This is a genomic window from Streptomyces sp. NPDC020192, assembly GCF_044388685.1.
Classification (GTDB): Bacteria; Actinomycetota; Actinomycetes; order Streptomycetales; family Streptomycetaceae; genus Streptomyces.
The window spans coordinates 1-56,406 of sequence record NZ_JBIRXG010000023.1 but is presented as its reverse complement, the minus strand read 5'-3'; the positions used below and the strand labels follow the sequence as shown (position 1 = coordinate 56,406).

At 71.4% G+C, this 56,406-nt stretch carries 49 protein-coding genes, 1 pseudogene and 1 riboswitch (1 of these 51 only partly in view); of the genes and pseudogenes, 36 read left to right on the top strand and 14 right to left on the bottom strand.

The features are described from left to right. The 5 genes from ACH47Z_RS34845 to ACH47Z_RS34825 all read left to right on the top strand — a co-directional run. On the top strand, positions 1 to 267 hold the 3' end of the coding sequence (locus ACH47Z_RS34845) for an NUDIX domain-containing protein (protein ID WP_399080987.1). Its footprint begins 492 nt before the window's first position; only the last 267 of its 759 coding nucleotides appear in the window; the start codon falls outside the window, past its left edge; the stop codon is at positions 265 to 267. Positions 268 to 400: 133 nt separating this feature from the next. Then, positions 401 to 2,959, top strand: a complete 2,559-nt coding sequence (locus ACH47Z_RS34840) for an ATP-binding cassette domain-containing protein (RefSeq protein WP_399080986.1) — start codon at positions 401 to 403, stop codon at positions 2,957 to 2,959. 162 nt (positions 2,960 to 3,121) lie between these two features. Then, on the top strand, positions 3,122 to 4,009 hold the full coding sequence (locus ACH47Z_RS34835; RefSeq protein WP_399080984.1) for a FadR/GntR family transcriptional regulator: 888 nt from the start codon (positions 3,122 to 3,124) through the stop codon (positions 4,007 to 4,009). A gap of 500 nt (positions 4,010 to 4,509) precedes the next feature. After that, entirely contained in the window at positions 4,510 to 5,994 is a 1,485-nt protein-coding gene (locus ACH47Z_RS34830) for an RNA polymerase sigma factor (protein WP_399080982.1), read from the top strand. Positions 5,995 to 6,116: 122 nt separating this feature from the next. Then, positions 6,117 to 6,977 carry a serine protease gene (locus ACH47Z_RS34825; RefSeq protein WP_399080980.1) on the top strand — a complete coding sequence of 287 codons (861 nt, stop codon included), beginning with the start codon at positions 6,117 to 6,119 and terminating at the stop codon, positions 6,975 to 6,977. Positions 6,978 to 7,084: 107 nt separating this feature from the next. On the opposite strand, the gene ACH47Z_RS34820 is transcribed toward ACH47Z_RS34825, so the two are convergent. Next, a complete protein-coding gene (locus ACH47Z_RS34820; RefSeq protein ID WP_399080979.1) occupies positions 7,085 to 7,315 on the bottom strand; it encodes a hypothetical protein in 231 nt (76 codons plus the stop codon). Positions 7,316 to 7,753: 438 nt separating this feature from the next. Here ACH47Z_RS34820 and ACH47Z_RS34815 point away from each other — a divergent pair, with 438 nt between their 5' ends. From ACH47Z_RS34815 to ACH47Z_RS34790, 6 genes are all read left to right on the top strand, one after another. Further along, entirely contained in the window at positions 7,754 to 9,877 is a 2,124-nt protein-coding gene (locus ACH47Z_RS34815; protein ID WP_399080977.1) for a type IIA DNA topoisomerase subunit B, read from the top strand. A 1,231-nt stretch (positions 9,878 to 11,108) separates the two neighbouring features. Next, on the top strand, positions 11,109 to 11,630 hold the full coding sequence (locus ACH47Z_RS34810; protein ID WP_399081116.1) for a DUF1453 domain-containing protein: 522 nt from the start codon (positions 11,109 to 11,111) through the stop codon (positions 11,628 to 11,630). Beyond that, a complete protein-coding gene (locus ACH47Z_RS34805) occupies positions 11,627 to 12,778 on the top strand; it encodes a sensor histidine kinase (protein ID WP_399080975.1) in 1,152 nt (383 codons plus the stop codon). Before ACH47Z_RS34810 ends, ACH47Z_RS34805 begins: the two co-directional genes overlap by 4 nt. Continuing rightward, positions 12,775 to 13,464: a response regulator gene (locus ACH47Z_RS34800; protein ID WP_399080973.1), complete on the top strand. Its 690-nt coding sequence runs from the start codon at positions 12,775 to 12,777 to the stop codon at positions 13,462 to 13,464. The genes ACH47Z_RS34805 and ACH47Z_RS34800 overlap by 4 nt, the downstream gene beginning before the upstream one ends. Positions 13,465 to 13,533: 69 nt before the next feature. Next, positions 13,534 to 14,082, top strand: a complete 549-nt coding sequence (locus tag ACH47Z_RS34795) for a DUF485 domain-containing protein (RefSeq protein ID WP_399080971.1) — start codon at positions 13,534 to 13,536, stop codon at positions 14,080 to 14,082. After that, positions 14,079 to 15,671, top strand: coding sequence for a cation acetate symporter (locus ACH47Z_RS34790; protein ID WP_399080969.1), 1,593 nt, complete (start codon positions 14,079 to 14,081; stop codon positions 15,669 to 15,671). The genes ACH47Z_RS34795 and ACH47Z_RS34790 overlap by 4 nt, the downstream gene beginning before the upstream one ends. 14 nt (positions 15,672 to 15,685) lie before the next feature. On the opposite strand, the gene ACH47Z_RS34785 is transcribed toward ACH47Z_RS34790, so the two are convergent. Further along, positions 15,686 to 16,378: a response regulator gene (locus tag ACH47Z_RS34785; RefSeq protein WP_399080967.1), complete on the bottom strand. Its 693-nt coding sequence runs from the start codon at positions 16,376 to 16,378 to the stop codon at positions 15,686 to 15,688. Positions 16,379 to 16,536: 158 nt separating this feature from the next. Between ACH47Z_RS34785 and ACH47Z_RS34780 the strand changes: the two genes are divergently transcribed. From ACH47Z_RS34780 to ACH47Z_RS34770, 3 genes are all read left to right on the top strand, one after another. Then, on the top strand, positions 16,537 to 17,352 hold the full coding sequence (locus ACH47Z_RS34780) for an ABC transporter ATP-binding protein (RefSeq protein ID WP_399080965.1): 816 nt from the start codon (positions 16,537 to 16,539) through the stop codon (positions 17,350 to 17,352). After that, entirely contained in the window at positions 17,342 to 18,220 is an 879-nt protein-coding gene (locus ACH47Z_RS34775) for an ABC transporter permease (RefSeq protein ID WP_399080963.1), read from the top strand. Before ACH47Z_RS34780 ends, ACH47Z_RS34775 begins: the two co-directional genes overlap by 11 nt. A 69-nt stretch (positions 18,221 to 18,289) precedes the next feature. Next, complete coding sequence (locus ACH47Z_RS34770) at positions 18,290 to 19,348, top strand: ABC transporter substrate-binding protein (RefSeq protein ID WP_399080961.1); 1,059 nt, start codon at positions 18,290 to 18,292, stop codon at positions 19,346 to 19,348. An 18-nt stretch (positions 19,349 to 19,366) separates the two neighbouring features. On the opposite strand, the gene ACH47Z_RS34765 is transcribed toward ACH47Z_RS34770, so the two are convergent. From ACH47Z_RS34765 to ACH47Z_RS34750, 4 genes are all read right to left on the bottom strand, one after another. Next, entirely contained in the window at positions 19,367 to 20,047 is a 681-nt protein-coding gene (locus ACH47Z_RS34765; protein ID WP_399080959.1) for a response regulator, read from the bottom strand. Next, positions 20,044 to 21,747 (bottom strand): ATP-binding protein, encoded by a 1,704-nt coding sequence (locus ACH47Z_RS34760; protein WP_399080958.1) that lies wholly within the window; start codon positions 21,745 to 21,747, stop codon positions 20,044 to 20,046. The genes ACH47Z_RS34765 and ACH47Z_RS34760 overlap by 4 nt, the downstream gene beginning before the upstream one ends. Positions 21,748 to 21,832: 85 nt before the next feature. Continuing rightward, positions 21,833 to 22,774 (bottom strand): sucrase ferredoxin, encoded by a 942-nt coding sequence (locus ACH47Z_RS34755; protein WP_399080956.1) that lies wholly within the window; start codon positions 22,772 to 22,774, stop codon positions 21,833 to 21,835. Positions 22,775 to 22,827: 53 nt separating this feature from the next. After that, positions 22,828 to 24,084: a citrate/2-methylcitrate synthase gene (locus ACH47Z_RS34750; protein WP_399080954.1), complete on the bottom strand. Its 1,257-nt coding sequence runs from the start codon at positions 24,082 to 24,084 to the stop codon at positions 22,828 to 22,830. Between the two features lie 113 nt (positions 24,085 to 24,197). On the opposite strand from ACH47Z_RS34750, the gene ACH47Z_RS34745 reads away from it, so the two are divergent. Together ACH47Z_RS34745 and ACH47Z_RS34740 are read left to right on the top strand one after the other, a co-directional pair. Continuing rightward, entirely contained in the window at positions 24,198 to 25,361 is a 1,164-nt protein-coding gene (locus ACH47Z_RS34745; RefSeq protein ID WP_399080952.1) for a citrate synthase/methylcitrate synthase, read from the top strand. Between the two features lie 76 nt (positions 25,362 to 25,437). After that, on the top strand, positions 25,438 to 26,505 hold the full coding sequence (locus ACH47Z_RS34740) for a CobW family GTP-binding protein (protein WP_399080950.1): 1,068 nt from the start codon (positions 25,438 to 25,440) through the stop codon (positions 26,503 to 26,505). 5 nt (positions 26,506 to 26,510) lie between these two features. On the opposite strand, the gene ACH47Z_RS34735 is transcribed toward ACH47Z_RS34740, so the two are convergent. Next, positions 26,511 to 28,970, bottom strand: a complete 2,460-nt coding sequence (locus ACH47Z_RS34735) for a DNA topoisomerase (ATP-hydrolyzing) subunit A (protein ID WP_399080948.1) — start codon at positions 28,968 to 28,970, stop codon at positions 26,511 to 26,513. A gap of 259 nt (positions 28,971 to 29,229) precedes the next feature. Here ACH47Z_RS34735 and ACH47Z_RS34730 point away from each other — a divergent pair, with 259 nt between their 5' ends. From ACH47Z_RS34730 to ACH47Z_RS34715, 4 genes are all read left to right on the top strand, one after another. Then, positions 29,230 to 30,633, top strand: coding sequence for a M16 family metallopeptidase (locus tag ACH47Z_RS34730; protein ID WP_399080947.1), 1,404 nt, complete (start codon positions 29,230 to 29,232; stop codon positions 30,631 to 30,633). After that, positions 30,630 to 32,018: a M16 family metallopeptidase gene (locus ACH47Z_RS34725; protein ID WP_399080945.1), complete on the top strand. Its 1,389-nt coding sequence runs from the start codon at positions 30,630 to 30,632 to the stop codon at positions 32,016 to 32,018. Before ACH47Z_RS34730 ends, ACH47Z_RS34725 begins: the two co-directional genes overlap by 4 nt. Before the next feature lie 220 nt (positions 32,019 to 32,238). Beyond that, a riboswitch (cyclic di-AMP (ydaO/yuaA leader) is annotated at positions 32,239 to 32,396 on the top strand. A gap of 12 nt (positions 32,397 to 32,408) precedes the next feature. Then, positions 32,409 to 33,152 (top strand): M23 family metallopeptidase, encoded by a 744-nt coding sequence (locus tag ACH47Z_RS34720; RefSeq protein ID WP_399080943.1) that lies wholly within the window; start codon positions 32,409 to 32,411, stop codon positions 33,150 to 33,152. Positions 33,153 to 33,349: 197 nt separating this feature from the next. After that, positions 33,350 to 34,036, top strand: a complete 687-nt coding sequence (locus tag ACH47Z_RS34715) for a GntR family transcriptional regulator (RefSeq protein WP_399080941.1) — start codon at positions 33,350 to 33,352, stop codon at positions 34,034 to 34,036. Between the two features lie 169 nt (positions 34,037 to 34,205). Here the strand turns inward: ACH47Z_RS34715 and ACH47Z_RS34710 are convergent, their stop codons facing one another. Beyond that, positions 34,206 to 34,487, bottom strand: coding sequence for an HPr family phosphocarrier protein (locus ACH47Z_RS34710; RefSeq protein WP_399080939.1), 282 nt, complete (start codon positions 34,485 to 34,487; stop codon positions 34,206 to 34,208). 176 nt (positions 34,488 to 34,663) lie between these two features. On the opposite strand from ACH47Z_RS34710, the gene ACH47Z_RS34705 reads away from it, so the two are divergent. The 4 genes from ACH47Z_RS34705 (at position 34,664) to ACH47Z_RS34690 (ending at position 40,296) form a co-directional block, all read left to right on the top strand. After that, the gene (locus ACH47Z_RS34705; protein WP_399080937.1) at positions 34,664 to 37,579 is read left to right on the top strand and encodes a GNAT family N-acetyltransferase; all 2,916 of its coding nucleotides are present in this window, start codon (positions 34,664 to 34,666) and stop codon (positions 37,577 to 37,579) included. 232 nt (positions 37,580 to 37,811) lie between these two features. Then, positions 37,812 to 38,399 carry a DUF5998 family protein gene (locus ACH47Z_RS34700; RefSeq protein WP_399080935.1) on the top strand — a complete coding sequence of 196 codons (588 nt, stop codon included), beginning with the start codon at positions 37,812 to 37,814 and terminating at the stop codon, positions 38,397 to 38,399. After that, positions 38,399 to 39,589 (top strand): alkaline phosphatase family protein, encoded by a 1,191-nt coding sequence (locus ACH47Z_RS34695; RefSeq protein ID WP_399080933.1) that lies wholly within the window; start codon positions 38,399 to 38,401, stop codon positions 39,587 to 39,589. Before ACH47Z_RS34700 ends, ACH47Z_RS34695 begins: the two co-directional genes overlap by 1 nt. Positions 39,590 to 39,645: 56 nt before the next feature. After that, positions 39,646 to 40,296, top strand: a complete 651-nt coding sequence (locus tag ACH47Z_RS34690) for a thymidine kinase (RefSeq protein WP_399080931.1) — start codon at positions 39,646 to 39,648, stop codon at positions 40,294 to 40,296. A 22-nt stretch (positions 40,297 to 40,318) separates the two neighbouring features. On the opposite strand, the gene ACH47Z_RS34685 is transcribed toward ACH47Z_RS34690, so the two are convergent. After that, entirely contained in the window at positions 40,319 to 41,110 is a 792-nt protein-coding gene (locus tag ACH47Z_RS34685; RefSeq protein WP_399080930.1) for a VOC family protein, read from the bottom strand. A 321-nt stretch (positions 41,111 to 41,431) separates the two neighbouring features. On the opposite strand from ACH47Z_RS34685, the gene ACH47Z_RS34680 reads away from it, so the two are divergent. Then, positions 41,432 to 42,283 (top strand): sulfurtransferase, encoded by an 852-nt coding sequence (locus ACH47Z_RS34680; protein WP_399080928.1) that lies wholly within the window; start codon positions 41,432 to 41,434, stop codon positions 42,281 to 42,283. Between the two features lie 59 nt (positions 42,284 to 42,342). On the opposite strand, the gene sepH is transcribed toward ACH47Z_RS34680, so the two are convergent. After that, on the bottom strand, positions 42,343 to 43,383 hold the full coding sequence (gene sepH / locus ACH47Z_RS34675; protein WP_399080926.1) for a septation protein SepH: 1,041 nt from the start codon (positions 43,381 to 43,383) through the stop codon (positions 42,343 to 42,345). A 478-nt stretch (positions 43,384 to 43,861) separates the two neighbouring features. Here sepH and ACH47Z_RS34670 point away from each other — a divergent pair, with 478 nt between their 5' ends. After that, positions 43,862 to 44,575 (top strand): hypothetical protein, encoded by a 714-nt coding sequence (locus ACH47Z_RS34670; protein WP_399080924.1) that lies wholly within the window; start codon positions 43,862 to 43,864, stop codon positions 44,573 to 44,575. On the opposite strand, the gene ACH47Z_RS34665 is transcribed toward ACH47Z_RS34670, so the two are convergent. Both ACH47Z_RS34665 and ACH47Z_RS34660 read right to left on the bottom strand, forming a co-directional pair. Continuing rightward, entirely contained in the window at positions 44,499 to 45,818 is a 1,320-nt protein-coding gene (locus ACH47Z_RS34665; protein WP_399080922.1) for a D-arabinono-1,4-lactone oxidase, read from the bottom strand. The two genes, ACH47Z_RS34670 and ACH47Z_RS34665, sit on opposite strands and share 77 nt — an antisense overlap. Further along, positions 45,778 to 47,016, bottom strand: coding sequence for an MFS transporter (locus ACH47Z_RS34660; protein WP_399080920.1), 1,239 nt, complete (start codon positions 47,014 to 47,016; stop codon positions 45,778 to 45,780). Before ACH47Z_RS34660 ends, ACH47Z_RS34665 begins: the two co-directional genes overlap by 41 nt. Before the next feature lie 172 nt (positions 47,017 to 47,188). Here ACH47Z_RS34660 and ACH47Z_RS34655 point away from each other — a divergent pair, with 172 nt between their 5' ends. Together ACH47Z_RS34655 and ACH47Z_RS34650 are read left to right on the top strand one after the other, a co-directional pair. Then, positions 47,189 to 48,316 (top strand): ferrochelatase, encoded by a 1,128-nt coding sequence (locus ACH47Z_RS34655; RefSeq protein ID WP_399080918.1) that lies wholly within the window; start codon positions 47,189 to 47,191, stop codon positions 48,314 to 48,316. An 8-nt stretch (positions 48,317 to 48,324) separates the two neighbouring features. Then, a complete protein-coding gene (locus tag ACH47Z_RS34650) occupies positions 48,325 to 49,140 on the top strand; it encodes an inositol monophosphatase family protein (protein WP_399080916.1) in 816 nt (271 codons plus the stop codon). 86 nt (positions 49,141 to 49,226) lie between these two features. On the opposite strand, the gene ACH47Z_RS34645 is transcribed toward ACH47Z_RS34650, so the two are convergent. Next, complete coding sequence (locus tag ACH47Z_RS34645) at positions 49,227 to 49,400, bottom strand: hypothetical protein (protein WP_167357479.1); 174 nt, start codon at positions 49,398 to 49,400, stop codon at positions 49,227 to 49,229. A gap of 419 nt (positions 49,401 to 49,819) precedes the next feature. Between ACH47Z_RS34645 and ACH47Z_RS34640 the strand changes: the two genes are divergently transcribed. The 4 genes from ACH47Z_RS34640 (at position 49,820) to ACH47Z_RS34625 (ending at position 53,359) form a co-directional block, all read left to right on the top strand. Continuing rightward, the gene (locus tag ACH47Z_RS34640) at positions 49,820 to 50,473 is read left to right on the top strand and encodes a response regulator transcription factor (RefSeq protein WP_003993508.1); all 654 of its coding nucleotides are present in this window, start codon (positions 49,820 to 49,822) and stop codon (positions 50,471 to 50,473) included. 6 nt (positions 50,474 to 50,479) lie between these two features. Further along, positions 50,480 to 51,727, top strand: a complete 1,248-nt coding sequence (locus ACH47Z_RS34635; RefSeq protein WP_399080914.1) for a sensor histidine kinase — start codon at positions 50,480 to 50,482, stop codon at positions 51,725 to 51,727. A 392-nt stretch (positions 51,728 to 52,119) separates the two neighbouring features. Continuing rightward, on the top strand, positions 52,120 to 52,416 hold the full coding sequence (locus tag ACH47Z_RS34630; RefSeq protein WP_003997302.1) for a DUF4193 domain-containing protein: 297 nt from the start codon (positions 52,120 to 52,122) through the stop codon (positions 52,414 to 52,416). 13 nt (positions 52,417 to 52,429) lie between these two features. Then, a complete protein-coding gene (locus ACH47Z_RS34625; RefSeq protein WP_399080912.1) occupies positions 52,430 to 53,359 on the top strand; it encodes a hypothetical protein in 930 nt (309 codons plus the stop codon). On the opposite strand, the gene ACH47Z_RS34620 is transcribed toward ACH47Z_RS34625, so the two are convergent. Further along, on the bottom strand, positions 53,356 to 53,820 hold the full coding sequence (locus ACH47Z_RS34620) for a DUF3093 domain-containing protein (protein WP_399080910.1): 465 nt from the start codon (positions 53,818 to 53,820) through the stop codon (positions 53,356 to 53,358). The genes ACH47Z_RS34625 and ACH47Z_RS34620 overlap by 4 nt on opposite strands. Positions 53,821 to 53,933: 113 nt before the next feature. On the opposite strand from ACH47Z_RS34620, the gene ACH47Z_RS34615 reads away from it, so the two are divergent. The 4 genes and pseudogenes from ACH47Z_RS34615 to ACH47Z_RS34600 all read left to right on the top strand — a co-directional run. Then, the gene (locus tag ACH47Z_RS34615; RefSeq protein ID WP_399080908.1) at positions 53,934 to 54,518 is read left to right on the top strand and encodes a PaaI family thioesterase; all 585 of its coding nucleotides are present in this window, start codon (positions 53,934 to 53,936) and stop codon (positions 54,516 to 54,518) included. Then, positions 54,515 to 55,066: a dUTP diphosphatase gene (gene dut / locus ACH47Z_RS34610; RefSeq protein WP_399080906.1), complete on the top strand. Its 552-nt coding sequence runs from the start codon at positions 54,515 to 54,517 to the stop codon at positions 55,064 to 55,066. Before ACH47Z_RS34615 ends, dut begins: the two co-directional genes overlap by 4 nt. A 1-nt stretch (position 55,067) precedes the next feature. After that, entirely contained in the window at positions 55,068 to 55,832 is a 765-nt protein-coding gene (locus ACH47Z_RS34605) for a DUF3710 domain-containing protein (protein WP_399080904.1), read from the top strand. A 194-nt stretch (positions 55,833 to 56,026) separates the two neighbouring features. After that, positions 56,027 to 56,406 (top strand): annotated as a pseudogene (locus ACH47Z_RS34600) (histidine kinase); the annotation flags it as partial.

Below are 56,406 nucleotides of genomic sequence, written 5' to 3'. Positions count from 1 at the left end.
CGGGCCCGGTCCAAGATCGAGTACTCGTCGCTGGCCACCGCGTTCTGCCCGGCCGAGTTCACCGTCGGCGAGCTGCGCCGGGTGTACGAGGCGGTGTGGGCAGTGGCCCTCGATCCCCGCAACTTCCACCGCAAGGTCACCGGAACGCCCGGATTCCTCGTCCCCACGGGAGGTACGACGACGCGCCAGGGCGGCCGGCCTGCGCAGCTCTTCCGGGCAGGCGGAGCCACCCTGCTCAATCCTCCGATGCTGCGCCCGGAGGTCTGAGGGGTACGGGGTCCGTCTGCGCGGGTGCTGGCTCCGTCGAACGGCGGACGTGAACCGGTCTGGACCGCAGCACACCCGGCGCTAAATGGGGTGATACCCGGAAAACCAGACATGGCGCGCTATCTTGCTGCAGGTGATCCAGGCCTTCGGACTGACCAGCAATTCCCGCAAGGCGCACCCGCCGGCCGTCGACGACGTCTCCTTCGAAGCGCGTGCCGGACAGGTCACCGCGCTCCTCGGAAGCGCCGGCGCGGGCAAGACGACTGCGCTCAGGCTGATGCTCGAACTTCAAGAGGGGCGCGGCATCACCCACTTCAGAGGGCGGCCCCTGCACAGCATCGCCCATCCGTCGCGGGAGGTCGGCGTGCTCCTCGGCGACGTACCAGGGCACCCGGCGCGTTCCGTCCGCGGCCATCTGCGCATGCTGTGTGCGGCCTCGGGCGTCCCCGCGCGACGCGCCGACGAGGTCCTCGAGGTCGTCGGCCTGGTCAGTCTCCGAGAGGAACGCCTCGGCACGCTCTCATGCGGCATGGACCGCCGGCTCGGCCTGGCCTGCGCTCTGCTGCCTGACCCGCACACGCTCGTCCTGGACGAACCCGCCGACGGCCTCTCCACCCGCGAGGCACAGTGGCTGCACGGCATGCTGCGTGCCCACGCCCAGCAGGGCGGCACTGTCGTCTTCACCACGGCCGATCCCAAGGAGGCCGCGCGTGCGGCCGATCACGTCATCACCCTCGACGGTGGCCGGCTCAAGGCCGATCAGGACGCCAGGGAGTTCGCCCGCACCCGGCTGCGCCCGCGCGTCGCCGTCCGCAGCCCCCATGCGGCCCGCCTCGCGGCCCTGCTCACCAAGGAGGCCCGTACCGCCCGCCGCTCCGTCGAGGTCGTGCGGGAGGGCGGCAACCGCCTGTCGGTGTACGGCTCGACGACCGCCGACGTCGGCGACACGGCCTTCCGTCACGGCATCCTCGTCCACCAACTCGCCGACGAGGTAGGCGACATGGGGTCGGCGGCCGGTGCCGAGCTCGGCGTCTCGTCGGCGGAGGCGGGCGAAGTCGTGGCGAAGGAGCCACAGGGGCGGGACGAACACAGCCCGTCCGGTTCGCCGGCGGCGGAGCCGGAGACCGTGGCACCCGGCCCGCCCGCAGCGGAATCCGCTTTGGAATTCGGCTCCGGTGCCGCGCCGTCGGATCCGGGTTCCTCCGTACCCGACTCGCCCGCGCCGGAGAGGGCTACCGTGGCGTTCGGCTTCACGCCCGCAGAGCCGAACCGCGCGGCGTCCGACGTCAGGGCAGGAGAACCGGGCGCCGTGCCGGCAGGCTTCTCGGCAGAGAGGCGGGAGTGCGCGGACGCGGGCGTGCCGGCGCCGGAGCCGACGGTGTCGGCTTCCTCCTCTGACGAGAATGCGCGCGGAGCATCCACGCACGCGTCGGCGGAGCGGGCTCAGTCTGCCGACGGCGAGCGGCCATTGCTCGGGGAAGCGCCCGCTTACCGGGCGGGGGCGGAGCACGCGGAGACAACCTGCGACGCCCGGGCCGAGAGCGGGTCACCAGGTGCGCTCCCGGAGGCCGGCGGCACGTTGTACGGGGGCGCAGCTCTCGGCGGTGAGGACGGGGCCGGTGGGGGTGAAGGAATGGTCCCTGCCGAGGTGCTCGCGGGTGCCGACGGCAATGGGGCTGTCGACGTGAGTGCCGGCGCCGCGCCTGGCGTGGTCGCGGTGGTTCAGGAAGCGCAAGACAGCAGTACGAGCATTCCGGCAGGGGGCGTCTCCGCAGCGAGCATCTCCGCGCTCCGCGCCCGCCTCCCCGGCGCCAGGAATCCGGGCACCCGGCAGACCCGGACCGTCCGGGCCACCCGCTCCGATGCCGCCCCGGCCCTCGATGCACTCTCCTCCCTCCCACCCCCCATCTCCGTCCGTTCCGCCCCCAGCCCCCTTCGCCCCCTGCGCTACGAGATCCGGCGCGCCACCGGAATCGGCGTCGGCTTCCTCACCTGCGGTGTCTCGCTGGCGGTGTCCGCGATCATCGCCGTACTGCTCGCACGGCTCGGGCACACCCCGCAGGCGCTGCTGTTCGCCGCCTGGCCGCGGGAGCTGCCGCTGCCGCCCGCGGCGCTGGCGGCGGGGCTGCTCGGTGCGCTGGCCTTCGGGGACGAGTTCCGCCACCCCGCCCTCGCGGCGGACCGCGGCACCGTGCCCCGCCGGCTGGGGCTGCTGACCGCGAAACTCCTCGTCTCCGGAGCCACCGCGGTGCTGCTCGCCTTCCTCACCGTGGGCTGCGACGCCGAAGTGCTCTACATCGTCTACGGACGGGAGCTGGCCCAAGTTCCCGCGGACTGGCTTTCGCTGGGCGCGAGTTGGTTCGGTCTCGTCGTCGGCTGCGCCTGGGCCGGTGTACTGGCGGCCGGTGTCTTCCGGTCCACGGCGGGGGGACTGGCCGCCGTACTCGCCGTACCCGTTCTCGTCGTCCCTGTCGTGCACAAGGTGGTGCGGGACCCCGCTCTTCGCATGGCGGCCGGATTCCCGGAGCGGATGCGGGAGGTGTTCCTGCTGCAGTGGCCCTTCGGAGGGGAGCGGTACCTGCTCGGGCTGGTGCGGGTGCTCGCCCAACCCGTAGGCAGCGCAATGGCGTTGTCGCTGGTGGCACTCCTGTGTGCGTATCTGGTCACGATGCTGCGTACCAGGTTCCGGTGAGGAGTGTGTGTCCACTTCTGATATCACTGTGTGCGCAACTCCCCGCGGAAAGCCCATTTCTTTCCGATAAGGCGTCAATTGCGACGGGGTGAGCGATCACCCTTTCGTGTGCTTTTCACCAAAGACCTCAAGGGAGTTGGAGACGGCGCCGACAAAGGATCCGTGAGTACCCTTGCGCACACCATGATGACCGCCGCCCGCTCCACCGACTCCGGTCTGGCCGGCCCGGGCGAACTCGACCGCTACCCCTACGCCGAGGCCCCGGTGGCCGATCGCGTCGGAACGCCCTCCTGGGAGAGCGCGGACCCCGAGCTGGGCCGCGTCGGCAGGCGTGCCGCGGGCAGCCGCGGACGCGGACTGCACGGCCAACTCGTCCAGCAGCTGGGGCAGATGATCGTCTCGGGCGACCTGGGGGCGGACCGCCCGCTGGTGCCCGAGGAGATCGGCCAGCGCTTCGAGGTCTCCCGCACCGTCGTCCGTGAGTCCCTCCGTGTCCTCGAGGCCAAGGGCCTGGTCAGCGCCCGCCCGAACGTCGGCACGCGCGTGCGTCCCGTCAGCGACTGGAACCTGCTCGACCCGGACATCATCGAGTGGCGGGCCTTCGGGCCGCAGCGCGACGACCAGCGCCGCGAGCTGAGCGAACTGCGGTGGACGATCGAGCCGCTCGCGGCCCGCCTCGCCGCCGGGCATGGGCGCGAGGAGGTGCAGCAGCGCCTCTGTGACATGGTCGAGATCATGAGTCACGCCATGGCACAGGGTGACGCGCTGACCTATTCGCGCGCCGACAACGAGTTCCATGGGCTCCTCATCCAGATCGCCGGCAACCGCATGCTGGAGCACCTCTCCGGGATCGTCTCGGCCGCCCTCCAGGTGTCGGGCGGCCCGGTCACGGGCTGCGACCGGCCGAACGAGACGTCCCTCGCGCAACACGCGCGGATCGTCGACGCCCTCGGTACCGGCGACGGCGCGGCGGCGGAGGCGGCCATGCGCCAACTGCTCACGGTTCACCCCGAGGTCGAGCGCGTGGTCCCCGCCCCGCGCGAGCACTGACTTCGCGGCGAGGCGGTGCGGCCGCCGTTGTGCGGCGTCAGCGTGGTTCTCGCGGGTCTCGTGGCGGCGCCGGGCTCGGTACCGGCCGCCGCCGGACCCCGCTGGATCCTGTGCGGACCGGCGGGGTCCGGCGGTGCGACAGCCGCCGTACCTCCCGCGCGTGAGGGGAGGCCAGGTCAGGGCGTGATCTCCTCTGTCCGTGTCTGATCGCCTTTGACCGCTTACGGGGTGTGACTCGGGCCACGTAGATTGGGCGTAACGCTTGTGGAAACAGCGCGATGACCTAAGAGGTGACAGCCGCGGAGGGAATACGGACGCCAAGACAGGCGCTGTGCATCTTCCCGGCCCGCCCGCGCCGTCGGCCCATCCCCAGGCCGGTGGTCGGCTCCTGTCCTCAGTGGACGGTGCCGGAAGCCGTTTTCCAACGTTCCGAGAGGTTGTTCGTGTCGGCCAGCACATCCCGTACGCTCCCGCCGGAGATCGCCGAGTCCGTCTCTGTCATGGCTCTCATTGAGCGGGGAAAGGCTGAGGGGCAGATCGCCGGCGACGATGTGCGTCGGGCCTTCGAAGCTGACCAGATTCCGGCCACTCAGTGGAAGAACGTACTGCGCAGCCTCAACCAGATTCTTGAGGAAGAGGGTGTGACGCTGATGGTCAGTGCCGCAGAGCCCAAGCGCACCCGAAAGAGCGTCGCAGCGAAGAGTCCGGCCAAGCGCACCGCCACCAAGACGGTCGCGGCGAAGACGGTGACGACCCGGAAGGCCACCGCCACCACGGCCGCCCCGGCGGCACCCGCCGCTCCGGTCGCAGCCGATTCCGCCGAGGAAGCCGTACCCGCCAAGAAGGCCGCCGCCAAGAAGACGACCGCCAAGAAGGCGGTCGCCAAGAAGACCGTCGCGAAGAAGACGGCCGCCAAGAAGACCACCGCCAAGAAGGACGACGCCGAGCTTCTCGAGGACGAGGTTCTCGAGGACACCAAGGTCGGCGACGAGCCCGAGGGCGCCGAGAGTGCCGGTTTCGTCCTGTCCGACGAGGACGAGGACGACGCGCCCGCGCAGCAGGTCGCCGCGGCCGGCGCCACCGCCGACCCGGTCAAGGACTACCTGAAGCAGATCGGCAAGGTCCCCCTGCTCAACGCCGAGCAGGAGGTCGAGCTGGCCAAGCGCATCGAGGCGGGTCTTTTCGCCGAGGACAAGCTGGCCAACGCCGACAAGCTGGCGCCGAAGCTGAAGCGCGAGCTGGAGATCATCGCCGAGGACGGCCGCCGCGCCAAGAACCACCTCCTGGAGGCCAACCTCCGTCTGGTGGTCTCCCTGGCCAAGCGCTACACCGGCCGCGGCATGCTCTTCCTGGACCTCATCCAGGAGGGCAACCTCGGTCTGATCCGCGCGGTCGAGAAGTTCGACTACACCAAGGGCTACAAGTTCTCCACGTACGCCACCTGGTGGATCCGTCAGGCCATCACCCGTGCCATGGCCGACCAGGCCCGCACCATCCGTATCCCGGTGCACATGGTCGAGGTCATCAACAAGCTCGCGCGCGTGCAGCGCCAGATGCTCCAGGACCTGGGCCGCGAGCCCACCCCGGAGGAGCTGGCCAAGGAACTCGACATGACCCCGGAGAAGGTCATCGAGGTCCAGAAGTACGGCCGCGAGCCCATCTCGCTGCACACCCCGCTGGGTGAGGACGGCGACAGCGAGTTCGGTGACCTCATCGAGGACTCCGAGGCCGTCGTCCCCGCCGACGCCGTCAGCTTCACGCTTCTGCAGGAGCAGCTGCACTCGGTTCTGGACACCCTGTCCGAGCGCGAGGCCGGCGTCGTCTCCATGCGATTCGGCCTCACCGACGGTCAGCCGAAGACCCTCGACGAGATCGGCAAGGTGTACGGCGTGACGCGTGAGCGCATCCGCCAGATCGAGTCCAAGACCATGTCGAAGCTGCGCCACCCGTCGCGTTCGCAGGTGCTGCGCGACTACCTCGACTAGGTCGTATCCGTACGAGGTCGAAGGCCCGGTTCCCTGTGTGGGGGCCGGGCCTTCGTGCTGCGCGCAGCCGTGCTGTGGATCACTCTGGGTGTTCCGGAACCACCCTGGAGTGAGGATCCTGCATGCGCCGTTCCGTTGTCCGGGCACTGATCGGGCCGCTGGCCCTGGCGGCCGCCATGACCGTCATACCCCTGGTGAGCGCGGCGCCCGCGAGCGCCGACAGCGTGGTGGTCGGGGGGTTTCCGATAGAGGTCTCCCAGGCTCCGTGGACGGTCGCGCTGTCCAGTCGTGACCGGTTCGGAGGTACGCGGGCCGGCCAGTTCTGCGGCGGCGTGGCGGTCGCGCCGACCGCAGTGCTCACAGCCGCCCACTGCCTGAGCGAGGACGTCCTGGGGAAGCCGCCCGATCGGATGCGCGACCTCAAGGTCATCGCGGGGCGCACGGACCTGCTGTCGGGCGAGGGCGAGGAGATCGCCGTACGCGAAGCCCGGGTCAACCCGGGGTACGACAGCACGACCAACGCCGGTGACTTCGCCGTCGTCACCCTCGCCACATCCCTGCCGCAGAGCGCGGTGGTTGCCATGGCCGGCCCGGGCGACCCGGCCTACACGCCAGGCACCGAGGCTCTGGTCTCCGGATGGGGCGACACGACCGGCGGCGGCGCCTACGCGCGTCGGCTGCACGCCGCACGCGTACGCGTCCTGTCCGACGATCTCTGTGGGAGTGCCTATCCGGGCGGTCCTGAGGGCGCCTACAGGGCGGCCAGCATGCTCTGCGCCGGGGAGACCGTCGGCGGTCCGGACGCGTGTCAGGGCGACAGCGGCGGCCCTCTGGTGGCCGCGGGGCGACTGATCGGGCTCGTGTCGTGGGGGAGCGGCTGTGGCCGGCCCGGAAGCCCCGGCGTCTACACGCGCGTCTCTGAGGTCGTACGAGTGCTGAACGCGGCCTCAGGTGGACGCACGCGGCCCCATGGGCGCTCCTGAGGGCTCGCTGCGGGGTAGGGGTATGAATACGGGCGGCCGCTCCCGGTGTGGGAGCGGCCGCCCGTACACCGGCCTGTGCCGGAGCTGGCTCGTCGTATGTGCGAGATTCAGCGCTCTTCGTCGGAAGCGGTGTTCGGAACGGTCGTCAGCCGCTCCGACTCGTCCTGTATCTCAGCGGCGATCTTCTTGAGTTCCGGCTCGAACTTGCGACCGTGGTGGGCGCAGAAGAGCAGTTCTCCGCCGCTCAGCAGGACGACGCGCAGGTATGCCTGGGCGCCGCAGCGGTCGCAGCGATCGGCGGCCGTCAGTGGGCTCGCGGGGGTCAGAACAGTAGTCACGTCGCCTCTTCTCTAGCTCGACGAGCTGTCGTACCAGGGTCAACATCCAACCAGCCCGAAAACGTTCCCGCTCGTGGCTTTTCCTCGAAAAAATCTTCCGGGCGGCTGTCTGCTGCCGGTTGGCGGCGAATGTGCCGTAGTGCGTGTCTTGTGTGCTTACGGTTTCGCGCAGTGTTGTGTTTCGGTCCTCCCGGCGGGGTTGCCGGTTGTTCATGAGGACGTGCCCGGAGCCTAAATGGTTCATGCCTCCAAGGGAACGTGATGTGTGCTTCACTCCCACGAGGGATCGAACACTCATGCGAGCCTGGACTAGTCTGAGTTTGCGACGAGGGTGGCGTTACACCGGCTCTACCAGGCCTCGGTACCCTCTGAGCGGCAACCGAAGCCGCCCCCTTACCCCAGAGGGGACCAACCGAAATTCAGCGAGGAGCGAACCGCGTGACCGCCGATACGTCCGTGCCGTCCACAGCGCTGCTGGCAGGAGCAGACCGGGACGGTTCCAACTACACCGCGCGGCACCTGCTCGTCCTCGAGGGCCTCGAAGCCGTGCGCAAGCGTCCGGGTATGTACATCGGCTCGACCGACAGTCGCGGCCTGATGCACTGCCTGTGGGAGATCATCGACAACTCCGTGGACGAGGCCCTCGCGGGTGTCTGCGACCACATCGAGGTGATCCTCCACGACGACGGCTCCGTGGAGGTGCGCGACAACGGCCGGGGCATCCCCGTGGACGTGGAGCCCAGGACCGGGCTGTCCGGCGTCGAGGTCGTCATGACCAAGCTGCACGCCGGCGGCAAGTTCGGCGGCGGCTCGTACGCCGCCTCCGGCGGTCTGCACGGCGTCGGTGCCTCCGTGGTCAACGCCCTGTCCGCCCGGCTTGACGTCGAGGTGGACCGAGGCGGCCACACGCACGCGATCAGCTTCCGGCGCGGTGTGCCGGGCGCCTTCGCCGCCGCCGGCGCCGACGCGAAGTTCGAGGCCAAGAGCGGCCTGCGCAAGACCAAGAAGGTCCCCAGGACCCGTAGCGGCACGCGCGTGCGGTACTGGGCCGACCGGCAGATCTTCCTCAAGGACGCCAAGCTCTCCCTGGAGACCCTGCACCAGCGCGCCCGGCAGACCGCCTTCCTGGTGCCGGGCCTGACGATCGTCGTCCGCGACGAGTTCGGCTTGGGCGAGGGCGGCAGCAAGGGCGAGGAGTCCTTCCGCTTCGACGGCGGCATCAGCGAGTTCTGCGAGTTCCTGGCCAACGACAAGCCGGTCTGCGACGTCCTCCGCTTCTCCGGCCAGGGCACCTTCAAGGAGACCGTCCCGGTCCTGGACGAGCACGGCCAGATGACCCCCACCGAGGTCACCCGCGAACTCGGGGTGGACATCGCGCTGCGCTGGGGCACGGGCTACGACACGACGGTCCGGTCCTTCGTCAACATCATCGCCACCCCCAAGGGTGGCACCCATATCAGCGGCTTCGAGCAGGCTCTCACCCAGACGCTGAACGATGTGCTGCGCGCCAAGAAGATGCTGCGCGTGGCCGAGGACAACATCGTCAAGGACGACGCCCTGGAGGGCCTCACCGCCGTCGTCACCGTGCGCCTGGCCGAGCCGCAGTTCGAGGGCCAGACCAAGGAAGTCCTCGGCACCTCGGCGGCCCGCCGCATCGTGAACAGCGTGGTCACCAAGGAACTGAAGGCGTTCCTGACCGCCACCAAGCGCGACGCCGCGGCGCAGGCCCGGGTCGTCATGGAGAAGGCCGTGGCCGCCGCCCGTACGCGCGTCGCGGCCCGCCAGCACAAGGACGCCCAGCGGCGGAAGACCGCCCTGGAGTCCTCGTCCCTGCCGGCGAAGCTCGCCGACTGCCGCAGCGACGACGTCGACCGCAGCGAGCTGTTCATCGTCGAGGGAGACTCCGCGCTCGGTACGGCGAAGCTGGCGCGGAACTCCGAGTTCCAGGCCCTGCTCCCGATCCGGGGCAAGATCCTCAACGTGCAGCGGTCGTCGGTGACCGACATGCTCAAGAACGCCGAGTGCGGCGCGATCATCCAGGTCATAGGAGCGGGCTCGGGCCGCACCTTCGACATCGACCAGGCCCGCTACGGCAAGATCATCATGATGACCGACGCCGATGTGGACGGCTCCCACATCCGCTGCCTGCTGCTCACGCTTTTCCAGCGCTACATGCGGCCCATGGTCGAGGCGGGCCGGGTCTTCGCCGCGGTGCCGCCGCTGCACCGGATCGAGATCGTCCAGCCCAAGAAGGGCCAGGACAAGTACGTCTACACGTACTCCGACCGCGAGCTGCGCGACAAGCTCATGGAGTTCCAGAGCAAGGGCATCCGGTACAAGGACTCCATCCAGCGCTACAAGGGTCTGGGCGAGATGGACGCCGACCAGCTGGCCGAGACCACGATGGACCCGCGCCACCGCACCCTGCGCCGGATCAACCTCTCCGACCTGGAGGCCGCGGAACAGGTCTTCGACCTGCTGATGGGCAACGACGTGGCACCCCGCAAGGAGTTCATCTCCAGCTCGGCGGCGACGCTGGACCGGTCCCGCATCGACGCGTAGCCGCTGCGCTGGGCCTCGGCCGACAGGGCCTGCCCCTCCGGGGGCGGGCCGCGGAGGTTCGTCCGGGTGGGGCTGGTCGGTGGTGGCCGGTCGGCGGTGGGTGGCTGGCTGACATGAGCCTCGGCCGGGGAGGCGGGGTGGTGCGCGCGCCTGGGCTGGCGGCGGCTGGTCGGGGACGCATCCTGTGCTTGCGGCGGTCGTTCGGTGTGCGCCTCGGCTGAGGGCGGTGGGCTGGTGTGTGCGTCGGCTGGCAGTGGTGGCCGGGTGCGGGGTCCGGTTGACGGTGGCGGTCAGGCGTGGAATCAGGCTGACGGTGACCGTTCGGGGCATGGGTCGGACCGACGCCGACATTCGCGTGGATGGCCCGGGTCGGCGACGGCAGCTCGCCGGACATCCCGGGCCGAGGGTAGCGGGTGGCGAGGGCGGTGTACGCCCGGCCGCCGTCGCCCCATCACCTGTGCGCCGCCATAGTCTCCGGCCGACCGCTGCCCCATCCGTCCCCGGTCGATCGCCGCCGGTCAGCCGTGTCCTGCCGCTGCGCTCCAGCGCAGAGGGTGCTCTCACATCCGCTCCGTCTGCCGGGGCTGCACCCACCCGGCCCCGCCGTTCGGAGTCGGAACCGGCCTGCCCCGGCCGGTTGACTTCGCACCGCACCCAAGCCGCCCGCCGCCGGTCAACCCTGTTCCGCCGCCGAACCCAGCCACGCCGAGCCCAGCCACGCTGACCCCAGCCCCGGCCCCGCGCCTGGCCACGACCGCTGCGCCCGGCCACCGCCGCCACGCCGACCATGGCTGCTACGCCCCCGCCGTTACCGCCGACCCCGGCACGGTTCCTCGTCCCGCCGTCACCGCCGGTTACGGCCCCTCGTCTCGCCGTCACCGCCGACCCGACCCCGATCACGGTCGCTCGCCCCGCCACCACCCAACCCCGGCCACCCCCGTTCCGTCCCACGTCCGAGACCTGGACCCGCCTCGCCGCTGGGCCCACCGCGCTCCGGCGCCGCAAGGGACCCCGTCGATTGCAGCACCGGGCAGCACCCTGAGCCACGCCTCCGTCGCTCCGCCATCCCCACCCCCGCCTGGCGCCTACACCCGTGGGTGGAGATGAGCCGCCGCAGGTTTCCACCCGTGATCCACCTCTGCTCCGATCTCTGGACCTGCGGATTTCCGTAGCTTCGATGGTGTCGGCAGCGCACTGCTCCGGCACCACCTTCTCGCTCACGGAGGCTCTGATGTCCGGGCTCGTCAACGCGCTGGTGATCGCGGCCGTGGTCGCCATAGTGATCGTGCGGCAGTTCCGTGCCCGCCCGATCAACACCGACCGGCGTTGGTGGCTGATCCCCGTGATCCTCGCCGTCGTCGCGCTGCGCGAGCCCGGCATCCTCGACGCCCACCACCGCGCGGAGTCCGCCGTACTGCTGGCGGTGGAGCTGCTCACCGGTCTGGCGACCGGCGCCGGCTGGGCCTGGACGACCCGTCTCTGGACGGCTGAGGACGGCGTCGTCTGGACCAAGAGCACCAAGGCGAGCGGCGCGGTGTGGGCCGTGGGCATCGCCCTGAGGATCGGTGTCTACGCCGTCGGCTCCGCGCTGGGCCTGCACCAGGACAGCTCCGCCCTGATGCTCGGCCTCGCCGGCACCCTGCTGGTCCGCGGCGGCATCCTGGTCTGGCGGGCGCAGTCCTTCGGCACCGCGACCTGTCCCGCACCGGCGTACGGTGACGGCATGCGGTCGGCCTGGAAGGAGCGCGCGTGACGGACAACCTCTGGACCCGCTGGCCGTCGCGAGAGGCGCTCGGCCGAGCGGGAACCAGCCGACCTCGACGGGGGCTCGCCTGGGCCGTCAGACTCCTCGTGCTCGCCCTGCTGCTGTGGAGTGCGTTCAACCAGAGGCACGTCGGAATCTGGGGGGCGCTCGCGGCAGCGGCCACGGTCCTCATCGCTGGTCTGGTCTCCTGGGCCTTCTTCCGGACCACCTACCAGCACCGGCTGGTGCCCTCCCTTGCGCTGATGAGCGTGCTCCTGGCCATCGCGGTCGTCGGCGAGGCCACAGGGTTCAGAGGCCCGGCCTTGTTGATCTGGTGCGGCTGCGGAATCAGTGCCCTGGAGCGGCTGCCGCTCGCCGCGGCCGTACCCGTGACGTCCGTGGCGCTGGCCTCGTACTCCGCGTTCAACAACGACGTCTGGCTGACCACGGCCGCCACGGTGGCGGGCATGGCCCTCGCCGGGTACGTCCTGCGGCTGGACGCGGAAGCCCGTGGCAACGCGCAGCGGCTCCTCGCCCAGGAGCGGGCCGCCCGGGACGCCGAGGCCGAGTCCGCGGCGCTGGCCGAGCGGACCCGGATCGCGCGCGAGATCCACGATGTGCTGGCCCACAGCCTCTCGGCGCAGCTCGTGCATCTGGAGGCGGCCCGGCTGCTGATCGAGAACGGCGCCGATCGTGACCGGATCCTGGAGCGGGTGGTGGCCGCGCGCGGAATGGCCCGGGACGGACTCGCGGAGACCCGGCAGGCGCTGTCGGCGCTGCGGGGCGAGCTGACCCCGCTGGAGGACTTCCTGAGCGAACTCGTCACCGGAAGCGACGGCGCGGAGGTCACCGTCACGGGTGAGCGCAGACCCCTGCCGGCCGAGGCCTCCCAGGCCGTGCGCCGGGTCGCGCAGGAGGCGCTCACGAACGTCCGCAAGCACGCCCAGGGCGCCAAAGTGCAGCTGCGCCTCGACTACAGCGACCACGAGGTGACGCTGAACGTGCGGGATTCGGGCGGGCCGCCGGGCGAACTCACGAGATCCGGAGGCGGGTACGGTCTGCTGGGGATGCGTGAGCGCGCCGAACTGCTGGGCGGTTCGCTGGACGCGGGGCCGGACGAGGAGGGGTTCGTGGTGACGCTGAAGGTGCCCGTATGACCGAGACGGAGGGGGAGAAGACGCCCGCGCGGGTGGTGGTCGCCGACGACCAGACCGTGGTGCGGGAAGGCATCGTGATGCTCCTCGGGCTGCTGCCCGGCGTGGAGGTCGTCGGTGCGGCGGGCGATGGCGAGGAGGCGGTGCAGCTGGTCGCCGAACTCGCTCCGGACGTCGTCCTGATGGACCTCAGGATGCCCCGCTGCGACGGCGTGGAGGCCACCCGGCGGATCCGGTCGCAGTACCCCAGGACTCAGGTCGTGGTGCTCACCACGTACGCGGACGACGAGTCGCTGTTCCCCGCGCTGCGGGCCGGCGCCCGGGGCTATCTGACCAAGGACGCCGGCGGGGACGAGATCGTGCGGGCCGTGGAGAGCGTGCTGTCGGGGGACGCCGGGCTGTCGCCGAGCGTGCAGCGCCGGTTGCTGGAGCGGTTGTCGCAGCCCGAGCCCGGCCCGCCCGCGGCGCCCGAGACGCCGCCTGACGGGCTGACCGCGCGCGAGACCGAGGTCCTGCTGCTGATCGCCGACGGACTCAGCAACCAGGAGATCGCCCGCAGGCTGCATGTGTCGACGGCGACGGTGAAGACGCACATCAACAACCTCTTCGCCAAGACCGGCCTCAAGGACCGGGCGCAGGCGGTGCGTTACGCCTACAGCAAGGGGCTGGTGAGCCCGCCCACGCCGTGAATCACCTGATGGGGTGAAGAGCCGAGGGAAGAAGAGTCAGGGATCTTCCCGATCTGTCCATCCTTGGGCATGCAGTCAAGCAACGGCCGCGGCCGCGGAGCCGGGGACGGTCCCGGGAGTCCGGCCGAGAACCGGGACGATCACGGCACGCCTCCGCGTGATGTGACGTACGAGGACCCTTGGTACGACGCGCTGGCCTCCGGCTGGGGCGAGCTGGACGGCGCGGGCATGCCGGCGCCGGTGGTTCCGCCCGCGCGAGGGGAGCGGAGCGGACCGGCGGTTCGCGCTCGCGACGTGTACGTCGAGGTGCAGCGCAGCGCGGCCTTCCAGGAGGTGCGCAGCAGGTACCGGCGGTTCGTGGTGCCGGGAGTCGCTGCTTTCCTCGTCTGGTACGTCGGGTATGTCGTCGCCGCTACGGTCGCGCCGGATCTGATGGCCCGGCCCGTAGTGGGAGTGGTGAACGTGGGCATGCTGGCCGGGCTGGGGCAGTTCCTGACCACGTTCCTGCTCACCTGGGCGTACGCCCGGCATGCGCGCCTGCGCCGGGACCGGGCGGCGCTGGAGCTGCGCTGGGACACCCAGGAACTGACCCGTGAAGTGCGGGGAGGCGCCTCGTGACCGGGGACCATCAGACGCTGGCGCTGCTGCTGTTCAGCGGTTTCGTGGCTGTCACCCTCGGGATCACGACGTGGGTGAGCCGTCGGCGGCGTGGCTCGGCGGAGGAGTTCTACGCCGGAGGGCGGCTGTTCTCTCCCATGGAGAATGGTTTTGCCATCGCGGGTGACTACATGTCGGCGGCCTCCTTCCTCGGCGTCACCGGGCTCATCGCGCTCTACGGGTACGACGGGCTGCTGTATGTGGTGGGTTTCCTGGTGGCGTGGCTGGTGGTGCTGTTCCTGGTGGCCGAACTGGTGCGCAACTGCGGGCGGTTCACCCTGGCCGACGTGGTGGCCGCGCGGATGAGCGAGCGGCCGGTGCGGATCGCGGCGGGAACTTCCTCGGTCACGGTGTCTGTTCTGTATTTGGTGGCGCAAATGGTCGGCGCGGGCAGTCTGGTGGCGCTGCTGCTCGGGCGGACGGGCGGGGCGACCCAGGCCTGGACCGTCATCGGGGTCGGCGCGCTCATGGTGATCTATGTGACGCTGGGCGGGATGCGGGCCACCACCTGGATCCAGATCGTCAAGGCGGTGCTGCTGCTGAGTGGGACGGTCGTGCTGACCGTGCTCGTTCTGCTGCGCTTCCACGGCGACTTCGACCGGCTGCTGCTCACCGCCGCGGAGCGCAGCGGCCATGGCAGGGCGTTCCTGGCGCCGGGCCTGAAGTACGGCGGGAACTGGACCGCGCGCCTCGACTTCATCAGTCTCGGCCTCGCCCTGGTGCTGGGCACCGCGGGACTGCCGCACATCCTGTCCCGCTTCTACACCGTGCCCACCGCGCGCGCCGCCCGCCGCTCGGCCGTGTGGTCCATCGGGCTGATCGGCGGCTTCTATCTGATGACGATCGTCCTCGGTCTCGGTGCGGCCGCGGTGGTCGGGACGGACGCGGTGCGGGGTTCGAACGCGGCCGGGAACACGGCGGTGCCGCTGCTCGCCCTCGACTTGGGCGGCGGCGCGGGATCGACCGGTGGAACGGTTCTGTTCGCGGTCGTCGCCGCCGTCGCCTTCGCCACGATCCTCGCCGTGGTCGCCGGGATCACGCTCGCTTCGTCGGCCTCGGTGGCGCACGATCTGTACGCGTCGTTGCGCCGGCCGCACGGCAAGCCGCGAAGCGAGGTCGCGGTGGCACGGTTCGCGGCGCTCGGCATCGGTGTCGTGGCGATCGCGCTCGGCCTGCTGGCCCGCGGCCTCAACGTCGCCTTCCTCGTCGGGCTCGCCTTCGCGGTCGCCGCCTCGGCGAACCTGCCCGTGCTGCTGTACTCACTGTTCTGGCGCGGCTTCACCACCCGCGGCGCGGTGTGGGCCGTATACGGCGGGCTGATCCCGGCGCTCGGGCTCGTGCTGCTGTCCCCGGTGGTCTCCGGCAGTCCGGGCTCGCTGTTCCCCGGTGTCGACTTCCAGTACTTCCCGCTGCAGAACCCGGGCATCGTCTCCATCCCGCTCGGCTTCGTGGCCGGCTGGCTGGGCACGGTCACCTCGGACGAGGTCGCGGACGAGGCCAAGTACGCCGAGACCGAGGTACGGTCGCTGACCGGCGCCGGAGCCGTGTAGCGGCCCGCGCGGCGCTACGGCGCGACCCAGGCGTACCGGTGCTCCGGCCGGCCGGTGTCGCCGTACTTCAGGGAGAGCCGCAGCCGGCCGGCCTGTTCCAGGTGGCGGAGGTAGCGCTGGGCCGTGGAGCGGCTGAGGCCGGTCCTGGCGGCCACCTCGTGGGCCGACAGCGGCTGGTCGGCGCGGTGCAGGACGCCGCAGATCAGATCCGTCGTGGGTTCCGTGTGGCCGCTCGGCAGGCCGGGCGTGGACGGGACAAGAGACGTCCGCAGCGCCCCGAAGATGCGGTCGACCTGCTCCTGGCCCGTCAGGCCGTGGCCGCCCACCCGGTCCACCGTGCGGCGCAGGGCGGCGTAGGACTCGAGGCGGGTGCGCAGGGCGGCGAAGGTGAACGGTTTGACCAGATAGTGCAGGGCGCCCAGGCGCATCGCCCGCTGGACGGTCGTCACCTCGCTGGCCGCCGTGATCATGATGACGTCCGTGCCGTGGCCCTGCTCCCGCATGCGGTGGACGAGGTCGAGACCGGTCCGGTCCGGCAGATAGTGGTCGAGCAGGACCAGGTCGACGCTGCCGCGTTCGACGGTGGCCAAGGCCTGGGCGGCGCTGTGCGCGCGAGCGGTCACCCGGAAGCCGGGAACCTTCCCCACGTACTTGGCGTTTATCTCTGCGACGCGGAAGTCGTCGTCCACGACCAGGACGTCAATCATCAGGCCTCTCCTTCAAGGCCGACGAGCGTTGAGCCCGTGTTTCGGCTCCGCAGTTGTAGCGCGAGCAAAAAGAGCACAACAGGCTCTTGCAAGCAAAAGAACGGCTTGTACCCACAAGACTCCTGCTGTGGCCGGGGCCACACCTACCGTCCCGGGCCATGAGCGCACACACCAGCCCCGCCATCGAGCTGCGGGGCGCGAGCAAGACCTTCAGAACCCCGTCCGGGGGACTGCACACAGCCGTGCGCGGCCTCGACCTCACCGTCGGGCGCGGCGAGTTCGTGGCCGTCGTAGGACCGACCGGCTGTGGCAAGTCCACCACGCTGACGCTGGTCAGCGGCCTGGAGGAGCCCACCGAGGGCGAGGTGCTGGTGGCCGGCGAGCCGGTCGAGGGCGTCGGCGACAAGGTCGGCTTCGTCTTCCAGCAGGACGCCACCTTCCCCTGGCGCACGGTGCTGTCCAACGTCATGGCCGGCCCGCGCTTCAGGGGCGTACCGAAGGCGGAGGCCAAGGAGAAGGCCCGGGAGTGGCTGGCCCGCGTCGGACTCGCCGCCTTCGAGGACCGTTACCCGCACCAGTTGTCCGGCGGCCAGCGCAAGCGCGTCGCCCTCGCCGCCACCTTCGTCAACGACCCCGAGATCCTGCTGATGGACGAGCCGTTCTCCGCGCTCGACGTGCAGACCCGGGCGCTGATGTCGGACGAGCTGCTGGAGCTGTGGGAGGGCACGGGCGCCTCGGTCGTCTTCGTCACACACGACCTGGAGGAGTCCATCGCGCTCGCCGACAAGGTCGTCGTGATGACCGCCGGGCCCGCGACCGTGAAGGAGGTCTTCGACATCGACCTGCCCCGGCCGCGCAAGGTCGAGTCGGTGCGTCTGGAGCCGCGGTTCATCGAGATCTACCGCGAGATCTGGGAGTCGCTCGGCGAAGAGGTCCGCATCACCCGTGAAAGAGGTGCCGCTCATGTCGCCTGACGTCATGCCCGAGGCCCAGGTCGCACTGACCATGACCGAGCCCGCCGACAAGACGAGCCGCACGCAGTCGCGCGCGCGTGCCGCCCGCCGCCGCAAGGTCGTCGTCAACCTCGCGCGCGTGCTGGTCCTGGTGGCCGTCCTCGGCCTGTGGGAGGGGCTGTCCCGGGCGAAGGTCATCGACCCGTTCAACTTCTCGATGCCCTCGAAGATCTGGGACCAGATCTGGACCTGGGTGACGCACGGCACCGCGCTCGGCTCGCTGGGCGAACAGATCTGGTACACGCTCTACGAGGCGCTGCTCGGCTGGGTCATCGGTGTGGTCGCCGGTGTGCTCCTGGGCATCGCGCTCGGGCGGGTCAGATTGCTCGCCGAGGTGTTTGGTCCATACATCAAGGTGCTCAACTCGATTCCCAGGATCGTCCTCGCACCCATCTTCCTGATCTGGTTCGGCCTCGGGCCCTCCTCCAAGGTCGCCTCCGCCGTCGTGCTCGTGTTCTTCCCGGTGTTCTTCAACGCCTTCCAGGGCGCCCGGGAGGTGGACCGCAACCTGGTCGCCAACGCCCGCATCCTGGGGGCCGGCGACCGCAGGGTGACCCTTCAGGTGGTCATCCCGTCGGCCACGTCCTGGATCTTCACCAGCCTGCACGTCAGCTTCGGTTTCGCGCTGATCGGCGCCATCGTCGGCGAGTACATCGGTGCCACCAAGGGCATCGGCCTGCTCGTCTCCCAGTCGCAGAACACCTTCAACGCGGCCGGCGTCTACGCCGCGATGGTCATCCTCGCGGTCGTCGCCCTCGTCGCCGAGGGACTGCTGACCTTCGCCGAGCGCCGCATCTTCCGCTGGAAGTCCGCCGGTTCCGACGACTGACCGGCCCCTTCTCGGACCAGCCCCCCACGCCTTCCCCGCACCGCCCTCTCACAAGGACGTGACACCGTCATGTGCAAGCCCGCCAGATACGTCTCCCTGGCCGCCGCCGGACTCCTCGCCCTCTCCTCGCTCACCGCCTGTGCCAACGACGCGGCCAGCTCCACGGCCGACACCGGCAGCGGCGGGGGTGGCGGCAAGGGCGAGTCCGTCAAGATCATGGTCGGCGGCCTGGACAAGGTCATCTACCTGCCCGCGATGCTCACCCAGCGCCTCGGATACTTCCAGGCGGAGGGTTTGAATGTCCAACTGCTCAGCGAGCCCGCCGGCGTCCAGGCCGAGACCGCGCTCGTCTCCGGCCAGGTGCAGGGCGCCGTCGGCTTCTACGACCACACCCTCGACCTGCAGGTGAAGGGCAAGTCGGTGGAGTCGGTCGTGCAGTTCTCGCACGCGCCCGGCGAGGTCGAGGTCGTCTCCGACAAGGCGGCGGGCAGCCTCACGTCGCCCAAGGACTTCAAGGGCCGCAAGCTGGGTGTGACCGGGCTCGGTTCGTCCACCGACTTCCTCACCAAGTACCTGGCGGTCAAGAACGGTGTGGACGTCAGCGAGTTCACCTCGGTCGCCGTGGGGGCCGGCCCGACCTTCATCGCGGCCCTCCAGAAGGGCGCGATCGACGGCGGCATGACCACCGACCCGACCGTCGCGACGATCCTGGACAAGAAGGCGGGCAAGATCCTCCTCGACATGCGCACCCCCGAGGGTTCGCAGGCGGCGCTGGGCGGACCGTACCCGTCGTCAAGTCTGTACATGCAGACGGACTGGGTGAACGGACACAAGGACACCGTCCAGAAGTTGGTCAATGCATTCGTCAAGACGCTCACGTGGATGTCCACCCACAGCGCCGACGAGATCGCCGCCAAGATGCCCGCCGACTACTCCCAGGGCAACAAGACGCTCTACGCGCAGGCCATCAAGAGCACCCTGCCGATGTTCACCAAGGACGGCGTGATGCCCGAGGGCGGCCCGGAGACCGTCGAGAAGGTCCTCAAGTCGTTCAACCCCAACATCAAGAACGCCAAGGTCGACTTGAGCAAGACGTACACGACCGAGTTCGTCAAGGCCGCCAAGTAACGCGCGCGCCGTGCCCGTTCAGACGCGGGTCGCCCACACGTAACGGTGTTCCGGGCGGCCCGCGTCGCCGTACTTGAGGGTCAGCCGGGCCCGTCCCGTGCGCTCCAGGAGCTTCAGATAGCGCTGAGCGGTCTGTCGGCTCACCCCGGTCCGCTCGGCGATCTCCTGCGCGGACAGCGGGCTCTGTGCGTTCATCAACGCCTGGCGCACCAGTTCGGCCGTCGTGGGGGAGTGTCCCTTGGGCAGGCCCGGCTCCGCGGGCGCGGACAGGGCGCCGAAGATCCGGTCCACCTCCGCCTGTTCGGCCTCGCCGCCGCCGTCCAGAGTGCGCCGCAGCTCGACGTACGCCTCCAGCTTGGCCCGCAGGCCGGCGAAGGCGAACGGCTTCACCAGGTACTGCAGCGCCCCGTGCCGCATCGCGGCCTGCACGGTCGACACGTCCCGGGCCGCCGTCACCATGATCACGTCGGCCTGGTGGCCGCGCCGGCGCATCTCCCGGACGACCGCGAGACCGGTGTCGTCCGGCAGATAGTGGTCCATGAGGACCAGGTCCAGCCGCGGCAGCGTCCCCATCCGGCGCAACGCCTCGGCCGCGCTGTGCGCCTCGCCGGCCACGTGGAAGCCCGGGACCTTCGCCACGTAGGCCGCGTTGACCCGGGCGACGCGGGTGTCGTCGTCCACGACCAGGACCTCGATCATCGCGCCTCCTCCTCGGCAGCGGCGGACATGTGCTCCGGAGCCGGCTCAGCCGATCCCGTGAGCGCGGGCACCGGCTCCAGCTCCGGTTCCGGCTCGGTGAGTGCCTCGGGCAGGATCACGGTGAACTCGGCGCCGCCACCGTCCGCGCCACCCACGGTCGCGCTGCCGCCCTGCCGTTCGGCCAGCCGGCGCACCAGCGAGAGCCCGATGCCCCGCTTGCCGTGCGCGGGCGGTTCCTTGGTGGACCAGCCCTCCGTGAAGACCAACTCCCGCTGGTCCGCCGGGACCCCGGGCCCGGTGTCGCGCACCCGCAGGACGACCGTACGGCCCTCGCTGCGCAACTCGACCTCCACGCGCGCGTGAAGCGTGCCCGCGACCGCGTCCAGGGCGTTGTCCACCAGGTTGCCCACGACCGTGACCAGGCCCCGGGGGTCGATCAGCCGGTCCGGCAGCAGGGTGCGTTCCGACACCCACAGGGCGACTCCGCGTTCGGCCGCCACGGTCGCCTTGCCGACCAGCAGCGCGGCCAGCAGCGGGTCCTGGATCTTCTCGGTGACCTGCTCCGCGGTGACCCGGTGGTCGCCGACCGCCTCGCCGACGAACTCCACGGCGTCGTCGTACATGTCCAGCTCCAGCAGCCCGAGCAGCGTGTGCATGCGGTTGGCGTGCTCGTGGTCCTGGGCGCGCAGGGCGTCGATCAGCCCGCGCGTGGAGTCCAGTTCCCGCCCCAGCTGCTCCAGTTCGGTGCGGTCGCGCAGGGTGGCCACGGCGCCGCCGTCGCCGGTGGGCATGCGGTTGGCGACCAGCACGCGCTGGCCGCGCACGGTGAGCAGATCGGTGCCGGTGACCCGCCCGGCCAGGACATCCGTCGTACGGCCCTCGCCGAGCGCCTCGTCCGGAGGCTGCCCGAGCGCTTCGTCGCCGATGCCCAGCAGCCGCCGCGCCTCGTCGTTGAGCAGACGGATGCGGCCGCCGCGATCGAGGGCGACCACGCCCTCCCGGATGCCGTGCAGCATCGCCTCGCGCTCCGCGAGCAGCGCCGAGATGTCGGAGAAGGCCAGGTCACGGGTCTGCCGCTGGACCCGGCGGGAGATCAGCCAGGCGGCCAGCGCACCCACCGCGAGCGCGCCGCCGGCGTACGCGAACAGCCCCGGGATCGCACTGATCAACCGGGCGCGCACGCTGTCGTACGCGATGCCGACCGAGACCGCACCGATGATGCGGTGCCGGGAGTCGTACAGCGGCACCTTGCCGCGGGCCGAGCGGCCCAGGGTGCCGTCGTCGATCTCCATGACCTGCTTGCCGGCCAGGGCGTCGTGGGGGTCGGTCGAGACGTGCTCGCCGACCTCCGCGGGAGTGGTGTGGGACCAGCGCACGCCCCGCCGGTCCATCACCACGATGTACTCGGCGTGAGTGGCCTTCCGGATCCGTTCGGCCTCCACCTGCACCGGGCCGTTCGGCGCCGGCGCGGTGTTCCGCACGCCCTCAGCGATCTGCGGGTCCTGGGCCGTGGTCTGGGCGATGGCCAGCGCCCGGCGCATCGCCTCCTGGTCCAGCTGCTTGCTGAGGGGCGCGAGGAAGAGCCCGGTCGCGAGTACGGCCACTCCCGCGGCGATCGCCACCTGCATGAGCAGCACCTGGGAGAACACCCGTCGCGGCAGACCCAGGCGCAGGCGGCGGGCGGGGGGAGTGGGGCTCATGCGTACGACGTTACGTGGGAAGCACCGACCCGCCCCAGAGGGTGTGGTGGGGATCTCTTGACCAGTTCTTGAAAGAGGCGGTGGTTCAGCTCGCCAGAGCCGTCGTCCGCAGCTCGCGCACGGCCATCACGTCCATTCGCGCGGGCGTGCCGAGCACCTCCGCGCCGCAGCTCTCCGCGCGGGGCGGCAGCGATGCCCCCTGTGCCACGGATACCCGCCACAGCCGCCCGTCGGCGTGCGCGACGGTGACCTCCCAGCGCGGGGCCCCGCCGTCGGTCCGTACGACGCTCAGCACACCCGCGCGGTCCTCGCCCGCCGAAGACCGGACGGCCAGCTCGGCCGCCTGGCCGGGCCGTTCCCAGGCGGTGCACCCCCGGCACCCCTCGACCACCACACGCCCCTCCTGGACGCCGTGCAGGGCCTCCTTGACGGTGTGCGCCTCGGCGCGGCCGTACGCGTAGCCGTACGGCAGGACGAGCACCGTCGGTGAGAAGCGATGTCCACCCAGATGGGTGACCTCCCAGACCCCGTGCACCCCCGAGGCGGCCAGCTCACCGGCGAGCGGACGGCCCAGGAGTGCGCAGCAGCGGTCGCGCTTGCCGTTGGTGCACACGAGCGCGAGCGGGTCGCCCGTGTGCGGCCGGCCGTCGAGCGCGGCGCCGAAGGAACGGTGGTCGCCCGAGCCGAGGGCGGTGAAGTCGAGGCCGAGAAGTCGGTTTGGATCGCGAACTGTGGCGCCGTGCAGCCACACGTTTCCCGGAACCGTGTGGGCCGCGTACACATGCCGCAGCGGTGGCGTACCGGGGTCCGCGTGGCGCCCCGGGCGGCGGATGAGGGCCACGCGCACGCCGGTTCCCTCGCTGGCCCGCTCCAGCGCCCGGCCCAGCGCGGGGTCCAGATGGCTGGACGTGAGCGCCTTGGCACCCCACGGGCCGGGCTGTTCCAGCAGCAGCCACGTCGTCGCCGTGGCCGCCGTACCGGAAACGGGCTCGTCAAGGCTCCGGGAGACGGTCGCGCACCTACTCACAGAGGTGAGCCTAACCTGACTTCGTGCGCGGCGACTTCCGGCCGAAGCCGTGTCTACTCCGGCAGGGGCTGCGGCGGTCGCGGACCGACGTAGTGGCCGACCGGGCGCATGCGCAGCGGGCGCTCGCCGTACTCCTCCAGCGCGTGTGCGATCCAGCCCGCCGTCCGGGCCACGGCGAAGATCGTCTCGCCGGCTGTCGCGGGCATGCCGCTGGACGCCGTGAACGCCGCCAGGGCCAGGTCGACGTTGGCGTGCAGCGGCGTATGCCGGGCGGTCGTGGCGACGATGTCCCGCGCCGCGAGCAGCGCCGGCTCCGCGCCCGGGATCTGCTCCAACTGGCCGAACAGCACGCGTGCGCGCGGGTCCTCGCCGGTGTAGAGCCGGTGGCCCAGCCCGGGGACCCGGCGGCCCGCGCGCAGTTCGTCGGCGATCACCGGGACGGCCGTGCCCTGGTCGAGCACGTCGAGCAGCAGGCGGTGGGCACTGCCGCTCGCGGCGCCGTGCAGCGGGCCCTCCAGGACGCCGAGCCCGGCCGAGACCGCCGCGTAGGCGTGCGCCCGGGCCGAGGCGGCGACCCGGACGGCGAGCGTGGAGGCGGCCAGATCGTGGTCGGCGAGCAGGGCGAGCGCGGTGTCCAGGACGCGCAGGGACGCCTCGTCGGCGGGGCGTCCGGTCAGCCGGGCCCACAGGCGGTGGGCCAGCGGGCCCTCGTCCCTGTGGTCGTACCGGGCCGGCGGTAGCGCGGTGACGAGCGTGGGGATGAGGATCCGCGCGGTGTTCAGCACGGCGTCCTCGGACAGGTCGAAGCGCAGCGGGTCCTCGGCCGCCGCGGCGATCGCCGCCACCCGGAGCCGGTCGGTGGGGGAGGCGTGCTCCGACAGGGCGTCGACCGCGCGACGGGCGACCTCGACCGTGGGGGCGGGCGCGGAGAAGGTGACCCCCGGGGTGAGCCGGCCCGTCCACAGCCACTCCGCGACTTCCTCGTAGGAGTGGCGCAGGGCCAGCTCCACGGCGTCCACGCCGCGGAAGTAGTACCGGTCCTGCTCGATCAGCGTGATGCGGGTCCGGACGGACAGATCCCCGCCGGAGCCCGGGGTTCCGGCCGCCTCGCGCCGGCTGCGCCGGGCGAGCGCCTCGACCTCCCTGGCCTCGAAGGTGCTGGCCCGGCCGCCGGGTTCGCGTCTGCTGCTGAGCAGGCCGCGGCTCACGTACGCGTAGACCGTCTCGGGCTTCACGCCGAGCAGTTCGGCGGTCTCCCGCGTGGTCAGCCTTCGTCCGGGACGGCCGGGAGCGGGTTCGTGATCGCGCATGGGGGACACCGTAGTCGTCTCTGCATACCTTGATAGCTATGTATTGACTGAATCAACGTTGACAGGAAACAAGTCAAGCATGGACAGTCGAATCAAGTTCAGGGAGGAGAACCATGTCCATCAACAGGACCGCCCCGCTCATCGACGCCCCGCGCGGCCTCGCGGGCGTCGTCGTCACCGAGACCGAGATCGGTGACGTCCGCGGACGGGAGGGCTTCTACCACTACCGCCAGTACTCGGCCGTCGAACTCGCGCGGACTCGCGGCTTCGAGGACGTCTGGCACCTCCTGGTGCACGGCACGCTCCCGGACGCGGAGCGCCGTGCCGCCTTCGCGGCCGAGACCGCCGCGCTGCGCCGGCTGCCCGAGGAGGTCCGCGCCGCGCTGCCCGCGATCGCCGCCGCGAGCCGCGTCTCCGGCCCGCTGTCCGGCCTGCGTACGGCCCTGTCGCTGCTGGGTTCGGCGCGGGGACTGCGACCTCTGTACGACATCGACGCCGACCGGCGCCGCGCCGACACCGTGGCCGCCTGCGCCGCCGTACCCACGCTGCTCACCGCGCTGTACCGGCTCGGTCAGGGCCTGGACCCGGTCGAGCCGCGCGAGGATCTCCCGTACGCGGCCAACTACCTGTACATGCTCACGGGCGAGGAGCCGGAGCCGCGTCGGGCCCGTGCGGTCGAGCAATACCTGATCTCAACCATTGATCACGGATTCAATGCGTCAACCTTCACCGCTCGCGTCATCGCCTCCACCGGCGCCGACGTGGTGGCCTGCCTGACCGGAGCGGTGGGTGCCCTGTCCGGGCCGCTGCACGGAGGTGCGCCCAGTCGGGCCCTGGACACCCTGGACGCCATCGGTACCCCGGACCGGATCGACTCCTGGATCCGTGAGCGGGTGCTCGCCGGCGACCGGATCATGGGGTTCGGACATGCCATCTACCGTACGGAGGACCCCCGTTCGCGGATGCTGCGGGAGATCGCCGAGAGCTTCGGCGGCCCGCGTGTCGAGTTCGCGGTGCAGGTCGAGCGCACCGTCGAGGCGATCCTCGCCGAGCTGAAGCCCGGCCGCGAACTCCACACCAACGTCGAGTTCTACGCCGGCGTGGTCATGGAACTGTGCGGCCTGCCCCGCGAGATGTTCACCCCCACCTTCGCCGCGGCCCGGGTGGTGGGGTGGAGTGCCAACATCCTGGAGCAGGCGGCGGATTCGAAGATCATCCGCCCGGTGGCCCGCTACGTCGGCCCGGAGCCCCCGGTGGCGGTGCCGGCTCAGCCGTGAGCCCGCCCCCGGGCGCCACTCCTATCCTGGTCCGGCAGTCGGTCCACGTGAGAGAGGTCGCCCGTTGGGGAACACCATGGTGCACAGCCCGGGCAGCAGCAGCGGTCCGCAGCAGATCCCGGTCGTCGTGCTGGCCGGTTTCCTGGGCTCCGGGAAGACCACGCTCCTCAACCACCTGCTGCACCGCAGCGGCGGCAGCCGGATCGGGGCGATCGTCAACGATTTCGGGTCCATCGAGATCGACGCGATGGCCGTCGCGGGTGCCCTCGGTGACTCGACCGTCTCGCTCGGCAACGGCTGCCTGTGCTGCGCCGTCGACGCGAGCGAACTCGACGTCTACCTGGACCGGCTCGCCGCCCCCGGCACCGGCATCGATGTGATCGTCATCGAGGCCAGCGGGCTCGCCGAGCCGCAGGAACTCGTGCGGATGGTGCTGGCCAGCGAGCAGCCCGGCGTCGTCTACGGCGGCCTGGTCGAGGTCGTGGACGCCGCCGAGTTCGACGACACCCGCGCCCGGCACCCCGAGATCGAGCGGCACCTCGCCCTCGCCGACCTGGTCGTCGTCAACAAGCTGGACCGCGCCGACGACGCCGACCGGGTCCTCGGACTCGTCCGCGAGTTCACCGACCGCGCCGCCGTCGTGCCCGCCACCTACGGTCGTATCGACCCGGAGTTCCTCTTCGACTGCAGGCCCGGCGAGGAGCGCGTCGGGCAGCTGTCCTTCGACGACCTGCACGACCACGACGCGCATGACCACTCCGGTCATCTGCACACCGGCTACGACAGCCTGTCCTTCGCCTCCGACGTGCCCATGGACCCCCGCGCCCTCATGCGGTTCCTGGACAGCCGGCCCGAGGGGCTGTACCGGATCAAGGGGTACGTCGACTTCGGGCCGTACGACAGCCGCAACCGGTACGCCGTGCACGCCGTCGGCCGGTTCCTGCGCTTCTACCCCGAGCCCTGGCCCGCGGCCGGCGACCGGCTCACCCGGCTCGTGCTGATCGGCTCCGGCCTCGACACCGACACCCTCGGCAAGGAGCTGGAGGCGGCCAGGAACGACGCCCCACATGCCGACGAGCACGGCATGTGGGGCGTCCTGAGGTACGTCCAGGGCTCCGAGGAGGAGCCCGACGCGGAGTCGTAGGAGCCCTAGGAAACGGGCCCCGCGACCACCGACACCGTCTTCGGCAGCGACGTGCCCGAGCCGTCCCGGCGCGGGTCCAGCTCCGGCAGCTCGGCCGGGATGCCGGTCTTCTGCGCCGCGCGCGCGGGAGCCGGCCCCGCCCAGGCCAGCGACAGGCAGTCCTCGCCCTTCAGGAACCGCTGGCAGCGCACGCCGCCCGTGGCCCGGCCCTTGCGCGGGTACTGGTCGAACGGGGTCAGCTTGGCCGTCGTCTGCACCGAGTCGTCCAGCGTGCCGCGCGAGCCCGCCACCGTGAACACCACCGCGTCGGCGGCCGGGTCGATCGCCGTGAACGAGATGACCTTGGCGCCATCGGCGAGCTTGATGCCCGCCATACCGCCCGCCGGGCGGCCCTGCGGACGGACGATGGAGGCCTGGAAGCGCAGCAGCTGGGCGTCGTCCGTGATGAAGACCAGGTCCTCCTCGCCGGTGCGCAGCTCCACCGCGCCGACGATCCGGTCGCCCTCCTTGAGCGTGATGACCTCCAGCTCCTCCTTGTTGGAGGGATAGTCGGGCACCACGCGCTTGACGACACCCTGCTCGGTGCCGAGGGCCAGACCCGGGGACGACTCGTCCAGCGTGGTCAGGCAGACCACCGTCTCGTCGTCCTCCAGCGAGACGAACTCCGCCAGCGGGGCGCCCCCGGAGAGGTTCGGGGCCGCCGCCGTGTCCGGCAGCTGGGGCAGGTCGACCACGTTGATCCGCAGCAGGCGGCCCGCCGAGGTCACCGCGCCGACCTCACCGCGCGCGGTCGCTGGAACCGCCGAGACGATCACGTCGTGCTTGACGCGCCTCGCGTCGGCCTCCTCCGCGAACGGCTCGGCGGTCGCCGTACGGGCCAGCAGGCCGGTCGAGGACATCAGCACCCGGCACGGGTCGTCGGCCACCTGCAGCGCCACCGCGGCCACCGGGGCGCCCGCGGACTCCAGCAGGACCGTGCGCCGGTCGGTGCCGAACTTCTTGGCCACGTCGGCCAGTTCGGCCGAGACCAGCTTGCGCAGCTCCGCGTCGGAGTCCAGGATCCGGGTCAGCTCCGCGATCTCCGCGGTGAGCCTGTCCTTCTCCGCCTCCAGCTCGATGCGGTCGTACTTGGTGAGCCGGCGCAGCGGCGTGTCGAGGATGTACTGCGTCTGGACCTCGCTCAGCGAGAAGCGCTCCATCAGGCGCTCCTTGGCCTGCGCGGAGTTCTCGCTGGACCGGATCAGCCGGATGACCTCGTCGATGTCGACCAGCGCGGTCAGCAGGCCCTCGACCAGGTGCAGCCGGTCGCGGCGCTTGCCGCGGCGGAACTCGCTGCGGCGCCGGACCACGTCGAAGCGGTGGTCGAGATAGACCTCCAGCAGCTCCTTCAGGCCCAGTGTGAGCGGCTGGCCGTCCACCAGCGCCACGTTGTTGATGCCGAAGGACTCCTCCATCGGGGTCAGCTTGTACAGCTGCTCCAGGATCGCCTCCGGCACGAAGCCGTTCTTGACCTCGATGACCAGGCGCAGGCCGTGCTCGCGGTCGGTGAGGTCCTTGACGTCCGCGATGCCCTGGACCTTCTTCGAGTTGACCAGGTCCTTGATCTTCGCGATGACCTTCTCGGGGCCGACCGTGAAGGGCAGTTCGGTGATGACCAGGCCCTTGCGGCGGGCCGTCACCGTCTCCACCGACACCGTGGCACGGATCTTGAAGGTGCCGCGGCCCGTCGCGTACGCGTCCCGGACGCCGTCCAGACCGACGATCCGGCCGCCGGTGGGCAGGTCCGGGCCCGGGACGTGCCGCATCAGCGCGTCCAGGTCGGCGTTCGGGTGCCTGATCAGATGGCGGGCGGCCGCGATGACCTCGCGCAGGTTGTGCGGCGGCATGTTCGTCGCCATGCCGACCGCGATGCCGGAGGAGCCGTTGACCAGCAGGTTCGGGAAGGCAGCGGGCAGCGCCACCGGCTCCTGCTCCTGGCCGTCGTAGTTGGGCGCGAAGTCGACCGTGTCCTCGTCGATCGACTCGGTCATCAGGCTCGTCGCCGCGGCCTGCCGGCACTCGGTGTACCGCATGGCGGCCGGCGGGTCGTCGTTGCCCAGCGAGCCGAAGTTGCCGTGGCCGTCGACCAGCGGCACGCGCATGGAGAAGGGCTGGGCCATACGCACCAGGGCGTCGTAGATCGACGCGTCGCCGTGCGGGTGCAGCTTGCCCATGACCTCGCCGACGACACGCGCGCACTTCACATAGCCGCGGTCGGGGCGCAGGCCCATCTCGTTCATCTGGTACACGATCCGGCGGTGCACCGGCTTGAGGCCGTCACGGGCGTCCGGCAGGGCGCGCGAGTAGATGACCGAGTACGCGTACTCGAGGTAGGAGCCACGCATCTCGTCGACGACGTCGATGTCGAGGATCTTCTCCTCGTACGAGTCGTCGGGCGGCGGGGTCTTCGTGCTGCGGCGGGCCATCGCTGCCTGGCTCCTTGCTGACGCGTTTGACGGATCTGACGCCGACCATTGTGGACCGAGCCACTGACAACCCGTGCCACGACCCGGTTTCAACGGGCCTGCCGGTACCCCCGGGCGGGTCCGGGGCGGGCTACGGGATCCGCTGTGGGCGTACGTCCCGCGGGAACTTCGCCGAGGTCCCGCGCGCTGTGCATACAGTGGCAGGAACGGCAGGAAAACCGCGGTTAGCACAACCGCCTCCGCTCGCGAAGGGACGTACATGCCCATGGGTCACACGACCACAGCCGAGGCAGGCTCCGGGGGCCTGACAGCGACCGAGCACCGGCTGGCCAACGGTCTGCGCGTGGTGCTCTCCGAGGACCACCTGACCCCGGTGGCGGCGGTCTGCCTCTGGTACGACGTCGGCTCCCGCCATGAAGTCAAGGGGCGTACCGGCCTGGCTCACCTTTTCGAGCACCTGATGTTCCAGGGCTCGGGACAGGTGAAGGGCAACGGTCACTTCGAGCTGGTGCAGGGCGCCGGCGGCTCGCTCAACGGCACCACCAGCTTCGAGCGCACGAACTACTTCGAGACCATGCCCACCCACCAGCTGGAGCTGGCGCTCTGGCTGGAGGCCGACCGCATGGGCTCGCTGCTGGCCGCCCTGGACGACGAGTCCATGGAGAACCAGCGGGACGTCGTGAAGAACGAGCGCCGCCAGCGCTACGACAACGTCCCCTACGGCACCGCCTTCGAGAAGCTGACCGCCCTGTCGTACCCGGAGGGTCACCCCTACCACCACACGCCGATCGGCTCGATGGCGGACCTGGACGCGGCCACCCTGGAGGACGCCCGCCAGTTCTTCCGCACCTACTACGCGCCGAACAACGCGGTGCTCTCCGTGGTCGGTGACATCGACCCGGTGCAGACCCTCGCCTGGATCGAGAAGTACTTCGGCTCGATCCAGGCGCACGACGGCAAGCCCGCCCCCCGCGACGGCTCCCTGCCGGACGTCATCGGCGAGCAGAAGCGCGAGGTCGTCGTCGAGGAGGTTCCGGCGCGCGCCCTGATGGCCGCCTACCGGCTCCCGCACGACGGCACGCGCGCGTGCGACGCGGCCGACCTCGCCCTGACCGTCCTCGGCGGCGGCGAGTCCTCCCGCCTGTACAACCGGCTGGTGCGCCGTGACCGTACGGCCGTCGCGGCCGGCTTCGGCCTGCTGCGCCTCGCCGGTGCGCCTTCCATGGGCTGGCTGGACGTGAAGACCTCCGGGGACGTCGAGGTGCCGGTCATCGAGACCGCCATCGACGAGGAGCTGGCCCGGTTCGCCGAGGAGGGCCCCACGCCCGAGGAAATGGAGCGCGCCCAGGCCCAGTTGGAGCGCGAGTGGCTGGACCGGCTCGGCACGGTCGCCGGCCGCGCCGACGAACTGTGCCGGTTCGCCGTCCTGTTCGGCGACCCGCAGCTCGCCCTGACCGCCGTCAAGCGCGTCCTGGAGATCACCCCGAAGGAGGTCCAGGAGGTCGCCAAGGCCCGCCTGCGCCCCGACAACCGCGCGGTCCTGGTCTACGAGCCGCTGTCCGCCGAGTCCGCCGAGCACACCGAGGAGGCGGGGCGCGGCGAGGACCCGGAGCGGGAAGCGACCGTAGAGGCCGGTAACGAGAACGAGGAGACGGCCAAGTGACCGAGCTCGCCACCATGGACTTCCACCCCCAGCCGCAGCCCGGCGAGGCCAGGCCGTGGGCGTTCCCGGCCCCCGAGCGCGCCACGCTCGACAACGGCCTGACCGTGCTGCGCTGCCACCGCCCCGGCCAGCAGATCGTCGCCGTCGAGGTGCTGCTGGACGCCCCCCTGGACGCCGAGCCGGCCGGCCTGGACGGCGTCGGCACGATCATGGCGCGGGCCTTCTCCGAGGGCACCGACAAGCACTCCGCCGAGGAGTTCGCCGCCGAGCTGGAGCGCGCGGGCGCCACGCTGGACTCGCATGCCGACCACCCCGGTGTCCGGCTCAGCCTGGAGGTGCCCGCCTCCCGGCTGGCCAAGGGCCTGGGCCTGCTCGCCGACGCCCTGCGCGCGCCCGCGTTCGCCGAGAGCGAGGTCGAGCGGCTGGTCCGCAACCGCCTGGACGAGATCCCGCACGAGCTGGCCAACCCCTCCCGGCGGGCCGCCAAGGAGCTCTCCAAGGAGCTGTTCCCGGCGACCTCGCGCATGTCGCGCCCGCGCCAGGGCACCGAGGAGACCGTCGAGAAGATCGACGCCGCCGCCGTACGCGCCTTCTACGACCGCTACGTCCGCCCCGCCACGGCCACCGCGGTCGTGGTCGGCGACCTCACCGGGATCGACCTGGACGCGCTGCTCGGCGAGACCCTGGGCGCCTGGACCGGCAGCCAGGGCGAGCCCCGGCCGGTGCCCGCGGTGAGCGCCGACGACACCGGGCGCGTGGTCATCGTGGACCGGCCCGGCGCCGTCCAGACGCAGCTGCTCATCGGCCGCGTCGGCCCCGACCGGCACGACCGCGTGTGGCCCGCCCAGGTGCTCGGCACCTACTGCCTCGGCGGCACCCTCACCTCCCGCCTGGACCGCGTCCTGCGCGAGGAGAAGGGCTACACCTACGGTGTGCGGTCCTTCGGGCAGGTCCTCCGGTCCGCCCCGGACGGCACGGGTGTGTCGATGCTCGCCATCAGCGGTTCCGTGGACACGCCCAACACCGGTCCCGCGCTGGACGACCTGTGGAAGGTGCTGCGCACCCTCGCGGCGGACGGCCTGACCGACGCCGAGCGGGACGTGGCCGTGCAGAACCTCGTCGGGGTGGCGCCGCTGAAGTACGAGACGGCGGCGGCCGTCGCGAGCACGCTGGCCGACCAGGTCGAGCAGCACCTGCCCGACGACTTCCAGGCGACGCTGTACCAGCAGCTGGCCGCGACGGGCACGGTGGAGGCCACGGCCGCCGTCGTGAACGCCTTCCCGGTGGACCGCATGGTGACCGTCCTCGTCGGTGACGCCGCCCAGATCAAGGCGCCGGTGGAGGCGCTCGGCATCGGCGACGTCACCGTGGTGGCGGCCGACTGACGCACGCACGCGTGGGGCCCTGACGACCGACAGGCCGTCAGGGCCCCTGCTGTTCCGCTCTCTTCCTCATGTCTTCCCCAGATGCCCGATTTGGGGCGGAGGTTGCCTGTCTGCCCTGTGGGATGCGCTACAAAAACCCGGATCCGTTTGGGGATTGCCGAGGCGCCCGCCTAGCGTCGTCCGGGCTGTTCGTCGGGCAGTGCGCCGCACCCGCGGCACCGGACAGCCATCGCCGAGTCCCCGTACGGCGCGAGCCAGGGGAGCCGGGGACCCACGTCCCTGGGGTGAATCGGACGCCACGCGTGCGCGTGGGGCCCGTAGGAGACCTTCCTGCTCCGAACCCGTCAGCTAACCCGGTAGGCGAGAGGGAAGGAAAGGACCAGCCACTTCATGGCGTTCATGTGCGCCACCGGGAAGCATCGCAAGCCCGGCCGGGTCAAGCGCACCACCGCTCAGGCGGCCGGTGTCGCGGCCCTGACCACCACCGGTGTCATCGGCACCCTCGCGGCCTCCCCGGCCCTCGCCGCCGAGAACGCCGCGGAGCAGACCGGCCTCACTCCGGTCCTCACCGTGAGCGACGACGTGGCCGAGCACATCAGCGCGCAGGCCGCCGCCCAGCAGCGGGCCGCCGAGCAGAAGGCGGCCGAGCAGGCCGCCGCCAAGCGGGCCCAGGAGATCCGCGCGGCCAAGGCGCGCGCCGCCCGCGAGGCCGAGCGCGAGCGGCTGAACCGTTTCGTCGCCCCGATCACGGACTCGTACGTCTCCACGGGCTACAAGGCCAGCAGCTCCCTGTGGTCCTCCGGCTCCCACACCGGCATCGACTTCCACGCGGCCAGCGGCACGCCCGTCCACGCGGTCGGCTCCGGCACCGTCGTCTCCACCGGCTGGGGCGGCGCGTACGGCAACCAGATCGTGATCCGGATGGCCGACGGCATGTACACCCAGTACGGCCATCTGTCGTCGCTCGGGGTCACGGTGGGCCAGCAGGTCACCCCGGGCCAGCAGATCGGCCTGTCCGGCGCGACCGGCAACGTCACCGGGCCGCACCTCCACTTCGAGGCCCGTACGACCCCCGACTACGGCTCGGACGTCGACCCCGTCGCCTATCTCCGCAAGCACGGCGTGACCGTCTGACGCACCCGCGCACGGCATCCGCGGCCCCGGCTCACCGAGCCGGGGCTTTCGCCGTTTTTCACGCTGTCCGCCGGATGTCTGTCCAAAAAACTTCCATGGATTCCGGCCCGCCGTCGGAAATTCCGGCTCATTGGAATAGAGTCACGGAACACACGTCCATCGTCGACGTTTCACGGGGATTAAGGCGGAGGTCGGTCATGCGTATTCCGGCGCACTCGGTATGCACGGCGATCCGGGACGACATCGTCGCCGGTGTCTACGAGCGTGGCGGCCGGCTGACCGAGGAAGTCCTGGCCCGTCGCTACGGCGTCTCGCGCGTCCCCGTCCGCGAGGCCCTGCGCACCCTGGAGGCGGAGGGCTTCGTGGTGACGCGCCGGCATGCGGGCGCGTGCGTGGCCGAGCCGACCGAGCAGGAGGCCGCCGACCTGCTGGAGATGCGCATGCTCCTGGAGCCGCTCGGGGCCGCCCGGGCCGCACAGCGGCGCACGGAGGCGCATCTGAAGGTGCTGCGCGGCCTGGTGCGGCTGGGCCAGGAGCGGGCCAGGCGGGGTAGCAGCGAGGATCTGCGCTCGCTGGGCGGCTGGTTCCACGAGACGCTCGCCCAGGCCTGCGGCAGCCCCTCGCTGACCTCGATGCTGACCCAGCTGCGGCACAAGATCGCCTGGATGTACACGGTGGAGGCGCCGTCCAGCCCGGCCGAGTCCTGGGCGGAGCACGGCGCGATCGTGGACGCGGTGGCGCGCGGCGACGGCGAGCGCGCGCGGTCGCTCACGGCGTTGCACGGTGAGCGCGCGACGGCCGTGCACCGGCTGCGCTTCTCCGGTGCCGGTGAGCATGTGAGGACTTCGCAACACACCGTAAACATGTCGGGCCTGCGGCATTAACACGGGCGCCGTATACAAAGAAGAGTAATTCGGCGCAGGCGTATTCCTGCTGCCTGAATTCCGGTGTGTCCGCGTATTTCCAAAAGACGGCCGACCGGGCCGCGCTGAAAACGGCGAAGCCGCGCCGCCCGAAAGGGCGACGCGGCTCCGTTGTTCTGCGCGTGAGCGGTCAGACCGTCTCGGGCAGCTCTTCCAGACCCTCGGCGACCAGCTTGGCCAGACGGTCCAGGGCGACGTCCGCGCCCTCGGCATCGGAGGCGAGGACGATCTCCTCGCCCCCCTGGGCGCCGAGGCCCAGGACGGCCAGCATCGAGGCCGCGTTGACGGGGGTCCCGTCAGCCTTGGCGATCGTCACCGGGACGCCTGCGGCCGTGGCGGCTCGGACGAAGATGGAGGCGGGGCGGGCGTGGAGGCCCTCGGCCCAGCCGACGTTGACGCGGCGCTCAGCCATGTGTTGCTGCCCTTCGGTGTTCAGGGTTGTCTAGACCAGTTTCCCATATCGTGAAGCATGCCCGGAGCGGACCTTCGTCCCCTCCGGCGTGACGTCGGACCGCGGCCTCGATCCGACATACGTCCTCCACAGACTGCCTCGCACCGTTGTCGGATGCGAGCCGTACTCTGGGGCCCATGCAGACCTCGGCGGGCCGGCAGGACCGGCACGAGTATCCCGCCCACTGGGAGGCGGACGTGGTGCTGCGCGACGGGGGTACCGCGCGCATCCGGCCCATCACCGTTGATGACGCCGACCGCCTGGTCAGCTTCTACGAGCAGGTCTCGGACGAGTCGAAGTACTACCGCTTCTTCGCGCCGTACCCACGACTGTCCGCCAAGGACGTCCACCGCTTCACGCACCACGACTTTGTGGACCGGGTGGGACTCGCGGCCACCATCGGCGGCGAGTTCATCGCCACCGTACGCTATGACCGCATCGGCGCCGACGGCCTGCCCGCCTCCGCACCGGCCGACGAGGCCGAAGTCGCCTTCCTGGTGCAGGACGCGCACCAGGGCCGCGGGGTCGCCTCCGCCCTGCTGGAGCACATCGCGGCGGTCGCGCGCGAGCGGGGCATCCGCCGCTTCGCCGCCGAGGTGCTTCCCGCCAACACCAAGATGATCAAGGTGTTCACGGATGCGGGGTACACGCAGAAGCGCAGCTTCGAGGACGGCGTCGTCCGCCTGGAGTTCGACCTCGAGCCCACCGACCGCTCGCTCGCCGTGCAGCGTGCGCGGGAGCAGCGCGCCGAGGCCCGCTCGGTACGGCGGCTGCTCGCGCCCGGCTCGGTGGCGGTCATCGGCGTGGGCCGCGCCCCCGGCGGAGTCGGCCGCAGCGTCCTCGGCAACATCCGGGACGGCGGCTACGGCGGCCGGCTGCACGCCGTGAACCAGGCCCTCCCGGAGGACCTCAAGGAGGTCGACGGGGTTCCCGCGCACCGCTCGGTGCGGGACATCGACGGGCCGGTCGACCTCGCCGTGATCGCCGTACCGGCCGACCACGTGCCCGCGGTGGTCGCGGAGTGCGGCGAGCACGGCGTGCAGGGGCTCGTCGTCCTCTCCGCCGGATACGCCGAGAGCGGCCCCGAGGGGCGGGAGCGGCAGCGGGCCCTCGTACGGCACGCGCGCGCGTACGGCATGCGGCTCATCGGCCCCAACGCCTTCGGGGTCATCAACACCGCGCCGGACGTCCGGTTGAACGCCTCCCTCGCCCCCGAGATGCCGCGCCCCGGCCGCATCGGACTGTTCGCCCAGTCCGGCGCCATCGGCATCGCCCTGCTGTCCCGGCTGCACCGGCGCGGGGGAGGGGTCACCGGGGTCACGGGCGTCTCCACGTTCGTCTCCGCCGGCAACCGCGCGGACGTCTCCGGCAACGACGTCCTCCAGTACTGGTACGACGATCCCGAGACCGACGTCGCCCTCATGTACCTCGAGTCCATCGGCAACCCGCGCAAGTTCACCCGGCTCGCGCGGCGGACGGCGGCGGCGAAGCCGCTGGTCGTGGTGCAGGGGGTCGGCTCCGCGCCGCAGGGGCACGCGGTACGGGCGACGCGGCTGCCGCACGCCACCGTCTCCGCGCTGCTGCGGCAGGCCGGGGTGCTCCGGGTCGACACGATCACCGAACTGGTCGACACGGGCCTCCTGCTCGCCCGCCAGCCGCTGCCTGCCGGGCCGCGGGTGGCGATCCTCGGCAACTCCGAGTCGCTGGGCGCGCTGGCGTACGACCGCTGCCTGGCGGAAGGCCTGCGGCCGGCTCGGCCGGTGGATCTGACGACCGGGGCCACGGCGGAGGACTTCCACCGGGCGCTGTCCGCCGCGCTGGCCGACAGCACGCACGACGCCGTTGTCGTCACGGCGATCCCCGCGATCGGGGAAGGGTCGCCGGGGGATGCGGAGCTGGCGGAGGCGCTGCGGTCGGCCGCGGCGGCCGTTCCGGGCAAGCCGGTGCTGGTGGTCCATGTGGAGCTAGGGGGGCTGGCGGAGGCGTTGTCGGCTGCGGCGAGTACCGCACCGCAGGCCGTTGAGAAGGCATCCGGAGCCGAGGGCGGTGCCCATCTGTTCGGCCCTGCGGAACGATGGCCCACCACGGGAGCGGGTGCGGGCGCCGGCGAGCCCACGGCTGGTGCAAGCGGCAGCCACCCCACCGTGGCAGCCGCGTCCTCCACCGCAGTGGCGGCACTCCCCGACGGCACCCGCCTCATCCCCGCCTACCCCGCCGCCGAACGCGCCGTGCGGGCGCTTGCCGAAGCCGTGAAGTACGGGCAGTGGCGGCGGGAGGCGGCGGAGCCCGGGAAGGTGCCGGAGTACGACGACATCGACGAGAAGGGGGCCGCGCGGCTGATCGGGGAGCTGCTCGCGCGCGGGGAGGGGCTCACGATCTCCGCCGCCGAGACCTGCGAGCTGCTTGAGAAGTACGGCATCCACGTCCGCCGGGCCCTGCCCGCCGCCACCCCCGACGCCGCCGCCGAGGCCGCCCGCGCCCTCGGCTATCCGGTCGCCCTCAAGGCCACCGCCCCGCATCTGCGGCACCGCGCGGACCTGGGCGGCGTACGCCTCGATCTCGCGGACGAGGAGCAACTGCGCCGGGCGTACGCGGAGTTGACCGGGCTGTTCGGGGCGCCGGAGGAGCTGCGGCCGGTGGTGCAGGGCATGGCGCCCAGGGGCGTCGACACGGTCGTACGGGCCGTGATCGACCCGGCCGCCGGCGCCGTGCTGTCCTTCGGGCTCGCCGGGGCCGCCTCCCAGCTGCTCGGAGACATGGCGCACCGGCTGGTCCCCGTCACCGACCGCGAGGCGACGTCTCTCGTGCGGTCGATCCGTACGGCCCCCCTGCTGTTCGGCTGGCGCGGCTCCACGCCCGTCGACACCCCGGCGCTGGAGGAACTGCTGCTGCGGGTGTCCCGGCTGGTCGACGATCACCCGGAGGTGGTCGCGGTCACCCTGGAGCCGGTCGTCGTCGCCCCGCACGGCGCCGGCGTCCTCGGCGCCACCGTCCGGCTGGCGCCACCGCCCGCCCGCGACGACCTGGGTCCGCGCACGATGCCGGCCTACTGACCGGAGGGGCCGCAGGGAGATCGCCGGCGGAGCCGCATATCGAGCACAGCCCCGCGCCCCTGAGGTTGGCCGCCCCCGCGTGAGCTTCAGCTGACCCGCCGGTCGGCACCGGGTGGGCTGGACATGAGGAGCCCTGACCCGGTCGAGAACCGGCACTCACGCGCGCGTGCTGGCCGCCCCGGTCCCCGCGACTGGCCCGGAGCGCCCTTGCCCACGGATTAGGATGGACGCCATGGCCAAGACCAGTACGACGACCCAGGGGCTGCGCGCGGCGATCGAGCGCAGCGGCTACTACCCGGCCCTCGTGGCCGAGGCGGTGGAGGCCGCTGTGGGCGGCGAGCCCATCCGGTCGTACCTGGTCCACCAGGAGACCACGTTCGACCAGAACGAGGTGCGCCGGCATGTGACCGTGCTCGTTCTCACCGGCAACCGCTTCATCGTCAGCCACACCGACGAGCAGGCCGCCGACAGCACCTCCCCGACGCCGTACGCCACCACCTCCACCGAGTCGGTGAAGCTCGGCCGGATCTCCTCGGTCGTGGTCAGCCGCGTGGTCGCGAACCCCGAGCAGTACACGCCGGGCACCCTGCCCCGCGAGGTCGTGCTGACCATCGGCTGGGGCGCGGTCAGCCGCATCGACCTGGAGCCCGCCGCCTGCGGAGACCCCAACTGCGACGCCGACCACGGCTACACGGGCAGCTCCACGGCGGACGACCTCAGCCTGCGCGTCAGCGAGGCCGGGGACGGCCCGGAGACGGTGCGCCAGACGCTCGCCTTCGCGCAGGCCGTCTCGGAGGCGACCGCGGACATCGCGCGCTGATGTCCCAGCTCTCGACCTGGGACGACCCGGAACCGCTCGCCCTCGACACCGCGCCGCTGCCCGAGTACGGCACCGGCTCCCTCGCCGATCTGCTGCCCACCCTGGCCGCCGGGATGGGCGTACCCGGCCTGACCGCCACGATTCCGGAACTGACCGCGGCCGACCGGGTCTGTGTCTTCCTGGTCGACGGGCTCGGCTGGGAGCAACTGAAGGCCCACCCCGACGAGGCCCCCTTCCTGACCTCGCTGCTCGGCAGCTCGCGCGGCGGCACCGGCCGTCCGCTCACCGCCGGCTACCCGGCGACCACCGCGACCTCCCTCGCCTCCGTCGGCACCGGCCTGCCGCCCGGCGCCCACGGCCTGCCCGGCTACACCGTGCGCAACCCGGCCACCGGCGAGCTGATGAACCAGCTCCGCTTCCAGCCGTACACCGACCCGCGCCCCTGGCAGCCGTACCCCACCGTCTTCCAGCTGGCCCACGAGGCCGGGGTGCACTCCGCCCAGGTGTCCTCGCCGGCCTTCGAGCGCACCCCGCTCACCAAGATCGCGCTCAGCGGCGGCACCTTCCACGGCCGGCTGACCGGCGAGGAGCGCATGGACGTCGCCGCCGAGCAACTGGCCGCCGGGGACCGCTCGCTGGTCTACACGTACTACTCCGAGCTGGACGGCTCCGGGCACCGCTACGGCGTCGCTTCCGACACCTGGCGCGGCCAGCTGATGTACGTCGACCGGCTCGCCCAGCGCCTCGCCGAGCAACTGCCGCCGCGCAGCGCGCTCTACGTCACCGCCGACCACGGCATGGTCGACGTCCCGTTCGACGACGAGCACCGCTTCGACTTCGACACGGACTGGGAGCTGCGCGCCGGGGTCGCCCTGCTGGGCGGCGAGGGCCGGGCGCGGCACGTGTACGCGGTGCCGGGCGCCGAGAACGACGTACTGGCCTGCTGGCGCGAGGTGCTCGGCGAGCAGTTCTGGGTGGCCTCGCGGGACGAGGCGATCGAGGCGGGCTGGTTCGGGCCGCACATCGACGAGCGGGTGTACGCCCGGCTCGGGGACGTGATCGCGGCCGCGTACGACGACGTCCTGATCATCGCCACCGAGCGGGAGCCCAAGGAGTCGGCGCTGGCCGGCAACCACGGCTCGATGACGCCCGCCGAGCAGCTGATTCCGCTGCTCGAAGTACGCTCCTGACGCTGCCGCCCCGCGACCACTCACCCGACTCTTCGCCGAAAGGTGCTCAACTCCTCATGCCCGAGCTGGTGTTCTTCTCCGGAACGATGGACTGCGGGAAGTCGACGCTGGCTCTGCAGATCGAGCACAACCGCTCCGCGCGAGGCCTCGTCGGGATGATCTTCACCCGGAACGACCGCGCGGGCGAGGGCAAGCTGTCCTCCCGGCTCGGCCTGGTCACCGACGCCGTGGAGGTCGCGGACGACCAGGACCTGTACGCCTACCTCGTGGAGCACCTGTCACAGGGCCGCCGGGCCGATTACGTGATCGCGGACGAGGCGCAGTTCCTCGCGCCCGAGCAGATCGACCAGCTCGCGCGCGTGGTGGACGATCTCGGCCTGGACGTGTACGCCTTCGGGATCACCACGGACTTCCGCACCAAGCTCTTCCCCGGCTCGCAGCGGCTGGTCGAGCTGGCCGACCGCATCGAGGTGCTCCAGGTGGAGGCGCTGTGCTGGTGCGGCGCCCGCGCCACGCACAACGCCCGCACGACAGGCGGCGAGATGGTGGTCGAGGGCGCCCAGGTGGTCGTCGGCGACGTCGACCAGTCCACCGGCGAGGTCGGCTACGAGGTGCTGTGCCGCCGCCACCACCGGCGCCGGATGACCGCCGCGTCGGCCCGCGCGGCGGCCCTGTCCCCGGATGTCCTGCCGGTCGCGCCCCACTGAACCCCCAGGGCTCAGCGCGGGCTCAGCGCGGGTCCTGGAGCACCAGGAACTCCGCGCCCTCAGGGTCCCTCACCGCCGCCACGCGCCCGTGTGGGCTGTCGTGCGCCTTCCGGACGACCCGGCCGCCCAGCTCCGTGACCTGGCGCAGCGTCAGATCGACGTCGGTGACCTCGAAGTACGTCTGCCAGTGCGGCCCCCGGTCCCGGGGCAGGCCGTGGCCCACGCCGTGCAGCCCGGCGACCGGACGCCCGCCGAGGCGCAGGGTGACGTAGTCGAAGTCGGCGGAGAGCACCGGCTCCGCCTCGTAACCGAACACGGTCGTGTAGAACTTGGCGACGCTCTCCGTCTCGAACGTCACCAGCTCGTTCCAGGCGGGCGTACCGGGCACACCGGTGATCGCCGTGCCGAGGTGCGCGGAGCCCTGCCAGATGCCGAACACCGCCCCGGAGGGATCGGCGGCGATGGCCATCCGGCCGGCCTCGGCGGCGTCCAGCGGGCCGACCGCCACCGTGCCGCCGCACTCCCGCACCGTGTCGGCCGTACTGTCCACGTCGTCCGAGGCGAAGTACGGCGTCCAGGCGATCGGCAGCCGGTGGTCCGGCGACAGCTGGCCCATGCCGGCCACCTCGTGCCCGTCGAGCAGCGCCCGCACATACGGGCCGAGCTGCTGCGGGCCCGGCCGGAACTCCCAGCCGAACAACTCGCCGTAGAACTCCTCGGTGGCGGCCAGCCCGTGCGCCATCAGGCTCACCCAGCAGGGCGTGCCGGGCGCGCGCCGCACGTGCGGACCGGCCGACTCCCGTGCCTCGGTCATCGATCACTCTCTCCCCGGCCCCTCGTGGTGGCCATGTCGCTTCCGCTCCCCGCAAGGGGTGTCCACGCCGGCGGCGGGCACGCCCGTGCCGGTGCCCGCATCCTCCACGCCGCGGCGGGCCTTACCGGGCCGCCGCTCGGCGACACCTCCGGGAGGATGCCCGTTCTGCCGACTTTCGGCGCTTCCTGACGGTGGCCGGGGGGTGTCCGTCGGCTGTACAGCACGTGCTCGATCCCCTACCCCTCGTGATCGAGCCTGTCCGGCCGAGCAGAGTAGCCGGACCTGGACGCCGCGGCCACCCCTGGCGTATGCATGGACCCCATGAACGCCATCATCACCGCAACCGATCTCGCGCATGAGCTGACCGGCGACCGTCCGCCGGTGCTGCTGGACGTGCGCTGGCAGCTGAGCGTGGCGAAGGCGGCGGGCGCGCCGGCCTTCGACGGGCGGGCCGAGTACGCCGCCGGGCACATTCCCGGCGCGGTCTTCGTCGACCTGGACCGGGAGCTCGCCTCAGCACCCGGGGGAAGCGGCCGCCATCCGCTGCCGGACCTCGCGGAGTTCGGCGCCGCGATGCGCCGCGCGGGTGTGTCGGCGGGGCGCCCGGTCGTCGTGTACGACGGCGGCCAGGGCTGGGCGGCCGCGCGTGCGTGGTGGCTGCTGCACTGGACGGGTCACCCGGACGTGCGGGTCCTCGACGGCGGGTTGCCGTCCTGGGAGGGCGAACTGTCCACGCGGGTCGAGGATCCGGCGGAGGGTGACTTCCGGCCGGAGCCCGCGGCCGGCGGACTGCTGGACGCGGACGCGGCCGCCGCCCTGGCCCGTACGGGCGTGCTGCTGGACGCGCGCGCGGGGGAGCGGTACCGCGGCGAGGTGGAGCCGATCGACCGGGTCGGCGGGCACATTCCGGGCGCGGTGTCGGCGCCGACGACGGAGAACGTGGGCCCCGACGGCCGCTTCCTGCCCGCGGCCGAACTGCGCGACCGCTTCAAGGCCCTGGGCGTCGCGGCGGACGCCGAGGTGGGCGTGTACTGCGGTTCGGGCGTCTCCGGCGCCCACGAGGTCCTCGCGCTGGCCGTGGCGGGCATCCCGGCGGCCCTGTACGTCGGTTCGTGGTCCGAGTGGTCCTCCGACCCGGACCGCCCGGTGGCGGTGGGGGCGGACCCGCAGTAGCGGCTGCAGGAAAACGGGGGCACGCACGCGTGCCCCCGTTTTCCGTTTCCTACGGCCCGTTACTCCTGCTTCTTGCGGCGCGTGCCGAACACGATCTCGTCCCAGCTCGGCACGGCGGCGCGGCGGCCGGGGCGGACGCCGTCGGCCTCGGCCTGGCGGTCGGTGGCACCGATGAGCCGGTCGCGGTGACTGCCGACGGAGCGCGGCATGAGGACGTCCGCGTAGGCCGAACCGGCCGAGGCGGCGGGCGCCGGCGGCTCCTCGGCCGCCGGTTCGTCGACGGGCTTCTCCGCGTCCTCCGCCGGGCGCTCCGGGACCACCAGGTCGCCCCGGAAGCTCGGCACGGCCTCCAGGAGGCTGGTCAGCGAGTCGCGTTCCCCCGTCGTCTCCTCGGGGGGCTCGGACGCCTGGGCCGGCAGGCTCGGCCGCTCGCGCTCGCCCCGGTCGAGGGCACGGTCCATCGAACGCTCGCGCGGCAGGCGGGCGATGCGCGGCACGAACGGGAAGCTCGGCTCGGGTACGGCGAGATCGTCGGACTCACCGATCAGCGAGCGCGCCTCGGCGTCCACGGCCTGCACGAGCCGCCGGGGCGGGTCGTACGTCCAGCTCGCCGAGTGCGGTTCGCCCGCGACCCGGTAGACGAGGAGCACCTCCCAGGTGCCGTCGTCGCGGCGCCAGGAGTCCCACTGCACGGTGTCCTTCTCGGCACCGCGCAGCAACAGCCGCTCCTGGACGGCCTCGCCGAGCAGCGGGCCGGAGTTCTCGCCGGGGCGGCGGACCGGGGTCTTGCGGGCGCGCTCGGCCATGAAGGCACGCTCGGCCAGCACGGGGCCCTCGAACCGGCGTACCCGGTCGACGGGAATGCCGGCGAGCTGCGCGACCTCTTCCGCGGTGGCACCCGCGCGTATCCGCGCCTGGATGTCACGCGGGCGCAGATGGCTCTCGACCTCGATCTCGATCTGGCCGAGGCGGGGCCGGTCGCCGCGTACGGCGGCGCGCAGCCGTTCGTCGATCGGAAGGGTGTACTCCGTCGCGTCGGCAGCCTTCAGCACCAACCGTGTGCCGTCATTCGAGACGGCCACGACACGCAGTTCGGGCATGGGGACCTCCCGGGTGGTGCCTGCCGACGTCACGTGCGTCGCTGCTTCCGCTAGTCGAGTGTGGCCTGCCCGGGTGCAGCCTGCCACAACCTTGCCGAGTTGCCCGGCGTGTCGGGCACGGGCCCTGGGCCGCCGTTATGGCACGGTTACCTGTTCGCAACGCTAAGTGACCAACTCCGTCACCCTGTGCAACTAGCCCCCTCCGGCGGTCCTGCAAGGCCCCGGACACCCTGGTGGGAGACCGGGCCCAGGGCTCGCAACAGTACTCCATTTGGACCATGTGCGTGGATGGGCGCGCCGCCCAACTTCTGGCAAGGGCCGCGACTTGGCGCTCGGCAACCGGTTTCGCCGATCATGAACGTGGCGAACTTCACGCAATCCCCAGAAACGGAACTAATGGTTTCCGTTGCGCGTCCCTTCTCATGCAGTCGGTCAGTCAATGTCGATCAAGTGCGGGAAAGGCGGGCAAGCTCCGGGTATGCGTGAGACGCCCGATACCGGTCGCAAGCGGATCGACCTGAGCGTCCCCCAGGTCGCGGGCAGCGCCCTCGCGGCGGTCGTGGCGGCCAGACTCGCGTCGTACTTCGGGGTGTACGGCACGATCCTCGGCGCCGGGGTCGTCAGTGTCGTCGCCACCTGCGGAGGCACGCTCTTCCAGCACTTCTTCAGGCGGACCGGGGAGCAGCTGCGGGAGGCGACGGTCGCGACCCGCCCCAGGGAACAAGTGCCACCGCCTCCGGGGGAGTTCACCGAGGGGACGGTCTACCGCGCGCGCGTGAAGAAGAGCTGGCGGCGGCCGGTGGCCGCGGCCGCACTGGTCTTCGGCGTCACGATGGCCGGCATCACGGCGTACGAAATGGTCTCCGGCAGCAGCTTCAGCGGCGGCACGGGTACGACGGTCAGCGACGCCGTCACCGGACGGGGTTCGGCGGCCTCCACATCCGAGGAGACACCGGCCCCTTCGCACGCGCCGTCCTCCGGGCGCGCGTACCCGCCCGACGCCGGTGGCGGTACGACACACAGCGCGACCCCGACGCCCGACGCCTCCCCGAGCGGGCGGCCGAGCGACGGCCCGGCCACCCCGACCCCCGCGCCCAGCGCCTCCGCCGCGACGCCTACGCCCCCAGAACCCTCCGCACGTAGTCGTTCTGGAACAGCCGATCCGGGTCAAGGCGGTCCCTCAGCGCAGTGAACTCGCCGAATCGCGGGTACACGCGCGTGAAGTACTCGGCGTCCCGCGTGTGCACCTTGCCCCAGTGCGGCCGGCCCTCGTGCGCGGTGAAGATGCGCTCGGCGGCGGTGAAGTAGGCCTGGTACGGCGTGCCCCGGAACATGTGGACGGCGATGTAGGCGCTGTCCCGGCCGGAGGCGGTGGACAGGGTGATGTCGTCGGCCGGGGCCGTGCGCACCTCGACGGGGAAGCTGACGCGCAGGCCCGAGCGGTCGACCATGGCCTTCAGCTCGCTCAGCGTCTCCACCAGGGCCGCGCGCGGCACGGCGTACTCCATCTCCACGAAGCGCACCCGGCGGGGCGAGGTGAAGACCTTGTAGGGGATGTCCGTGTACGTCCGCGCGGACAGCGCCTTGCTGGAGACCTGGGCGATGACGGGAACGGTCCGCGGGACGGCGCGGCCGACCCACTGGGCCACCTGGAAGACGCCGTTGGAGAGGAACTCGTCCTCGAACCAGCCCGCCAGCTGTCCCACCGGCTGCTCCGGGCCCGCGCTGCGGTTGTTGCGTTTGGTGTTGGTGTTGCCGGTGTGCGGGAACCAGTAGAACTCGAAGTGCTCGTTCTCGGCCCAGAGTTGGTCGAACTCGTCGAGGACCCGCTCGAAGGGCATCGGTTCCTCGCGCGCGGTGAGCAGGAAGAGGGGCTCCACGGCGAACGTGATCGCGGTGACGATGCCGAGGGCGCCCAGACCTATGCGGGCGGCCGCGAAGACGTCGGGATTCTCCTTCTCGGAGCAGCTGAGCACCGAGCCGTCGGCCGTGACGAGTTCGAGCCCTGTGATCTGAGCGGCGATCGAAGCGGACTCGCGGCCCGTGCCGTGCGTGCCGGTGCTGGTGGCCCCGGAGACGGTCTGCTCCATGATGTCGCCCATGTTGGTGAGCGACAGGCCCTCGCGCGCGAGAGCGGCATTGAGCCTCTTGAGCGGGGTGCCCGCCTCGACCGTGACGGTCATGGCTTCCCGGTCAATGGTGCGGATGCCGGTCAACAGTTGAGGGCGGATCAACACACCGTCGGTGGCCGCGATCGACGTGAACGAGTGCCCCGTACCGACCGCCTTGACCTTCAGGCCGTCCTCCCGGGCCCGGCGCACCGCCTCGGCCAGCTCCTCCACCGAGGCGGGTGTGACCTGCCGGGCGGGCCGGGCGGCGACGTTACCGCCCCAGTTACGCCAGGTGCCGTTCTTCCCGCTCGCTGTGCTGCTCAACGGTGCCTCCCCGACCCGCGGCCGGCCTGCGCAGCCGGCGGTACCCGAGGAAACCGGCCGCGACCGCGACGGCCCCGGACACGGCCGGAACCCCGTACCCGGCCCGCGCCCCGGCTACGTCGATCACCGAGCCGGCCACGGACGAGCCGAGCGCGACACCGACCGCGAGGCCGGTGCTCACCCAGGTCATGCCCTCGGTGAGTTTCGCGCGAGGTACGTGCTCTTCGATGAGGGACATCGTGGTGATCATCGTCGGCGCGATGGACAGCCCCGCAACGAACAGCGCCACGGCCAGAAGCGGCAAGTTTCCGACCAGTAGGAGGGGGATCATACTCACGGCCATCGCCGCCACGCCCAGCAGCCAGCGGCGTTCCGGCGCCCCGGCGAACCGCAGCAGCCCGAAGACCACCCCGGCCACACAGGAACCGGCCGCGTACACCGCCAGTACGACGCTGGCCGCGCCCTTGTGGCCGCGCTCGTCGGCGAAGGCGACGGTGACCACGTCCACAGCGCCGAAGATCGCGCCGGTCGCCACGAAGGTGGCCACCAGCACCTGGAGCCCCGGCGAGCGCAGGGCCGTACCGCCGCCGTGGTGCTCGCGCGGATGCGGCTCGGGCTCGGTGGCGCGCTGGGCGGTGAGCCAGAAGACGCCGGCCGCCAGGAAGCAGGCGGCCAGCAGCGGACCGGCCTCCGGGAACCAGGCGGTGGACAAGCCGATGGAAATGATCGGGCCGAAGATGAAGCACACCTCGTCCACGACCGACTCGAACGAGTATGCCGTGTGCAGTTTCGGGGTGCCGCGGTACAGGGCCGCCCAGCGGGCCCGGATCATCGCGCCCAGGCTCGGCACGGAGCCGATCCCGGCGGCGCACACGAACAGCACCCAGTCCGGCCACCTCAGGTGCGCGGCGAGCAGCAGCCCGGCCGCCGCCGTGAGCGCGACCAGGGTCGCCGGGCGCAGCACCCGGCGCTGGCCGTGCCGGTCGACCAGCCGGGAGATCTGCGGCCCGATCGCCGCGGCGGACAGCGCGATGGTGGCCGAGAGCGCGCCGGCGAGGCCGTACCGGCCGGTCAGCTGGGAGATCATCGTGACCACGCCGATGCCCATCATCGACAGCGGCATCCGGCCGAGGAATCCCGCGGCGGAGAACGCCCTGGTGCCGGGCTCGCTGAACAGGGCTCTGTAGGGGCTGGGCACGGGGTCTCCGAAGCGGCTCGGTAAGGCGCGAATGCGGCCGATACAGATTACGAGTTAGGGGACCCTAATTGCATCCTGTTTCGTCAGGGGAAAAACCGCCATAAACCGACTGGAACCCGACTCGTCACCCCGCCGTTGCCCAGCTGTCAGTACCGGGTGGCAGGATCGACTCATGCCAGACGCGCTCGATGCCACCCCCTACGACGCCCTGCTCCTGCTCTCCTTCGGCGGCCCCGAAGGCCCGGACGACGTGGTCCCGTTCCTGGAGAACGTCACGCGCGGGCGGGGTATCCCGAAGGAACGCCTGAAGGAAGTCGGGCAGCACTACTTCCTGTTCGGCGGGGTCAGCCCCATCAACGACCAGAACCGCGCCCTGCTGGACGCCCTGCGCAAGGACTTCGCCGAGCACGGCCTGGACCTGCCGGTCTACTGGGGCAACCGCAACTGGGCGCCGTACCTGACGGACACCCTGCGCGAGATGGTCGCCGACGGCCGCCGCCGCATCCTCGTGCTCGCCACCAGCGCCTACGCCTCCTACTCGGGCTGCCGGCAGTACCGCGAGAACCTCGCCGACGCGCTGGCCGCACTGGAGGCCGAGGGCCTGGAGCTGCCGAAGATCGACAAGCTGCGGCACTACTTCAACCACCCCGGCTTCGTCGAGCCCATGGTCGACGGCGTGCTGCGGTCCCTCGCCGACCTCCCCGAGGACGTCCGCGCGGGCGCCCACATCGCCTTCACCACCCACTCCATCCCGACCTCCGCCGCCGACACCTCCGGCCCCGTCGAGACGCACGGCGAGGGCGGCGCGTACGTCGAGCAGCACCTGGACGTGGCCCAGCTGATCGCCGACGCCGTCCGCGAGCGCACCGGCGTGGGCCACCCCTGGCGGCTCGTCTACCAGTCGCGTTCCGGCGCCCCGCACATCCCGTGGCTCGAGCCGGACATCTGCGACCACCTGGAGGAGCGGCACGCGGCGGGGGTCCCGGCCGTCGTCATGGCGCCCATCGGCTTCGTCTCCGACCACATGGAGGTCCTCTACGACCTCGACACCGAGGCCAAGGCCAAGGCCGAGGAGCTGGGCCTGCCGGCGCGCCGCTCGGCCACGGTCGGCGCCGACCCCCGCTTCGCCGCCGCCGTCCGCGAGCTGATCACCGAGCGCGCCGCCGTGGAGCGCGGCCAGGAGGTCACCCCCTGCGCCCTGGGCGCGCTGGGCGCGAGCCACAACCTCTGCCCGGTCGGCTGCTGCCCCGCCCGTGCGCCCCACCCGGCCGCCGCCGGAGCCGACAGCCCCTACGCGTGAGGAGACCCGTGACCGACCCCCTGTACAGGGACCTGCTGGAGCTGGCCCGGGAGGCCGCCCGCCGCGCCGGAGAACTGCTGCGCGACGGCCGCCCGGCCGACCTGGCCGTGGCGAAGACCAAGTCCAGCCCGATCGACGTCGTCACCGAGATGGACATCGCGGCGGAGAAGCTGATCACCGACCTGATCGCCGGCCGGCGGCCCGACGACGGCTTCCTCGGCGAGGAGGGCGCCTCCGTCGAGGGCACGAGCGGGGTCCGCTGGGTCATCGACCCGCTCGACGGCACCGTCAACTACCTGTACGGACTGCCGACGTGGGCCGTGTCCATCGCCGCGCAGCAGGACGGTGAGACCGTCGCCGGGGTCGTCGCGGCGCCGATGCGCGGGGAGACGTACCACGCCGTGCGCGGCGGCGGTGCCTGGGCGACCGGCGCGTGGGAGGGCGAGCGGGCGCTGGCCTGCCGCCCCGCGCCCCCGCTGGACCAGGCGCTGGTCTCCACCGGCTTCAACTACGTCACCGAGGTCCGCACCCACCAGGCCGAGGTGGCCGCCCGGCTGATCCCGCTGCTGCGCGACATCCGGCGCGGCGGCTCGGCCGCGATCGACCTGTGCGACGTGGCCTGCGGCCGGCTGGACGGGTACTACGAGCGCGGGCTCAACGCATGGGACTTCGCGGCCGGTGACCTGATCGCCCGGGAGGCCGGCGCGCTGGTCGGTGGGCGGCCGGGAGAGCGCCTGTCGCGCGATCTGACGGTCGCCGGTACGCCGGGCGTCTTCGAGCCTCTCCAGCGGCTGCTGGAGGACTTCGGGGCCTGGCACGACTAGCCCCGGTACCCCCGGACAGACAGGACACACCAGGACCCCCGGCGCTGGATTCGCCGGGGGTCCCGCTGTCTGCGCTTTCAGGCCGATCAGACGCGTGACGCGCCGACCTCCACACCGTGTTCGGCGGCGAGGCGTCGCAGGTCGTCGAGCTCTGCCTGCTCCACCTCGACGAGGAAGTCGTCGCCCTCGTCACGAGCCCGCGACAGGTCGGACTCGGTCGTCCTTATGCGCTGCAGAAGTCCTGCGGTGAAAGCGTCCATGCTGCGCCCCCTCGTCCTTGGGTCGTGGGTCGGTGGCACGGGGGTGTGCCGTTCGGGAAAGGGGCGATCACGGCTCTCGCGGGTGCCCAGCGCTGCCCTGGCCGGGCGGCGACGGTGCCGGACACCCACGCCCGCTCTGCGTGAAGCGGTGGGCGAAGTGCCGCATGGTGCTGCGGCACATGCAGAGCGTGATCGCGGGGTGTAAAGCCGTCCTCCCCCCGCTCCCTCACCCGGAAACCTCAACCGGAGGAGAAAATCTCGTATTCCCGCCCCGGAACGCCGGTCCGTGCGGTCCGCAACCCGCCTTACAGCCGACTTACGGCCGAAAAGGGCAGGATGGAGGTCACACCCCACGAAGACCCCTGCTCGCACGCGCTCACGGCGCGCTACGCGGGTGGACCTGAGGAAGGACAAGCGACGTGCGCGTACTCGTCGTCGAGGACGAGCAGCTGCTCGCCGATGCGGTGGCCACCGGACTGCGCCGGGAGGCCATGGCCGTCGACGTCGTGTACGACGGTGCGGCCGCCCTGGAGCGCATCGGCGTCAACGACTACGACGTGGTCGTCCTCGACCGCGACCTCCCGCTGGTGCACGGCGACGACGTCTGCCGCAAGATCGTCGAGCTGGGCATGCCCACGCGCGTACTCATGCTCACCGCGTCCGGCGACGTCAGCGACCGTGTCGAGGGCCTGGAGATCGGCGCCGACGACTATCTGCCCAAGCCCTTCGCGTTCAGCGAGCTGATCGCGCGCGTGCGCGCCCTCGGCCGTCGTACCAGCGTGCCCCTGCCGCCCGTCCTGGAGCGCGCCGGCATCAAGCTCGACCCCAACCGCCGTGAGGTCTTCCGCGACGGCAAGGAGGTCCAGCTCGCGCCCAAGGAGTTCGCCGTCCTGGAGGTCCTGATGCGCAGCGAGGGCGCGGTCGTCTCGGCCGAGCAGCTGCTGGAGAAGGCCTGGGACGAGAACACCGACCCGTTCACCAACGTGGTGCGCGTGACGGTCATGACGCTGCGCCGCAAGCTGGGCGAGCCGCCGGTCATCGTCACCGTGCCCGGCTCCGGCTACCGGATCTGATCCGCCGTGGCCGCGACACCCGCGCCCCCTCAGGCGCCGCCGAAGCCCACCTGGGACCCCAGGAGACCGCAGCCCCCGTTCCCCTGGCTGCGCCCCACCATCCGCATACGGCTCACGCTGCTGTACGGCGGCATGTTCCTGATCGCCGGCATCCTGCTGCTGTCGATCATCTACCTGCTGGCCGCACAGGCGATCAGCACCGGCAACCAGCCGCTGTTCAAGATCGTCAGCTTCGACAAGCTGCAGGTCTCCAGCGGCAAGTGCCCCGCGATCAACACCACCAGCCTGCCGCTGTCGGACTTCAACGACGCGATCGCCCACTGTGTGGACCAGCAACGCCAGGCGGCCCTGGACGACCTGCTCAGCCGCTCGCTGCTGGCCCTGCTGGGCCTCGCCGTGATCGCCTTCGCGTTCGGTTACGCGATGGCCGGCCGCGTGCTGTCCCCGCTCGGCCGGATCACCCGCACCGCCCGGCAGGTGGCCGGTTCGGACCTGTCCCGCCGGATCGAGCTGGACGGCCCGGACGACGAGCTGAAGGAGCTGGCCGACACCTTCGACGACATGCTGGAGCGGCTGCAACGGGCCTTCACCGCCCAGCAGCGCTTCGTGGGCAACGCCTCCCACGAGCTGCGCACCCCGCTCGCGATCAACCGCACGCTCCTCGAAGTGCATCTGTCGGACCCGAACGCGCCGGTGGAACTTCAACAGCTCGGCAAGACCCTGCTCGCCACCAACGAGCGCAGCGAACAGCTGGTCGAGGGCCTGCTGCTGCTCGCCCGCAGCGACAACCAGATCGTCGAGCGCAAGCCGGTCGACCTGGCCGAGGTCGCCACCCAGGCCATCGACCAGGTGCACGCCGAGGCCGAGGCCAAGGGTGTGGAGATCCGCGGGGCCCGCAAGCCCGCCGTGGTGCAGGGCAATGGCGTGCTGCTGGAGCGGATCGCGCTGAACCTGGTGCAGAACGCGGTGCGGTACAACGTGTCCGAGGACGGCTGGGTCGAGGTGACCACCGAGGTCCAGCACGGACAGGCGGTGCTGACCGTCACGAACACCGGGCCGGTGGTGCCGGCGTACGAGATCGACAACCTCTTCGAGCCCTTCCGGCGGCTGCGTACGGAGCGCACGGGCAGCGACAAGGGCGTCGGCCTCGGCCTGTCCATCGTCCGGTCGGTGGCCCGCGCGCACGGCGGTCACATCGCGGCGCAGCCCCGCGAGGGCGGTGGCCTGGTGATGCGCGTCACCATGCCGTTGTGATCAGGACCGACACACGCGGAGGATGTTCGCTTTGCGCGGAATTTTCAGGACCCCTCGCGAGGTTCTTCCTGTGTGATCAATCACATGGGCGGATTTTCAGCCATGTACTCTCTGTGATCATGACACAAGGTGGAAAGCCGGGAAAGTCCTGGTTTTCAGGGTACTTGATCACGGGAAGTACACGGTGAGGCGCCTTTGAGGTGCGACATTCGAACCGTGTACGGTCCTCACCGCCATCCAAGCCGATCACTCTTGAGAGGTCGGGTTGGGTGTCGATTGAGTAACAGACCTTGATGTGAGGCAAAATCTCCGCCTCAGGTCGGGCACAAGTCCGGCCTCTCACGCGTTACGTGCGCTGGAGACACCGCAGACACCCAGAGGGGGAGAGCGATATGGCAACCGATTACGACACTCCACGCAAGACCGACGACGACGTCGACTCGGACAGCCTTGAAGAGCTGAAGGCCCGGCGGAACGACAAGTCCACCTCGTCGGTGGACGTCGACGAGTTCGAGGCCGCCGAGGGACTCGAGCTGCCCGGAGCCGACCTCTCGAACGAGGAGCTGGCCGTCCGGGTGCTGCCCAAGCAGCAGGACGAGTTCACCTGCATGAGCTGCTTCCTGGTGCATCACCGCAGCCAGCTGGCCCGCGAGAAGAACGGTCAGCCGATCTGCCGCGACTGCGACTGAGGACGGGTCGGCCATGTCTGGCTCGACCCCTCCCCGGAAGCGCCGCTTCCCTCCGGGGCAAGCGGACCCAGGGCCGTCCGACGGCCCGCACGGCGCGCGTGAACAGGAGCGGGGCTCATCCGGCAGGGGAGCCTCGCTCGCACCGGTGGACGACCGGGACGACGTCCCGGCGCCGGTGCGGCAGCCCGCGCCCGTCGCCAGGCGACGGGCCGCGGTGGTGCGTGACAAAGCCCGGGACATGGCCCGGGAAGGGGTCCGGAAGGGCGGCAGCCACGCCCGCGCGGGGCTGGCGTACCTGACGGACCGGATCATCGAGATCGCCCCGCGTGTCCCCGTACGCGACCTCGCGACCCTGCGCAGGCAGTTCCCGGGCCTCGGCCCCGAAGAACTCGCCGACAAGCTCGTGGCGGGGGCCGCGGCCGGGACCTCGACGGTCGGGGCCGGGATCGGAGCGGTGGCCATGCTTCCCGTGCCGCCCGCCATGCCGACCGAACTGGCCGCGGAGATCACCACGGTCGCCGCGATCGAGCTGAAGCTCGTCGCCGAACTCCACGAGGTCTACGGCGTACGCCCGCTCGGAAACCTCAAGAACCGCAGCACCGCGTACCTGTCCTCCTGGTCGGGGGAGCGCGGGATCGACGTGCTGAAGCCGTCGACGTACGACGCCGCCCTCGGCGGGCGCGTGAAGCGCGAACTGCGCCAGCGGATCATGAAGCGCGTGGTCCGGGACCTGCCCAACCTCATGCCGTTCATGGTGGGCGCGGCTGTCGGCGCGGTCATGAACCGCCGGGACACCAGAACGCTCGCCGCCCACATCCGCACCGACCTGCGCAAGATCCAGGTGTCCTGGGACGAGCTGCCCGAGCTACCGCCCCTGGAGAAGCCGGCGGAGCCCCTGAAGCTCCGCGACCTTCCCGACGAGCTCGGGGGATTCGAACCCTAGGCCGCCGCCGTCCGCGCCGCCGCGATCGCCGCCGCCAGCCGCTCCGGCTCCCGTGTCGACAGGTACAGGTACGGCGTCGGGTCCGCGGGGTCGGTGACCTCCACCCGCAGCGCCGTGGGGATGTAGGCGCGCAGCAGCAGGAACGCGCGCGTGTCGGCCTTGTACGTACGCCAGGCGCGGGCCTCCTCCGGGTCCAGCACCTCCGACTCACCGAGCGCCGACACCGGGATCTTCGCCTCGCCCGCGATCAGTGAGTCGCCCACCACGCGGATGCGCGGCGAGCCGTACGCGCTCGCGACCACCGCCGCGGCCGCCGTACCGCCGACCAGGCCGCCGAGCAGCGGCAGGGTGCCGAAGGGAAGCAGGATCAGGGCGAACGAGACGCCCACGAGGAAGCTGATGAACCACCACGAGCGGGGGGCGGTGAGGCGTTCTTCGTACGGGGTGGCGGGGAGCTGCATGAAGCCAAGCTTGGCACGGGATCGGTACATGGCCGCTATCAGGGGGAGCCGGCGCGAAGCGCTGTCCGGCAGGGCGGTGGTGGGTGACGGGCGGGCGGGTAAGGTCTGCGCCTGTGAGTGGTAGTTCCGCAAGCCTTCAGCCCCCCGCCGACGCGATGAAACCGGTACGGCACCCCGACGCGCCAGCGCCCGGGGAGCTTCTCGGTGCCCACTACGAACACTGTTTCGGTTGTGGCCCCGGACAGTCGCACGGGCTGCACCTGGAGGCGCGCGCCGGCGAGGGCGTCTCGCTGACCGCCGAGTTCACCGTCCAGCCCGCCCACCAGGGCGCCCCCGGTCTGGCGCACGGCGGAGTGCTGGCCACGGCCCTGGACGAGACGCTCGGCTCGCTGAACTGGCTGCTGCGGACCATCGCCGTGACGGGACGCCTGGAGACCGACTTCGTCCGGCCCGTTCCCGTCGGCACCGTGCTGCACCTGGTGGCCGAGGTCACCGCCGTGGCGGGGCGGAAGATCTACTCCACGGCCACCGGACGCATCGGCGGCCCCGGCGGGCCCGTCGCCGTCCGCGCCGACGCCCTCTTCGTCGAGGTGAAGGTCGACCACTTCATCGACCACGGCCGCCGGGAGGAGATCCAGGCCGCCATGAGCGACCCGGACCAGATCCGGCGCACCCGCGCCTTCGAGGTGAACCCGTGAGCCGTGACCCCCTGAACGTGCTGCTCCGCCGCGTCGACCCCGACGTACCGCTTCCGGCGTACGAGCACCCCGGGGACGCCGGAGCCGATCTGCGCACCACCGAGGCCGCCGAGCTGAAGCCCGGTGAGCGGGCCGTGCTGCCCACGGGAGTGTCAATCGCCCTTCCTGAGGGGTACGCGGCCTTCGTGCACCCACGCTCCGGTCTGGCCGCCCGCTGCGGTGTCGCCCTCGTGAATGCTCCGGGGACGGTTGATGCCGGGTACCGTGGGGAGATCAAGGTGATCGTGGTGAATCTCGACCCGCGCGAGTCCGTGCGGTTCGAGCGCTTCGACCGGATTGCCCAACTGGTCGTCCAGCAGGTCGAGAGGGTCCGCTTCCAGGAGGTCGCGGAGCTTCCCGACTCGGCGCGGGCCGAAGGGGGCTTCGGGTCCACCGGTGGTCATGCCGCGGTGGGCGGCGAGTGCGGCACAAGCGGTCAGGCCGCCGTAGGCGGTCCGACGGGTGGGAATCGATACGCTTCGGTCGTATCCGACCGGGAAGGACAGTGACGTGTTCGGACGTCGCAAGAAGAAGGGTGCCGCCGAGGACGCGGCCGGCGAGGCCGAGCAGGTCGTCGACAGCGTCGACACCGAGGCGGACGAGGAAGAAGAAGAGGCCGAGCGCGAGCGCGTCCGGCTGGAGCCCGGGCCCCGGCCCGACGGGCCCTGGGACAGCACCGAGGTGCGCGACGCGGCCGAAGGCCGCGTGGACCTCGGCGGGCTGTTCGTCCCCGGCGTGGACGGCATGGAGCTGCGGGTCGAGGTCGCCGGTGACGCGATCGTCGCCGCCACCGTCGTGCTGCGCGACAGCGCCATCCAGCTCCAGGCCTTCGCCGCGCCCAAGCGCGAGGGCATCTGGGGCGAGGTTCGCGAGGAGATCGGGGCCGGCATCACCCAGCAGGGTGGCATCATCGACGAGGTCGAGGGGCCGCTGGGGTGGGAGCTGCGGGCGCAGGTGCCGGTGCAGCTGCCCGACGGCACCGGCGGCTTCCAGGTCGTGCGGTTCGTCGGCGTGGACGGCCCGCGCTGGTTCCTGCGCGGTGTGATCTCCGGGCAGGGCGCCGTACAGCCGCAGGCCGCGGGTCTGCTGGAGCAGATCTTCCGCGACACGGTCGTGGTCCGCGGCGAGGGCCCGATGGCGCCCCGCGACCCGATCGTCCTCAAGCTGCCCAACGACGCGCAGATGGTCCCCGAGGGCGTGCAGCAGGAGGAGTCCCGCTTCTCCGGCGGCATGGGCCAGCTGGAGCGGGGCCCGGAGATCACCGAGGTCCGGTAGCCTCGTAGCCGACGAAGGGCCGTACTCCCGGGGTACGGCCCTTTCCCATGTGACCGCACCTGTGCGGGCGGCGGGAGCCGTCATCAGAGTCGCGTCAAAGTTGCCCGCTGCCCACCCCACTGTCCCGTTTGCCGTGATTGTTGGCCGTAAGGTCGACGAAGCGTACGCAGCAGTCACCGGAAGACAATGGAGCCATGGCACGCGGCAAGCTTCGGATCTATCTCGGCGCGGCACCGGGTGTGGGCAAGACCTACGCCATGCTGTCCGAGGGACACCGGCGTGTGGAGCGGGGCACCGACTGTGTCGTGGCCTACGTGGAGCACTACGCCCGGCCGCGTACCGAGGTGATGCTGCACGGTCTGGAGCAGGTCCCGCGCAAGCGGCTGGAGTACCGGGACGCGGTCTTCGGCGAGATGGACGTGGACGCCGTACTGCGCCGGGCGCCCGCCGTGGCCCTGGTGGACGAACTCGCCCACACCAACGTCCCCGGCTCGCGCAACGCCAAGCGCTGGCAGGACGTGGAGGAGCTGCTCGCCGCCGGGGTCGACGTGGTCTCGACCGTCAACATCCAGCA

Bases quoted from the DNA above. Each gene is read 5' to 3' on its own strand.
- ACH47Z_RS34760 (WP_399080958.1), bottom strand. From the start codon at position 21,747: ATGAGCCCCACTCCCCCCGCCCGCCGCCTGCGCCTGGGTCTGCCGCGA.
- ACH47Z_RS34775 (WP_399080963.1), top strand. From the start codon at position 17,342: ATGTCGCCTGACGTCATGCCCGAGGCCCAGGTCGCACTGACCATGACC.
- ACH47Z_RS34780 (WP_399080965.1), top strand. From the start codon at position 16,537: ATGAGCGCACACACCAGCCCCGCCATCGAGCTGCGGGGCGCGAGCAAG.
- ACH47Z_RS34700 (WP_399080935.1), top strand. From the start codon at position 37,812: ATGGCCAAGACCAGTACGACGACCCAGGGGCTGCGCGCGGCGATCGAG.
- ACH47Z_RS34670 (WP_399080924.1), top strand. From the start codon at position 43,862: ATGCGTGAGACGCCCGATACCGGTCGCAAGCGGATCGACCTGAGCGTC.
- ACH47Z_RS34735 (WP_399080948.1), bottom strand. From the start codon at position 28,970: ATGGCCCGCCGCAGCACGAAGACCCCGCCGCCCGACGACTCGTACGAG.
- ACH47Z_RS34685 (WP_399080930.1), bottom strand. From the start codon at position 41,110: ATGACCGAGGCACGGGAGTCGGCCGGTCCGCACGTGCGGCGCGCGCCC.
- ACH47Z_RS34830 (WP_399080982.1), top strand. From the start codon at position 4,510: ATGGCTCTCATTGAGCGGGGAAAGGCTGAGGGGCAGATCGCCGGCGAC.
- ACH47Z_RS34740 (WP_399080950.1), top strand. From the start codon at position 25,438: ATGGTGCACAGCCCGGGCAGCAGCAGCGGTCCGCAGCAGATCCCGGTC.
- sepH (WP_399080926.1), bottom strand. From the start codon at position 43,383: ATGCCCGAACTGCGTGTCGTGGCCGTCTCGAATGACGGCACACGGTTG.
- ACH47Z_RS34630 (WP_003997302.1), top strand. From the start codon at position 52,120: ATGGCAACCGATTACGACACTCCACGCAAGACCGACGACGACGTCGAC.
- ACH47Z_RS34745 (WP_399080952.1), top strand. From the start codon at position 24,198: ATGTCCATCAACAGGACCGCCCCGCTCATCGACGCCCCGCGCGGCCTC.
- ACH47Z_RS34800 (WP_399080973.1), top strand. From the start codon at position 12,775: ATGACCGAGACGGAGGGGGAGAAGACGCCCGCGCGGGTGGTGGTCGCC.
- ACH47Z_RS34770 (WP_399080961.1), top strand. From the start codon at position 18,290: ATGTGCAAGCCCGCCAGATACGTCTCCCTGGCCGCCGCCGGACTCCTC.
- ACH47Z_RS34810 (WP_399081116.1), top strand. From the start codon at position 11,109: ATGTCCGGGCTCGTCAACGCGCTGGTGATCGCGGCCGTGGTCGCCATA.
- ACH47Z_RS34710 (WP_399080939.1), bottom strand. From the start codon at position 34,487: ATGGCTGAGCGCCGCGTCAACGTCGGCTGGGCCGAGGGCCTCCACGCC.
- ACH47Z_RS34695 (WP_399080933.1), top strand. From the start codon at position 38,399: ATGTCCCAGCTCTCGACCTGGGACGACCCGGAACCGCTCGCCCTCGAC.
- ACH47Z_RS34795 (WP_399080971.1), top strand. From the start codon at position 13,534: ATGCAGTCAAGCAACGGCCGCGGCCGCGGAGCCGGGGACGGTCCCGGG.
- ACH47Z_RS34655 (WP_399080918.1), top strand. From the start codon at position 47,189: ATGCCAGACGCGCTCGATGCCACCCCCTACGACGCCCTGCTCCTGCTC.
- ACH47Z_RS34645 (WP_167357479.1), bottom strand. From the start codon at position 49,400: ATGGACGCTTTCACCGCAGGACTTCTGCAGCGCATAAGGACGACCGAG.
- ACH47Z_RS34705 (WP_399080937.1), top strand. From the start codon at position 34,664: ATGCAGACCTCGGCGGGCCGGCAGGACCGGCACGAGTATCCCGCCCAC.
- ACH47Z_RS34625 (WP_399080912.1), top strand. From the start codon at position 52,430: ATGTCTGGCTCGACCCCTCCCCGGAAGCGCCGCTTCCCTCCGGGGCAA.
- ACH47Z_RS34690 (WP_399080931.1), top strand. From the start codon at position 39,646: ATGCCCGAGCTGGTGTTCTTCTCCGGAACGATGGACTGCGGGAAGTCG.
- ACH47Z_RS34680 (WP_399080928.1), top strand. From the start codon at position 41,432: ATGAACGCCATCATCACCGCAACCGATCTCGCGCATGAGCTGACCGGC.
- ACH47Z_RS34720 (WP_399080943.1), top strand. From the start codon at position 32,409: ATGGCGTTCATGTGCGCCACCGGGAAGCATCGCAAGCCCGGCCGGGTC.
- ACH47Z_RS34620 (WP_399080910.1), bottom strand. From the start codon at position 53,820: ATGCAGCTCCCCGCCACCCCGTACGAAGAACGCCTCACCGCCCCCCGC.
- ACH47Z_RS34715 (WP_399080941.1), top strand. From the start codon at position 33,350: ATGCGTATTCCGGCGCACTCGGTATGCACGGCGATCCGGGACGACATC.
- ACH47Z_RS34825 (WP_399080980.1), top strand. From the start codon at position 6,117: ATGCGCCGTTCCGTTGTCCGGGCACTGATCGGGCCGCTGGCCCTGGCG.
- ACH47Z_RS34730 (WP_399080947.1), top strand. From the start codon at position 29,230: ATGCCCATGGGTCACACGACCACAGCCGAGGCAGGCTCCGGGGGCCTG.
- ACH47Z_RS34785 (WP_399080967.1), bottom strand. From the start codon at position 16,378: ATGATTGACGTCCTGGTCGTGGACGACGACTTCCGCGTCGCAGAGATA.
- ACH47Z_RS34765 (WP_399080959.1), bottom strand. From the start codon at position 20,047: ATGATCGAGGTCCTGGTCGTGGACGACGACACCCGCGTCGCCCGGGTC.
- ACH47Z_RS34750 (WP_399080954.1), bottom strand. From the start codon at position 24,084: ATGCGCGATCACGAACCCGCTCCCGGCCGTCCCGGACGAAGGCTGACC.